This is a genomic window from Allobosea sp. TWI1241 (assembly GCF_039673065.1).
Lineage (GTDB): Bacteria > Pseudomonadota > Alphaproteobacteria > Rhizobiales > Beijerinckiaceae > Allobosea.
The window spans coordinates 1-57,671 of sequence record NZ_JBDJKW010000020.1; the positions used below are offsets into that span (position 1 = coordinate 1).

Annotated in this window: 46 protein-coding genes (1 of these 46 running past the window's edge); 27 read left to right on the plus strand and 19 right to left on the minus strand. The window is 70.1% G+C overall.

Features of this window, described 5'->3' with window-relative positions; genetic code table 11:
* A partial coding sequence (locus ABE438_RS18835) for a 2-oxo acid dehydrogenase subunit E2 (RefSeq protein ID WP_346504210.1) occupies positions 1 to 211 on the plus strand: 211 nt, incomplete at its 5' end.
* A gap of 57 nt (positions 212 to 268) precedes the next feature.
* Here the strand turns inward: ABE438_RS18835 and ABE438_RS18840 are convergent.
* Positions 269 to 871 carry a hypothetical protein gene (locus ABE438_RS18840; protein WP_346504211.1) on the minus strand — a complete coding sequence of 201 codons (603 nt, stop codon included), beginning with the start codon at positions 869 to 871 and terminating at the stop codon, positions 269 to 271.
* Between the two features lie 363 nt (positions 872 to 1,234).
* Here ABE438_RS18840 and ABE438_RS18845 point away from each other — a divergent pair, with 363 nt between their 5' ends.
* The 5 genes from ABE438_RS18845 to ABE438_RS18865 are packed head-to-tail and all read left to right on the plus strand — an operon-like array spanning position 1,235 to position 18,202.
* Positions 1,235 to 12,208, plus strand: coding sequence for a VCBS domain-containing protein (locus ABE438_RS18845; protein ID WP_346504212.1), 10,974 nt, complete (start codon positions 1,235 to 1,237; stop codon positions 12,206 to 12,208).
* 43 nt (positions 12,209 to 12,251) lie between these two features.
* Positions 12,252 to 13,805: a TolC family protein gene (locus ABE438_RS18850; protein WP_346504213.1), complete on the plus strand. Its 1,554-nt coding sequence runs from the start codon at positions 12,252 to 12,254 to the stop codon at positions 13,803 to 13,805.
* 35 nt (positions 13,806 to 13,840) lie between these two features.
* Positions 13,841 to 14,668, plus strand: coding sequence for an efflux RND transporter periplasmic adaptor subunit (locus ABE438_RS18855; RefSeq protein WP_346504214.1), 828 nt, complete (start codon positions 13,841 to 13,843; stop codon positions 14,666 to 14,668).
* A complete protein-coding gene (locus ABE438_RS18860; RefSeq protein WP_346504215.1) occupies positions 14,665 to 16,008 on the plus strand; it encodes an efflux RND transporter periplasmic adaptor subunit in 1,344 nt (447 codons plus the stop codon). Before ABE438_RS18855 ends, ABE438_RS18860 begins: the two co-directional genes overlap by 4 nt.
* Before the next feature lies 1 nt (position 16,009).
* On the plus strand, positions 16,010 to 18,202 hold the full coding sequence (locus tag ABE438_RS18865; RefSeq protein ID WP_346504216.1) for an efflux RND transporter periplasmic adaptor subunit: 2,193 nt from the start codon (positions 16,010 to 16,012) through the stop codon (positions 18,200 to 18,202).
* Here the strand turns inward: ABE438_RS18865 and ABE438_RS18870 are convergent.
* Positions 18,178 to 18,564, minus strand: coding sequence for a hypothetical protein (locus tag ABE438_RS18870; RefSeq protein WP_346504217.1), 387 nt, complete (start codon positions 18,562 to 18,564; stop codon positions 18,178 to 18,180). The two genes, ABE438_RS18865 and ABE438_RS18870, sit on opposite strands and share 25 nt — an antisense overlap.
* A 358-nt stretch (positions 18,565 to 18,922) precedes the next feature.
* Here ABE438_RS18870 and ABE438_RS18875 point away from each other — a divergent pair, with 358 nt between their 5' ends.
* From ABE438_RS18875 to ABE438_RS18895, 5 genes are all read left to right on the plus strand, one after another.
* A complete protein-coding gene (locus tag ABE438_RS18875) occupies positions 18,923 to 19,132 on the plus strand; it encodes a cold-shock protein (RefSeq protein WP_346504218.1) in 210 nt (69 codons plus the stop codon).
* Positions 19,133 to 19,266: 134 nt separating this feature from the next.
* Positions 19,267 to 19,554 carry a 30S ribosomal protein S21 gene (gene rpsU, locus ABE438_RS18880; RefSeq protein WP_346504219.1) on the plus strand — a complete coding sequence of 96 codons (288 nt, stop codon included), beginning with the start codon at positions 19,267 to 19,269 and terminating at the stop codon, positions 19,552 to 19,554.
* 399 nt (positions 19,555 to 19,953) lie between these two features.
* Positions 19,954 to 20,106, plus strand: a complete 153-nt coding sequence (locus tag ABE438_RS18885; RefSeq protein WP_346504220.1) for a hypothetical protein — start codon at positions 19,954 to 19,956, stop codon at positions 20,104 to 20,106.
* Positions 20,107 to 20,301: 195 nt separating this feature from the next.
* Positions 20,302 to 21,384: an efflux RND transporter periplasmic adaptor subunit gene (locus ABE438_RS18890; RefSeq protein ID WP_346504221.1), complete on the plus strand. Its 1,083-nt coding sequence runs from the start codon at positions 20,302 to 20,304 to the stop codon at positions 21,382 to 21,384.
* The gene (locus tag ABE438_RS18895; RefSeq protein WP_346504222.1) at positions 21,381 to 24,452 is read left to right on the plus strand and encodes an efflux RND transporter permease subunit; all 3,072 of its coding nucleotides are present in this window, start codon (positions 21,381 to 21,383) and stop codon (positions 24,450 to 24,452) included. The genes ABE438_RS18890 and ABE438_RS18895 overlap by 4 nt, the downstream gene beginning before the upstream one ends.
* Here ABE438_RS18895 and ABE438_RS18900 read toward each other — a convergent pair whose 3' ends face one another.
* The 3 genes from ABE438_RS18900 to ABE438_RS18910 all read right to left on the minus strand — a co-directional run bounded on the left by ABE438_RS18900 (position 24,453) and on the right by ABE438_RS18910 (position 28,209).
* Positions 24,453 to 25,907 carry a GntP family permease gene (locus ABE438_RS18900; RefSeq protein ID WP_346504223.1) on the minus strand — a complete coding sequence of 485 codons (1,455 nt, stop codon included), beginning with the start codon at positions 25,905 to 25,907 and terminating at the stop codon, positions 24,453 to 24,455.
* Between the two features lie 3 nt (positions 25,908 to 25,910).
* The gene (locus ABE438_RS18905; RefSeq protein WP_346504224.1) at positions 25,911 to 26,963 is read right to left on the minus strand and encodes a patatin-like phospholipase family protein; all 1,053 of its coding nucleotides are present in this window, start codon (positions 26,961 to 26,963) and stop codon (positions 25,911 to 25,913) included.
* A 121-nt stretch (positions 26,964 to 27,084) separates the two neighbouring features.
* The gene (locus ABE438_RS18910; RefSeq protein WP_346504225.1) at positions 27,085 to 28,209 is read right to left on the minus strand and encodes an AI-2E family transporter; all 1,125 of its coding nucleotides are present in this window, start codon (positions 28,207 to 28,209) and stop codon (positions 27,085 to 27,087) included.
* Positions 28,210 to 28,506: 297 nt separating this feature from the next.
* On the opposite strand from ABE438_RS18910, the gene ABE438_RS18915 reads away from it, so the two are divergent.
* The 9 genes from ABE438_RS18915 to hpaR all read left to right on the plus strand — a co-directional run bounded on the left by ABE438_RS18915 (position 28,507) and on the right by hpaR (position 36,701).
* Complete coding sequence (locus tag ABE438_RS18915) at positions 28,507 to 29,373, plus strand: fumarylacetoacetate hydrolase family protein (RefSeq protein ID WP_346504226.1); 867 nt, start codon at positions 28,507 to 28,509, stop codon at positions 29,371 to 29,373.
* Positions 29,374 to 29,375: 2 nt separating this feature from the next.
* Positions 29,376 to 30,179 (plus strand): 2-oxo-hept-4-ene-1,7-dioate hydratase, encoded by an 804-nt coding sequence (gene hpaH, locus ABE438_RS18920; protein WP_346504227.1) that lies wholly within the window; start codon positions 29,376 to 29,378, stop codon positions 30,177 to 30,179.
* A 117-nt stretch (positions 30,180 to 30,296) separates the two neighbouring features.
* Positions 30,297 to 31,334: an amino acid ABC transporter substrate-binding protein gene (locus ABE438_RS18925; protein WP_346504228.1), complete on the plus strand. Its 1,038-nt coding sequence runs from the start codon at positions 30,297 to 30,299 to the stop codon at positions 31,332 to 31,334.
* A gap of 67 nt (positions 31,335 to 31,401) precedes the next feature.
* A complete protein-coding gene (locus ABE438_RS18930; RefSeq protein WP_346504229.1) occupies positions 31,402 to 32,586 on the plus strand; it encodes an amino acid ABC transporter permease in 1,185 nt (394 codons plus the stop codon).
* Entirely contained in the window at positions 32,583 to 33,701 is a 1,119-nt protein-coding gene (locus ABE438_RS18935) for an amino acid ABC transporter permease (RefSeq protein ID WP_346504230.1), read from the plus strand. Before ABE438_RS18930 ends, ABE438_RS18935 begins: the two co-directional genes overlap by 4 nt.
* 20 nt (positions 33,702 to 33,721) lie before the next feature.
* Entirely contained in the window at positions 33,722 to 34,459 is a 738-nt protein-coding gene (locus ABE438_RS18940) for an amino acid ABC transporter ATP-binding protein (RefSeq protein ID WP_346504231.1), read from the plus strand.
* A gap of 49 nt (positions 34,460 to 34,508) precedes the next feature.
* A complete protein-coding gene (locus ABE438_RS18945; RefSeq protein WP_346504232.1) occupies positions 34,509 to 35,669 on the plus strand; it encodes a pyridoxal-phosphate-dependent aminotransferase family protein in 1,161 nt (386 codons plus the stop codon).
* Between the two features lie 52 nt (positions 35,670 to 35,721).
* Positions 35,722 to 36,135 (plus strand): 5-carboxymethyl-2-hydroxymuconate Delta-isomerase, encoded by a 414-nt coding sequence (locus tag ABE438_RS18950; RefSeq protein WP_346504233.1) that lies wholly within the window; start codon positions 35,722 to 35,724, stop codon positions 36,133 to 36,135.
* Between the two features lie 53 nt (positions 36,136 to 36,188).
* Entirely contained in the window at positions 36,189 to 36,701 is a 513-nt protein-coding gene (hpaR, locus tag ABE438_RS18955; RefSeq protein WP_346504234.1) for a homoprotocatechuate degradation operon regulator HpaR, read from the plus strand.
* Between the two features lie 10 nt (positions 36,702 to 36,711).
* Here hpaR and ABE438_RS18960 read toward each other — a convergent pair whose 3' ends face one another.
* The 11 genes from ABE438_RS18960 to ABE438_RS19010 form a co-directional block, all read right to left on the minus strand.
* Entirely contained in the window at positions 36,712 to 37,851 is a 1,140-nt protein-coding gene (locus tag ABE438_RS18960) for an alpha/beta hydrolase (protein ID WP_346504235.1), read from the minus strand.
* Positions 37,852 to 37,978: 127 nt separating this feature from the next.
* Positions 37,979 to 39,262, minus strand: a complete 1,284-nt coding sequence (locus ABE438_RS18965) for an OmpA family protein (protein ID WP_346504236.1) — start codon at positions 39,260 to 39,262, stop codon at positions 37,979 to 37,981.
* A 152-nt stretch (positions 39,263 to 39,414) separates the two neighbouring features.
* The gene (locus ABE438_RS18970) at positions 39,415 to 41,628 is read right to left on the minus strand and encodes a xanthine dehydrogenase family protein molybdopterin-binding subunit (RefSeq protein ID WP_346504237.1); all 2,214 of its coding nucleotides are present in this window, start codon (positions 41,626 to 41,628) and stop codon (positions 39,415 to 39,417) included.
* On the minus strand, positions 41,625 to 42,611 hold the full coding sequence (locus ABE438_RS18975) for an FAD binding domain-containing protein (RefSeq protein ID WP_346504238.1): 987 nt from the start codon (positions 42,609 to 42,611) through the stop codon (positions 41,625 to 41,627). The genes ABE438_RS18970 and ABE438_RS18975 overlap by 4 nt, the downstream gene beginning before the upstream one ends.
* A complete protein-coding gene (locus ABE438_RS18980; RefSeq protein WP_346504239.1) occupies positions 42,598 to 43,080 on the minus strand; it encodes a (2Fe-2S)-binding protein in 483 nt (160 codons plus the stop codon). The genes ABE438_RS18975 and ABE438_RS18980 overlap by 14 nt, the downstream gene beginning before the upstream one ends.
* A 59-nt stretch (positions 43,081 to 43,139) precedes the next feature.
* On the minus strand, positions 43,140 to 43,391 hold the full coding sequence (locus ABE438_RS18985) for a hypothetical protein (RefSeq protein ID WP_346504240.1): 252 nt from the start codon (positions 43,389 to 43,391) through the stop codon (positions 43,140 to 43,142).
* 43 nt (positions 43,392 to 43,434) lie between these two features.
* On the minus strand, positions 43,435 to 44,397 hold the full coding sequence (locus ABE438_RS18990) for an ABC transporter ATP-binding protein (protein ID WP_346504241.1): 963 nt from the start codon (positions 44,395 to 44,397) through the stop codon (positions 43,435 to 43,437).
* Positions 44,398 to 44,399: 2 nt separating this feature from the next.
* On the minus strand, positions 44,400 to 45,386 hold the full coding sequence (locus ABE438_RS18995; RefSeq protein ID WP_346504242.1) for an ABC transporter ATP-binding protein: 987 nt from the start codon (positions 45,384 to 45,386) through the stop codon (positions 44,400 to 44,402).
* The gene (locus ABE438_RS19000) at positions 45,386 to 46,159 is read right to left on the minus strand and encodes an ABC transporter permease (RefSeq protein WP_346504243.1); all 774 of its coding nucleotides are present in this window, start codon (positions 46,157 to 46,159) and stop codon (positions 45,386 to 45,388) included. The genes ABE438_RS18995 and ABE438_RS19000 overlap by 1 nt, the downstream gene beginning before the upstream one ends.
* 64 nt (positions 46,160 to 46,223) lie before the next feature.
* The gene (locus tag ABE438_RS19005) at positions 46,224 to 47,222 is read right to left on the minus strand and encodes an ABC transporter permease (RefSeq protein WP_346504244.1); all 999 of its coding nucleotides are present in this window, start codon (positions 47,220 to 47,222) and stop codon (positions 46,224 to 46,226) included.
* A 58-nt stretch (positions 47,223 to 47,280) separates the two neighbouring features.
* The gene (locus ABE438_RS19010) at positions 47,281 to 48,897 is read right to left on the minus strand and encodes an ABC transporter substrate-binding protein (protein WP_346504245.1); all 1,617 of its coding nucleotides are present in this window, start codon (positions 48,895 to 48,897) and stop codon (positions 47,281 to 47,283) included.
* A gap of 332 nt (positions 48,898 to 49,229) precedes the next feature.
* Between ABE438_RS19010 and ABE438_RS19015 the strand changes: the two genes are divergently transcribed.
* Positions 49,230 to 49,820, plus strand: coding sequence for a helix-turn-helix domain-containing protein (locus ABE438_RS19015; RefSeq protein ID WP_346504246.1), 591 nt, complete (start codon positions 49,230 to 49,232; stop codon positions 49,818 to 49,820).
* Between the two features lie 13 nt (positions 49,821 to 49,833).
* Here the strand turns inward: ABE438_RS19015 and ABE438_RS19020 are convergent, their stop codons facing one another.
* Both ABE438_RS19020 and ABE438_RS19025 read right to left on the minus strand, forming a co-directional pair.
* Entirely contained in the window at positions 49,834 to 50,562 is a 729-nt protein-coding gene (locus tag ABE438_RS19020) for a hypothetical protein (RefSeq protein ID WP_346504247.1), read from the minus strand.
* Between the two features lie 108 nt (positions 50,563 to 50,670).
* A complete protein-coding gene (locus ABE438_RS19025) occupies positions 50,671 to 51,456 on the minus strand; it encodes an alpha/beta fold hydrolase (protein ID WP_346504248.1) in 786 nt (261 codons plus the stop codon).
* A 138-nt stretch (positions 51,457 to 51,594) separates the two neighbouring features.
* Between ABE438_RS19025 and ABE438_RS19030 the strand changes: the two genes are divergently transcribed.
* Entirely contained in the window at positions 51,595 to 52,065 is a 471-nt protein-coding gene (locus ABE438_RS19030; protein ID WP_346504249.1) for a MarR family winged helix-turn-helix transcriptional regulator, read from the plus strand.
* Positions 52,066 to 52,079: 14 nt separating this feature from the next.
* Here ABE438_RS19030 and ABE438_RS19035 read toward each other — a convergent pair whose 3' ends face one another.
* A complete protein-coding gene (locus tag ABE438_RS19035; RefSeq protein WP_346504250.1) occupies positions 52,080 to 52,718 on the minus strand; it encodes a TetR/AcrR family transcriptional regulator in 639 nt (212 codons plus the stop codon).
* 133 nt (positions 52,719 to 52,851) lie between these two features.
* On the opposite strand from ABE438_RS19035, the gene ABE438_RS19040 reads away from it, so the two are divergent.
* The 5 genes from ABE438_RS19040 to ABE438_RS19060 all read left to right on the plus strand — a co-directional run.
* Positions 52,852 to 53,634, plus strand: a complete 783-nt coding sequence (locus ABE438_RS19040) for a cyclase family protein (RefSeq protein WP_346504251.1) — start codon at positions 52,852 to 52,854, stop codon at positions 53,632 to 53,634.
* Positions 53,635 to 53,659: 25 nt separating this feature from the next.
* Complete coding sequence (gene kce / locus ABE438_RS19045) at positions 53,660 to 54,586, plus strand: 3,5-dioxohexanoate:acetyl-CoA acetone transferase (protein ID WP_346504252.1); 927 nt, start codon at positions 53,660 to 53,662, stop codon at positions 54,584 to 54,586.
* A gap of 11 nt (positions 54,587 to 54,597) precedes the next feature.
* The gene (locus ABE438_RS19050; protein ID WP_346504253.1) at positions 54,598 to 55,617 is read left to right on the plus strand and encodes an SMP-30/gluconolactonase/LRE family protein; all 1,020 of its coding nucleotides are present in this window, start codon (positions 54,598 to 54,600) and stop codon (positions 55,615 to 55,617) included.
* A gap of 55 nt (positions 55,618 to 55,672) precedes the next feature.
* Positions 55,673 to 56,881 carry an ABC transporter substrate-binding protein gene (locus ABE438_RS19055; protein ID WP_346504254.1) on the plus strand — a complete coding sequence of 403 codons (1,209 nt, stop codon included), beginning with the start codon at positions 55,673 to 55,675 and terminating at the stop codon, positions 56,879 to 56,881.
* A 168-nt stretch (positions 56,882 to 57,049) separates the two neighbouring features.
* Positions 57,050 to 57,671 carry the 5' end (the start) of a methyl-accepting chemotaxis protein gene (locus ABE438_RS19060; protein ID WP_346504255.1) on the plus strand. It continues 1,091 nt past the right edge of the window, so the window shows 622 of its 1,713 coding nt (coding positions 1-622); the start codon lies at positions 57,050 to 57,052; its stop codon lies off the right edge, out of view.

A 57,671-nucleotide genomic window follows, 5' to 3' on the forward strand; every position in this document is an offset into this window, starting at 1 on the left:
CGCGGCGATCGTGAACCCGCCGCACGCCACGATCCTGGCGGTCGGGGCCGGCGAGCAGCGCCCGGTGGTCAAGGGCGGCCAGCTCGCCATCGCCACGGTGATGTCGGTGACCCTCTCGACCGACCACCGCGCCGTCGACGGCGCGCTCGGCGCCGAGCTCCTCGCCGCCTTCAAGGGCTATATCGAGAAGCCCATGACGCTTCTGGTCTGACTGGATCGCCGCGGGCCGCGAGGTCCGCGGCGCTCTCGTCCCTGCCGAAAGCCGGCTTCAGTTCGCCAGCGCCCGGCGCATGCGCAGCCGCATCTCCGGGCAGTCCGGCATCGCCCAGTTGGGCTCGACGTCGAAGAACAGGTCGAGCGCCGCCACCGCATAGGCCGGCAGCTCGCGGACGTTCTCGCGAAACGACCACCAGATCCTGAGATCGTCTACCGCCTGCGCCAGCGGAATGGTGCGGCCGAATTCCTGCTCGTGCACCGCATTGACCGCGCTGATGCAGAAGTTCGTGTAGATGAAGCCCTCGGGCCAGAAGCCGGCGATGTCGGTCTCTGCACCGCCACCGCCTGGGACCGCGCGCCCGGGACGGGCCGTGACCGGTCGCGCCGCGATCAGCCCCTTGAGCACCAGTCCGCCGGCGAACAGGATGAAATCGGCACGATCGCGCGCCGCCAGGTGCTTCTTGTGCTCGATCACAGGGAGCCAGCCGCGAAAGACGCGGTCGAGCGCTTCGTCATCGATCTCGATGGCGAAGCTGTGTTTACGCTCGAGCGTCGCGAGACAGTTCCGGAAAGACTTCCGAAACCAGAACTTCTGCCTCAGCCCGCGCGCGAGATCCGGGCCGGCGATGAACTCGTCTTGTCTGAGCAGGTCCATGGTGTCGATCCCGGCGAAGACGATGAGCCTCCGACCCAATGGAAACTGTACATACCCCCTCGGCGGCAGTCAAAAGTTCAAGACCTGCCATGCTCGGCCAAGATCGCGCACCGTCCCATCGCCACTGGCAGGTGTCCAGAATCCCGTTCCGGCACAACGCTACGTCTCATGTCGGCCCGCGAGCGCTAAGAATCCGGATACCCTTGAGTTATCATGGCACACAAGCGTCCCAAAAATGGCTTTTCCGCGTTACCACACATTCAAAGCAGTCGCAGAAAGTAAAACTTGTCAGAGCATAAGCTTTCGCAGACGCCTCGAATCATGGTACGGCAGCGGCCAAGGCCGGCTGGGGAGCTTCGCCAAGTGACAATTGTTGACGAGCCGCGCCGTTTACGCAGCGTCCTGCCGCGTCCGAGCCTCGCTCTGGCGCTCGAACCGCGCTTCATGTTCGATGCCGCCGCGGCTCCGACAGCTGCGGCGCTCGCCAGCGATGCCGACGCCCATCTCGCCGGCTCCGAGGCCGCCCGCCCGCAGGAAAGCGCCGACCGCTCCGCCCCGCCCGCCGCAGCCGATCAAGACGCGCGCGCCGCGACCGCGACCGGCGGCGAAACCGGACGTGCCACCCGCGAAATCGTCTTCGTCGACGCCCGCCTTCCCGATCTGGCCCAACTCGCGCCCGCCCCCAACGTCGAGCTGATCGTCATCGATCCGGATCGCGACGGCCTCGCCCAGGTCACCGAGGCGCTGGCCAGCCGCCGCGACATCGACGCCATCCATTTCGTCGGCCATGGCGAGGCAGGCGAGTTCTCGCTCGGCCGCACGGTCGTCGACGGCGCGCTGGTCGCGGCCCGCCAGGGCGAGATCGCCTCTTGGAGCGCCGCGCTCACCCCCGACGCCGACATCATGATCTGGGGCTGCGACGTCGCCGCCTCGCCCGAGGGCGAGGCGCTGCTGCACAGCCTGGCGCTGCTGACCGGCGGCGACGTCGCCGCCTCCAGCGACAGCACAGGTTCGGCCGCGCGCGGCGGTGACTGGTCGCTCGAGAGCAGCACCGGTGCGATCGAGGCGGCCGCGCCCTTCGAGGCCGCGGCGCTGGCGAGTTGGGGCCATCTGCTCGCCCCGCCGACCCTGACCGGCGAGCGGAACGTCAGCGTCTCCGAGCCGAGCACGCTCAACGACGATCTCGGCACCAGCAGCTCGCTGCGCCTCGGCGACGCCGGCTGGAGCATCGGCTACCAGCCGGCCGACGCGGACGACCTCGTCACCGTGACCGTCAACGTCGCCGATACCGGCATCGGCGACTTCGTCGACACGGTCGGTGGCGGCGTAGCTTCCGGCGGGCTCTGGACCTTCCAGGGCACGATGGAGCAGGCCAATCTCTGGCTGCAGGGGATGACCTTCCAGGCCGCCGACGTCGAGCGCGGCAATGCCATCGCCACCACGAACGTCACCGTCTCGGTGACCAACGACAGCGATTCCGGCACCGCGACGCGTTCGCTCTCGGTGCGCGTCACCGCCTCGAACGACCCGACCGTACTGGGCGACGTCACGCTCGACGTGGACGAGATCGATCCCTCGGGCAATCCCAGCGTGACGGTGCTCGACGGCACCGTCCTCGCCCCGGTCGACCCCGAGGTCGAGCATGGCTCGCAGACCAAGAATCAGATCGTCTACACGCTCGAGACCGACACCCAGTACGGCTATCTGACGCTGGGCGGCGTGCGCATCGGCCAGGGCTCGGTCTTCACCCAGGCGGATGTCGAGGCCGGGCTGGTCGCCTATGTCCACACCGCCACCGGTGCCGACCAGAACACGCAGGAATCCTTCGTCGTCCGCGTCAACGACGGCGCCACGCCGCTGCATCTCTCGGAGATGGCGACGGTCCGGCTCAACATCCGCCCGGTCAACCAGGCGCCGACCGTCTCCGGCGGCGGCCCGGTCTATGAGGGCCAGCCCGCCAACGCGGCCTCGCCCGGCCCTTCGCCCTCGATCGTCGGCAACTACATCCTCGCCGATGGCGGCGGCGATCCGGGCGACCCGACGCTGACCGTGCGGCTGGATTCGCTGCCGCGGGACGGCCTGCTGCATTTCCGCGGCGAGGTCTCGATCGGCGGCGTCACCCAGACGATCGACCGGATGGTCACCGACGCCGACATCGCCGCCGGCTTCAGCTTCGCCTATGCCGACCGGGCCGGGCTGACCTACACCCATGACGGCGTGGACCTGGCCTCAGGCCGGCCTGCCCCGCAGGACAGCTTCGACGTCACGGTGACCGATGGCGGCGGCGGGGCCGGCGCGGGCGCCGCGCTCTCCAGCTCGGCCACCATCGTGCTCGACGTGCGGCCGGTGAACGACGAGCCGATCTGGGTCGAGAGCAGCACCCGAACGGCGACGGTCGACGGCGGCTATCACGTCACGCTCGACGCCTCGATGCTCAACGTCACCGACTCCGATTCGGCCGACAGCAGCCTATCCTTCATCGTCACGGGAGCTGATTTCGACCAGGGCCGGCTCTATCTGACCCCGCCGGACGGCGGCGCCGCGGTGCCGATCCCGGTCGGCGGCACCTTCACCCTGGCCGACGTCAAGTCTGGCCGGGTGACCTATATCCAGCATATCGGCGCGGCCGCCGGCGACACCGACAGCTTCAACTTCCGCGTCGTCGACAACGGCGTCTCGCTGCACTGGCGCCCGGACGGCACGCATTACGAGCGGCCGAGCGGCGTCTATGCCGACCCGGCGCTGGAGAACAGCGCGCTGCGCAACTTCACCTTCACCATCAACCTGCACGAGACCCCCACCGGCGAAGGCGGCGTGCTGCCACCCTTCCCGGACCTGACGCCGGCGCGCGCCAGCAGCGAGCATGCCGGCACCGACCAGAGCGGGCGCACTATCGGCAGCCTATCCGAAGGCGGCACGATCACGCTCTATGACGGCAAGCCGGTCGGCGGCGTCGACCGTCCGGGCCTCAGCTATTCCGTCGCCGGCGTCGCGCCCGAGCAGATCGTCTATACGGTGATGTCGTTCGACGGCGTCGCCGACGGCTGGAACGGCGAGCTGCAGCTGCTCGTCGAGGGCGACTGGGTCACGCTGAACCAGTATGACAGCTTCACCCAGGACGATCTCGACAATGGCCGCGTCCGCTTCGTCCATGACGGCGGCGAGGATTTCGAATCGAGCGTGCGCCTGCGCGCCTCGGCCGGCGTGCTGGTCGACGACGGCGCCGGCGGGCTGGCGATGGACGAGTGGATCACCGATTTCCACTTCTTCGCCAAGCCGGTGAACGACGCGCCCGTCGCGGAAGGCTCCGGCGACAACCTGATCAAGGAAGGCGACACCGTCGCGATCACGACGGGGATGCTGAACTTCAGCGATGTCGACGACACCGCGAGCGAAGCCTTCTACGAGGGCGCCGCGACCCTGCCGGGCGGCGAGCCGAACTACGCGCTCAACCATGACGGCGCCGCGCCGCTGACCTTCACCATCACCGGCCAGCCCGCCAATGGCGTGCTGCAATGGTTCGACGGCACCAGCTGGCAGCTGGTCACCCAGGCGACCGTGCTCCACGCGAGCTGGCTGACCAGCGACCCGGCGACCACGCGCCTGCGCTATGTCCATGGCGGCGGCGAGAATCTCTCGGACGGCTTCTCGGTCCAGGCGACCGACCGCTGGGGCGCACAGTCCAACAGCGCGAGCGTCGGCTTCACCATCACGCCGGTCAACGACCCGCCGGACATCGCCTCCGACCCGACCCAGCCCGACCCGACCGGCCCCTGGCCGGGCGGCGGCGGCAGCGGCGCGGTCAACGAGCCGATGCGGATCATCTACGAAGGCTCGTGGAAGAAGATCGACGCCGGCATGCTGCAGGCCGTGGATCCCGACAACGACGCCAATCAGGTGCAGTATTCGGTGACGCGGGCCCCGGCGCATGGCCGGCTGGCCTATTCGACCGACGGCGTGACCTTCACCATGCTCGGCGTCGGCTCGTCCTTCAGCCAGGCCGACATCGCCAACGGCCGGATCTATTACCAGCACAATGGCGACGAGCCGAACGGCAACGGCTATCCGGACACGCCCGACGACACCTTCCGCTTCACCCTGTCGGACGGCGCCAGCGAGGTGCCCGGCCGCGAGTTCTGGATCTATGTCGAGCCGACCAACGACGCGCCGGTGGTCACCGCGCCGTCCGGGCCGATCCGCTCGACCGACACAACGGTTTCGGTGCCGGGTTTCTCGGTCGCCGATCCCGATCTCGCCGATGGGCTGATCGCGGCGGAGGCCGACTTCCTGCAGGTGACGGTGCGCCTGCTCGACGCGAACGGCAACCCTCTGGCGCAGTCCGGCTATGCCGGCGTCACGCTCAGCGCCACCGGCGCGACCGTGGACGCCACGCGTGACGGCGTCGGCGGCATTCTGGTGCTGCGCGGCACCAGCGCCGAGATCAATGCGGCGCTGGCGACGCTTTCCGTCCAGTTCAGCGACGATCGCGACGCGATCTACCAGGTCCAGGTCATCGCCGACGACCGCGTGCGCGATTCCGGCGGCACACTGGTCGACCGCGATCCCGCCGCACCCGGCGTGAATGTCGGCGGCAATGGCGGCGGCACCTTCAACCAGCCCGACACGCCTTTCGTCGGCCTGCCGACCCCGGTCTCGGACTACGACGCCTTCGACTGGTACGCCGACGCCGTGCCAAGCGACACGAACGGCGATCCGGCGATCGCGTCGCTGGTCGGCAATATCTCGGCCGCCGCGGTCACCATCTGGGCCTCGACCGTCAACGACCCGGCGACGATGACCGGCAACGGCGCCGCGACCGTCTACGAGGACCAGCGCACCTTCATCGGCAACCAGATCGCCTTCCAGATCGCGGACGCCGAATCGGCCGCCTTCGGCACGCCGGTCACGGTCACGCTGACGGTTCCCTCCGGCACGCTCTCGCTCGGCGCCCTGCCGGCCGGCCTCTCGGTCACGGTCGGCGGCAACAACAGCGGCACGCTGGTCCTGACCGGCACGGCTGCCGACATCCAGGCCTATCTCAACGACAGCCTGCACTATCAGAGCGCCAGCAACCGCAACCACGACATGAACGCCGGCGATGCCGGCGACGTCACGCTGCGCGTCACCTTCGACGATACCGGCTCGAACATCGGCAGCGGCGGCACCTCCGCCAATCCGGCGCCGCTCGATGTCGCGCTGACCATCGTGCCGGTCAACGACCGGCCGGGCGTCACGCCCGGCACGGGCACGGTGATCGTCAGCGGCACGACGGCGGTGACCGGCGTCTCGGTCAGCGACCTCGACATCAACAATGACGGCTCGGCCACGCCGGCCACCGGCGAGACCGACTTCATCCAGGTCACGGTGCGGCTGAGCACCGGCGCCGGCACGCCGCTCAGCCTCGCCCAGCATGGCGACGTGATCTTCGCCTCCACCTCGGCCCCGGCCGAGGGCGCGACCTTCGAGATCGACGACGTCGAGACCGGCAATGGCCGCGCGCTGGTCATCCGCGGCACGCTCGCGGAGGTGAACGCCTATCTGAGCGGGCTGACGGTGACGCTCCAGGGCACGCTCGCCAACAGCGACAACAGCTATCGGATCGACATCATCGCCGACGACCGCGTCCGCGACGTCGCCACCGGCACGCTCGTCGGAACCGCCGCCAATGGCGGCGGCAACAACAACGCCGCCGGCGGAACCGTCGCGGTGCCGACGACTGCGATCAATCCCTATGGCGCCGTGCCCGGCGGCCTGACCGCCAACGTCAACACCGGCACGCGCACGATCTTCCCGAGCTCGGTCAACGACGCGCCCGAGATCCGCGTCAACATGCCGCCGGTCACCGAAGGCGGCAGCACGGTGCAGCTGAGCGGGATCGTGATCAGCGATCCCGACGCCCAGGCCACCGACATCCTCGAGGCCGTGCTCAGCGTCCCTCCGGGCTTCAGCTTCTTCAACTATGTCGCCAGCGGCGCCACCGTGACGGAGACCGGGGGCGTCGTGACGATCCGCGGCACGCTGGCCCAGATCAACGCGGCGGTGAACACGTTCACCGTGCTGCTGCCGGACGAGCCCGGCGCCCCGCAGCGCACCGACTGGAACGGCAGCTTCGATGTCACGATCGTCGTCAAGGATTTCGGCAATCGCGGCGGCCGGCCGACGACGCTGCCCGGCGACACCGACGATCCGCGCTCCGAGACCGGCGACCCGTCCTATGCCGATCCGGATGCGAACGACGGCGACCCAAGCAACGACAACCACCTCGTCACCACCCGTATCTTCACCGTCACCGTGGCGCCGGAGAACGACGCCCCTGTCGTCGTGCCGGTCGGCGGCTCGACCACGATCGCGCTACCGGGCACCGAGGATACCAGCGGACCGGGCGTCCCCGCCCATTCTGTCGGCACGCTGTTCCAGCCCTATTTCAGCGATCCGCGCGACGCGATCACCGGCGGCTCGATCGCCGACGGCTTCGCCGGCGTCGTCGTGGTCGGGGTCTCGAGCAACGCCGCCCAGGGCGAGTGGCAGTATTTCGACGGCACGAGCTGGCTGGCGATCGGCACGCGCACCGAGGCCAACGGCCTGTATCTGGCCGCCGACGCGCAGATCCGCTTCGTGCCGGCCGCCAACTTCCACGGCACGCCGGAGAGCCTGACCGTGCGGCTGGTCGAGAACGACGCCGGCGGGGATGCCGGCGCTTTCACCCCGCCGGTGACCGGCCAGGTCATCGATCTCTCGGGTGCGGGCGCGACCGGCGGCACCACCCGCTTCAGCACCGGGACCGTCGTGGTCACCACCGCGATCGCCAACGTCAACGACGCGCCGACCCTGACCGACGCCACCATGCCGGCGATCGACGAGGACTTCACGACCTGGGTGGGCCAGACCGTTCAGGTCGTGTTCGGCTCGCATTATTCCGACGCGACCGACAACCAGAGCGGCATTTCCGGCGGCGGCAATGCCGCGACGCCCTTCGGCGGCATCGCCATCGTCGGCAACCATGCCGATCCCGCCGAGGGCGAATGGCAGTACTCGCTCGACGGTGGCGCCAGTTGGACCGCAATCGGCACCGGCGTCAGCGACGCCGACGCCATCGTCCTGGCGCCAACTGCGCGAATGCGCTTCGTCCCGGCCGCGGACTTCAACGGCACGCCCGGGCGCCTCGACATCCGCGCCTCGGACACGCCGGTCACGCCCGGCAGCGGCGTCGACATCGGCAGCGAGATCGGTGGGGCGGGCAGCCACTGGTCGGCGACCGCGGCGCTGCGCATCAACGTCAACCCGCTCAACGACGCGCCGGTGCTGTCCGGCACGCCGACCAATCCGACCGTCACCGAGAACGGCGAGACGGGCACCGGCCAGAGCATCCCGCCGACCCGCCTGTTCGCGCCGGGCTCGGTCAGCCTGTCGGATATCGACCTCTCGACCACCACGGGACTGGCGACCGACACCTTCGGCGCCGGCGAGATCGACCTGACGCTCGGCGCCAGCTATCTCGCGGGCGACCGGCTCGCCATCGACATGACGGGCTACACCCTGCCAGCGGGCGTCTCGATCGACACCACCCATGACGGCAGCAACGGCCGGCTGGTGATCCGGCTCGACGGCGACACCCGCATCGCCGAGGTGATCGCGCTGATCGAGCGGCTGACCTATGCCAGCAGCAGCGACAACCCGACCGATTTCGACGCCCGCACCAGCCGCAGCTACACGCTGGTCGTGCGCGACGGCAACAATGCCGACCCGCAGGGCGACACCGCCGGCGGTCCCGCCAGTCTGGCTTCGGCGCCGATCAACGGCACGATCACCCTGGTGGTGGTCAACGATCCGCCGATCGCCGAAGACAATGTCAGAGCGATCGCGGAGGACAGCGCCAGCGTCTCCGGCAACGTCATCACCGATCTCTCGCCGCTCGGTGCGATCGACCGCGATCCCGACACGCCGGTCGGCGACCTGCGGATCTCCGGCATCGCCTTCGGCGCGACGACGGGCACGGTCGGCACGGCGCTGGCCGGCGCCTATGGCACGCTGACGCTCAACGCCGACGGCAGCTACACCTACGCCCTCGACAACACCAACCCGGCCGTCAACGCGCTGAAGACCGGGGAGGCGCTGACCGAGGTCTTCACCTACACGCTGAGCGACGGCACGGCAGTCGACACCGCCAATCTGACGATCACGATCAACGGCCGCACCGACGGCGTACCGACCGTGACGCCGACGGATCATAACGGCCTCGCCCTCGGCCAGAACGAGGTCCACGAGCGCGGGCTCGGCGACGCCGGCGACAGCAGCGAGACAACCACCGGCACGGTAACGCTGACCGCGCCGGACGGGCTGAGTTCCGTCACGGTCGGCGGGCAGACGCTGACGCTGGCGCAGCTCGCGGCGCTCGGCACCACGCCGGTGACCATCACCACGCCGAAGGGCGTGCTGACCCTGACCGGCTTCACCGCGACCGCCTCGGTCGGCAGCATCCCGGTCTCCGGCACGCTGGCCTACAGCTACGAGCTGACCAGCGCGCAGGACCATGCCGGCGGCGAGGTCACCGACGACTTCGCGCTCTCCGTCCTCGATGCCGGCGGCGACAGCGTGTCTGGCACCCTCTCGATCCGCATCGTCGACGACGCGCCGGTCGCCAACAACGACACGGCGATGATCGCCGAGAACGACGCCACCGTCACCGGCAACGTCGTCACCACCGGACCGGGCGCAGACAGGGTCGGGGCCGATGGCGCCACCGTCACCCGCATCGCGTTTGGCCCGACGGTGGGCACGGTCGGCAGCGGGCTCGACGGCGCCTATGGCACGCTGACGCTCAATGCCGACGGCAGCTACAGCTACGCGCTCGACAACGACAATCCCGTGGTCAACGCCCTGCGCGACGGCCAGACCCTGACCGAGGTCTTCACCTACCGCATCACCGACGGCGACGGCGACGAGGCCACCGCCACGCTGACCATCACCATCGACGGGCGCACCGACGGCACCAACACCATCGTGCCGCGCGATTCCAACGGCACGGCGCTGGGCCAGAACGAGGTCAGCGAGGTCGGTCTCGGCCTGCCGGGCGACGCGAGCGAGACCACGACCGGCACCATCGACCTCACCGCTCCCGACGGGCTGACCTCGGTCACGGTCGGCGGGCAGACGCTGACGGTCGCGCAGCTCACCGCGCTGGGCACCACGCCGGTGACCATCACCACGCCGAAGGGGGTGCTGACCCTGACCGGCTTCACCCCGACCGCCTCGGTCGGCGGCGTGCCTGTCTCCGGCGCGCTGACCTACAGCTACGAGCTGACCAGCGCGCAGGACCATTCCGGCGGCGAGGTCAGCGACGACTTCGCCCTGGTGGTGACCGACGTCAACAGCCAGACCGCGACCGGCACGCTGGCGATCCGCATCCTCGACAGCACGCCGCAGGCCGTCGACGACACGGCGACCGTCGCCGAGGACGGCGCGCCCGTCACCGGCAACGTCTTCGCCGCGGGCGGCCCGGGCGACGCGCCCGATGCAATCGGCAATGACGGCAGCGCCACGGGTGGTCCGGTGACCGGCATCGCCTTCGAGGGCGCCGCCGGCACGGTCGGCAGCGGCCTCGCCGGCCGCTACGGCACGCTGACCCTGAACGCGGACGGCAGCTACAGCTACGACGTCGACAACGCCAATGCGGCGGTCAACGGGCTGCGCGACGGCCAGACGCTCACGGAGGTCTTCACCTACCGCATCAGCGACGCCGACGGCGACCACGCCTTCGCCACGCTGACCATCACCATCGACGGGCGAACCGACGGGCCGCCCGCCATCGTGCCACGCGACGCCAATGGCGGCGCCACCGGCGAGAACAGCGTCAGCGAGCGCGGCCTCGGCGATCCGCGCGATGCGAGCGAGACGACGCGCGGGGTCATCGACCTCACCGCACCCGACGGCCTCGCCTCGGTGACGATCGGCAGCCGCACCGTGACCGCGGCCGAACTCGCCGCGCTCGGGACGACGCCGATCCGCATCGTCACGCCCAAGGGCGTGGTGATCCTGACCGGCTTCACCCCGACGACGAGCATCGGCGGCGTGCCGACCGCAGGCGAGCTCGCCTACAGCTACGAGCTGACCAGCGCCCAGGACCATGCCGGCGGCGAGGTCACCGACGATATCGCGCTGCTGGTCACCGATGCCGGCGGCGACAGCCAGAGCGGCACCCTGACGATCCTGATCGCCGACGACGCACCACAGGCGGTCGACGATCGCGGCAGCGTGGACGAGGACGGCCCGCCGGCGACCGGCAACGTCATCACCGACGCGCCGGGGGCCGATCGCGTCGGCGCCGACGGGGCGAAGGTGACGCATGTCTCCTTCGGGGCGATCCAGGGCACGGTCGGCAACGGCCTGCCCGGCCGCTACGGCCAGCTGACCCTGAACGCGGATGGCAGCTACAGCTACGTCCTCGACAATGCCAACCCGCGCGTCGATGCGCTGCGCGACGGCGAGACCCTGACCGAGGTCTTCACCTATCGCATCACCGATGCCGACGGCGACGAGGCGATCGCGACGCTGACCATCACCATCCGCGGCCGGACCGACCCGGTCGCCCCGCCAGTGCTGGTCGATACGCCGGAATTCGGCGGCAGCGGCCTGCCGGAACGCGCCTACGCCATGACCACGGTCCAGCTCGGCGCCCTCACCTATCTCGAGGGCCGGCCCTATGACCGCTATGTCACCTTCACCCAGACCTCGTCGCAGCAGGTGCTGTTCCGCAAATGGGGCGGCGGCGGCCTGGGCGGGCTGGTCTACGAGGCGACGCTGGGCGTGAACCAGCCGCTGCCGTCCTGGATCAGCTTCGACCCGACCATGCAGATGGTCACGGCGACGCCGGGCTATGACGTGCCGCCGGGGGTCTACATCGTCAGGGTCGTCGCCCGCGACGCCGACGGCAACTACGCCGAATCCTCGGTGGCCTTCCACGTGCTGCGCGACATCACCGAGACCTTGCGCCTGCTGCGGGCCAGGGCCGAGACCATCATCCTGCCTGACGCGCCGGCCGAGGAGACCGACGCGCCGGGCGAGGCCGCCCCGGCCGAGCGTTCGCTGCCGCTGCGCCGCGGCACGCCGCCGGCCGATGCGCCCGAGGCCGAGCCCAAGGGCGATGCCGGGCGCGACGGCAGTAGCGATAACAAGCCCGAGCCCCGGCCGCGCGAGAGCCGGCTGCCGGACGCATCCGAGCCGGCCCATGCCAGCTCGCTCAGCCAATCCCTGATCCGGGCGGGCAACGCCGCCCAGATGATCGAAGCCGCCCGGTTCCTTCAGGCCCTGGCCGGCCCCGCTTCCGCCGACGCCGAGTAGTTGCGTTCCTCCGATGACCAGAAAGCCCCTTGTTGAGGTCGCAATGCACCCGATCGTTCCCATCCTCGCGCTGTCCCTCGGGCTCGGCGCCTGCGCCCTGCAGCCCGAGCCCTTCACCAAGGCGGAGAACGAGACGCGGGCCGCGCTGGACCTCGCCGCGCTCGACAACAACAGCCCGGCGCCGCACCGGCCGATCACCCTGGCCGAGGCCCAGGCCCGCGCGATGAGCTATAATCTCGACGCGCGGATGCAGATGTTCAACGCGGTGCTGCAGCGCGAGCAGCTCGACCTGACCAAGCTCGACATGCTGCCGAACCTGACGGCGAATGCCGGCTACGCCACGCGCGACAAGAGCCTGGTCAGCTCCAGCGCCAGCTTCCGCGACGGGCAGATCCAGCCCTCGAACTTCCAGACCACCTCGGTCGACCGCGAGCGCACCTTCGCCGACCTGACTCTGTCCTGGAACGTCATCGATTTCGGCCTGAGCTATCTCCAGGCCAAGCAGCAGGCCGACCGGGTCAACATCGCCGAGGAGCAGCGGCGCCGCGTCGTCAACAACGTCTTCCAGCAGGTGCGCAACGCCTACTGGACGGCCGCCGCCGCCGAGCGCGTGCGCCCGCAGTTGCGTCAGGTCCTCGCCGAGGCGCGGCGCGCCCAGAGCGCCTCGCGCCAGATGGAGGCGCAGCGCGAGCAGAAGCCCGACCAGGCCCTGCGCTACCAGCGCGACCTGCTGGAGCTGATCCAGGAGCTCGAGGCGGTCGACGATCAGCTCGCCATCGCCAAGGCGCAGCTCGCCCAGCTGATGGGCCTGCGCCCGGGCACGCCCTATCGCCTCGCCGTGCCGGCCACGCTGCCGGCGCTCGGCCGCATCGGCCTGAGCATCGACCAGATGGAGCGCGTCGCGCTGGTCAACCGATCCGAGCTGCGCGAGGAGGGCTACAATGCCCGCATCGTCCAGAACGAGGGCCGCCGCGCCCTGCTGCGCCTGGTGCCCGGCGTCACCGTGCTCGGCTCGCTGAACTACGACAGCAACAGCTACCTGCTCTACAACAACTGGCAGGAGGGCGGGGTGCGCGTCGCGGCGAACCTGATCCGCATCCTGACCAACGCGCCCAAGATCATGCAGCTCAACGAGGTGCAGGGCGAGATTTCGGAGACGCGGCGCCTGGCGACCACCGTCGCCGTGCTGGCGCAGGTGCAGGTCTCGGCGCAGCAATACCAGATCGCGCAGAAGAACTATTCGCGGCTGAACGCCATCTCGACGATCAACCGGCGCATCGCCCAGCTCTCGCGCGACGGCCAGGCGGCGCAGACCACCTCCGACATGGAGGCCATCCGCGAGAAGGCGGCCTCGGCCCTGATGGAGCTGCGCAAGCACCGCGCCTATGCCGACCTGCAGAACGCCCATGCTGGCATCCATGTCAGCCTCGGCCTCGACCCGGTGCCCGAGCACGCCCATCACAGCGACCTCGCCACGCTGACGCAGGAGATCAGCCGGCGGAGCTCGGCGCTGAACGCCGGCCGCATCGAGGTGCCGCGCCTCGACAAGCCGGTGCCGGCCGCCGAGGGCACGCCGGTCGCGGCCAACCGGTCCTGAGCCGGCGGGGCGCCGGCGCGCCGGGAGCGAAGACCATGCGGGTGCCGACCCTCGCTTCACGCGCCGGAAGCCGCCTGGCCCCGGCGCTGCTGGCGCTTGCGCTCGCGGCGGGCGCGCGGCCCGCCGCCGCGCAGGAGCGGCCGCGGGACCCGGTGCAGGAAAAGCTCGAGGTGCGCGCGCAGCTGATGCCGCGCCATGCCACCGTCCTGTCCAGCGAGATCGCCGGCAAGATCGACACGCTGCCCTTCCGCGAGGGCGAATCCTTCGAGGCCGGCCAGACAGTCGCCGCGCTCGACTGCACCTCCTACGCCGCGCGCATGCAGCTCGCCGACGCCCGCGCCACCGCGGCCGAGCGCAAGCTCGAGGCGGTGCGCGTGCTCGACCAGCGCAAGGCGATCGGCCGCATCGACCTCGACCTCGCCACCACCGATCTCGACGCCGCCCGCGCCGAGCAGCAGCTCGCCGCCAAGGATGTCAGCCGCTGCACGCTGACCGCGCCCTTCGCCGGGCGCGTCGCCGAATTGCGGGTGAAGCGCCACCAGTTCGTCGCGGCCGGCGAGCCGCTGATCGACATCCTGAACGAGCGCGAGCTCGAGGTGGAGCTGCTGGTGCCGTCGCACTGGGTCTCCTGGCTCGCCGCCGGGACGCCGTTCACCATGGCGATCGAGGAGCTGAAGCGCGACTATCCGGCGCGCGTCACCCGCATCGGGCCGCGCATCGATCCGGTCAGCCAGACGGTGAAGCTCTTCGGCCGGATCGAGGGCGCGCATGCGGAGCTGATGGCCGGGATGAGCGGCATGGCCGGCTTCGCGCCGCCGGAGCCCGCGCCGGCAGCCCGTGCCCCGGCCCCGCCCGCACCATGAGCGGCCCGGTCAACGCTCCCGCCGCGCGCCAGCTCATGCTGCTCTCGCTGCTGCTGCAGCTGGAGCGCAAGGCCCGCGCCGCCGCGCTCGACGAGCTGGGATTCCTGATCGTCAACGAGACCTACGGGCTGGTGCCCTATCGCCAGGCCTGGCTCTGGCGCGGCGCGCCGCGCCCCGCCGTCATCGCCGTCTCGGCGGTGGCGCAGGTCGACCGGCAGGCGCCGCTGATCGTCTGGCTCGGCAAGCTGTTCGCGACCCTCGCCGCCGGCGGCGGCCGCGAAGCGCGCGCCGTCACCGTCGCCGATGTGCCGCAGGCCTTCGCGGCCGAATGGGCGGAGTGGCTGCCGCCCGTGCTGGTCTGGCTGCCGCTCGGCCATGGCGAGGACGTGCTGGTGCTCGGCCGCGAGACGCCGCTGGAAGAGGGCGAGCGCCAGATGCTGGCCTTCCTGACCGATGCCTATGGCCACGCGCTGGCGGCGCGCCGGCCGCGCGGGCTGGCGCCGGGCTCGCTCTCGCTGCTGGCGCGGCGCCCCCGGCTGATCGCAGCCGGAAGCGTGTTCCTGCTGCTGGCGGCCGGGGCGCTGCCGGTGCGCCAGAGCGCGCTCGCCCCCGCCGAGATCGTCCCGCGCAACCCCGCGGTGATCCGCGCCCCGCTCGAAGGGGTGGTCGAGCGCATCCGCGTTTCGCCCAACCAGAGCGTGGCCGAGGGCGAGGTGCTATTCAACCTCGACGACCGGCGCCTGCGCAGCCAGATCGAGGTCGCCGGCGGCGCATTGCAGGCGATGGAGCTGGAGCTGCGCCAGGCACGGCAGTTCGCCGTGGTCGACCAGAAGGTCCGCGCCTCGCTGCCGACCCTGCAGGGCAAATACGACCAGCAGCTCGCCGAAATCGCCTTCCTGCGCGAGCAGCTGGCGCGCATCGAGGTGCGCGCCCCGCGCCGCGGCGTGGTGGTGCTCGACGATCCGAACGAATGGCTCGGCCGCCCCGTCGCCATCGGCGAGAAGGTGATGATGGTCGCCGACCCCGACAGCGTCGAGATCCAGGTGCGCCTGCCCGTCGCCGACGCGATCGGCCTGACCATCGGCGCGCCGGCTCGGCTCTTCCTCAACACCGCTCCGGAAAAGCCGCTCGACGCCGTGCTGACGCAGGCCTCCTACCAGGCGACGCAGGGGCCGGACGGCATCCTGGCCTACCGCGTCAAGGCGCGCCTCGCCGAGGACACGCCGGTGCCGCGCATCGGGCTGAAGGGCACGGCCAAGCTCTATGGCGAGACCGTCCCGCTCGCCTATGCCCTGTTCCGCCGGCCGTTCGCGGCCCTGCGGCAATGGATCGGACTCTAGCATGACCGGCCCGGCCGGCGCGCTCCCGGCGTCCGCGGCCCCCCGCCAGCCGGCAGGACTCTCCCGCCTCACAGGACCCGGCGGCCCGGCGCCGCAGCTGCCGCGCCTGCGCGAGGACATCGCGCTCGAACCCGGCCCGACCCTGCGCGGCGGCGCGCCGAGCTGGACGCTGCACGATCCGGTCCGCAACCGCTTCTTCCGGATCAGCTGGCTGGAATTCGAGATCCTCTGCCGCTGGCGCCTGCGCGAGCCGCAGGCCATCGTCGCGTCGGTCAACCGCGAGACGACGCTGACCGTCCAGCCCGAGGACGTCGAGCGCCTGCTCGGCTTCCTCGACCGCGCCGAACTGCTGCTGCGCCCGAATGCCGAGGGCGCGGCGCAGCTGCTCGCCCGCAGCCGGGGCGCCCGCAAGAGCTGGCTGAGCTGGCTGACCCACAGCTATCTCTTCATCCGCATCCCGCTGCTGCGCCCGGAAGCCGCGCTGCGGGCGATGCTGCCTGTGCTCGGCTTCGTCTACAGCCGCGGCTTCATGCTGGTCTCGCTGCTGGCGGGGCTGACCGGGCTCGTGCTTTCGCTCCACCAATGGGACAGCTTCCTCGCCGCGGTGCCCTGGTTCTTCTCGCTGGAAGGCGCGCTGGTCGCGGCGCTCGCCCTCTTCGCCTCCAAGGCGCTGCACGAGCTCGGCCACGGGCTGACGGCGGTACGCCATGGCTGCCGGGTGCCGAGCATGGGCGTCGCTCTGCTGGTGCTCGCGCCCGTGCTCTACACCGACACCAGCGCCGCCTGGCGCCTGAGGAGCCGGCGCGACCGGCTGGCGATCGGCGCCGCCGGCATCGTCGGCGAACTCTATCTCGCCATGTACGCCCTGCTGCTCTGGCATCTCCTGCCGGACGGGCTGCTGCGCAGCGTGGTCTATGTCTGGGCGACGACGACCTGGATCCTGACCGTCTTCGTCAACGCCTCGCCCTTCCTGCGCTTCGACGGCTACTACCTGTTCTCCGACGCGCTCGACGTGCCCAACCTGCAGGAGCGCTCCTTCGCGCTGGCGCGCCACCGCATCCGCCAGGCGCTGTTCGGCGTCGACGAGCCGCCGCCGGAATACTGGTCGCCGCGGATGCGCCGGATCCTGACCGTCTATGCCGTCACCACCTGGATCTACCGCTTCTTCCTGTTCCTCGGCATCGCGCTGCTGGTCTATCACCTGTTCTTCAAGGCGCTCGGCGTCATCCTCTTCGCCGTCGAGATCTGGTATTTCATCATGCGGCCTGTCGTGAACGAACTGCGCGAATGGGCGAGCCGGCTGCGCAGCCGGCGCCCGACGCGGCGCAGCCTGGTGACCCTCGGCGTGCTCGTCCTGCTCGTCGCCGCGCTGTTCGTGCCCTGGCGCGGCTCGCTGCACCTGCCCGCCGTGATGGTGGCGCGCGAGCAGACGCAGCTCTATGCCCCGGTCGCCGCCAAGGTGCTGGCGGTGCATGTCGGCATCGGCGACGCGGTCGAGCCCGGCCAGCCGCTGGTCAGCCTCGCCTCGCCCGACCTCGCCTTCAAGCGCGCGCAGGCGAAGCGCAATCTCGACAGCCTCTCCGCCCAGGCCCAGGCCTTCGCGCTGACCAGCGACGATCGCTCGCGCGCCGCGGTGCTGGTCGAGCGCATCGCCGGGGCGCGCAGCGAGCTCGCCGCGCTGGAGCGCGAGCAGGAGCGGCTGGTGCTGCGCGCGCCCTTCCGCGGCGTCGTCGCCGAACTGGCCGAGCCGCTCGGCCGCGACGAATGGCTGAAAGCGGGCGAGGCGGTCGCGCTCGTCGCCGACCTCTCGGTCGCGCGCATCGACGCCTATGTCGAGGAGGCCGATCTGCGCCGCATCGGCCGGGGCGCGGCCGCGGTCTTCGTGCCGGCCGATATCGCCAGCCCGCGCCTGCCGGCCAGCGTGGCCGCGATCGACGAGACCGCGGTGCGCGTCCTCGGCGATCCCGAGCTCGCCTCCAACCATGGCGGGCACATCGCGGTGCGGCAGGAACAGAACGGCCAGCTCGTGCCCGACACGCCGGTCTACCGCGTCCGCCTCGAGGCCGGCCCCGGCGTCCACACGGCGCGCACCATGGTCGGCACCGCCATCGTCGAGGCCGAGCGGGCCGCGATCGCCACCGCCCTGTTCAACCGGGCGCTCAGCATCTTCTACAAGGAGTTCGGCTTCTCCTGAGAAGCCGATCGGTCGCAGCCGAGGCGGCCGGCGATCATCCGCGGCCTGGTCCTGCCGCGGCAGGCGACCCAGTCGACAGTCCCTGCTGCCGGCGTCGCGATGATGGCGCTCTTGCCGGCATCGAACCGCACCGTACAGACGGCCGGGCTGTTGCGGCAGTGCACGCCGTCGCGGAAGATCAGCGTCACGGTGTGCGGACAGTCGTTGACCAGCGTCTTGTTGCCGGTCACCGCCGGCGCGCCCTCCCGGACGCAGCCCACCTGCGCCGCGGCCGGAAGCGCGCCGCACAGGAGGGCGCCGCCGAGGATCAGGGCGCCGCAAGCCGCCCTGACCCGCGCCGCCAACCGTCGCACAATGCTCATCGCCCGCTCCCCGTTTCGCGCGCACCGGACGGGCCGGGCGCGGCCTTGCCGATCTGCGCACGGGACGCCGCGGCCCGCATGCCCCGCTCGGGTTATCGCGGCAGGCGGGAGGGGCGCTTGCCGATGCACGGAAGTCCCTGGCGTTTCTGCCTAATAATTCCGCTTGAATAGGATAATGGAGCGCCGCCCCACGGGTTAATTGACAAAATAATATTTGGCCCCTATCTATAGCACATCGATTTCAGGCCGATCGAATTGGCCCCGGCGCGTTCCGCGCATTGCTGACGAACTTCCTGCTCAAATCGACACATGCGCCGCATCCGCGGCGAATGAACAACCGTGTTTACAGGAGGTCAGTATGGCCAACGGTACCGTCAAGTGGTTCAACCCCGAGAAGGGCTTCGGCTTCATTCAGCCGGAAGGCGGCGGGCAGGATGCCTTCGTGCACATCAGTGCCGTCGAGCGCGCCGGCCTGCGCACCCTCGCCGAGGGTCAGAAGGTCTCGTACGAGCTGGTGCAGGACAAGCGCACCGGCAAGGTCTCGGCCGACAACCTTCAGGCCGAGTAAGGCGGACCCGGGCCGAAAGGCCCGCTCTGCCTGCCGCGTCGCTCCGGCGCCGCTGCCCCAACGCTCCCGAGGGTCGGGATCTCCCGGCCCTTTTTCGTTTCGACGACTGTCCAAGATCAAGAGGTTACGTCCGCATGCAGGTTCTCGTTCGTGACAACAATGTCGACCAGGCTCTGCGCGTTCTGAAGAAGAAGCTGCAGCGCGAAGGCGTGTTGCGCGAACTCAAGAGACGCCGTGCCTATGAGAAGCCCTCCGAGCAGCGCGTCCGCGAAAAGGCGGAAGCGGTGAGGCGGGCCCGCAAGGCAGCCCGCAAGCAGGCGCAGCGCGAAGGTCTGCTCCCGGCCCCCAAGGCCAAGGCGCGTCCCGGCCGGCCGATGCGGCCGAGCTTCCCGCGTCCGGCGGCCGCCCCCACCGCGGGCTGACCGCGCCCGGGTTCTCCCCGGCCGAGACCGCGACCGCCCGGCACGATCCGCGTGCGGGAGCAGGTCGCCGACGACAGGCGTGCCGCAAGGCTGCGTCCCGCAGCAGCGACGATCACGGCAGGGCGCGCCGCAGCGCGCCGGCCAACCGCGCGGCCATCGCAATGGCCGGCGAGCGAGCCGCAGCGGCGGCCCGCGCCAGCGATGCTCCGCGCCTCACCGGCACGGAACCGACGGCGCATTTCCTCGTTCCAGCATCGGACGCCCGAGCCCGGCACCGCCGGCCCGGCCCGATGCCGCGTTCCCCCATCCCCGCCTTGCGCCCGACACTGCGACGGCGCGGCGACCGACATGGTGCACGGCCAAGGGCCTGCGCCGCATGATTGAGAAAAGAAAACCAGAATGACCAAGCAGCATCACGCCTCGCCCCAGACCCGCCAGCCGCAGACCACCGTCCCGCCGACCGTCGTCAAGGCCTGCCCGAACTGGAAGCCCGAGCCCTGCGGCCTGTCGCGCGACGAACTGCGCGCCATCGTCGCCCGCATCATGGGCTGACCCGCATTCCACCCGGCCCGCGCGGCCGGGCCCTGCAGGCGGCCCAGCGCCGTCTTCCCGTGCCGCGGCCCTAGCGTCGCGGCACAGCTTTGACTAGACCTGTGCATCTGCACCTTCCGGCCGTGCCGGTGAGCCCCACGCGACCGAAGGCGTCAGCGGCGAGAGCCGAAAAACAGACGCGGACGCGATCAGACCATGCGCAGAACCATCCCGCTTTTCCTGCTGGCCGCCGTGATCGGGCCGCTGCTCGCCGGCTGCCGCTCCGAGGAGGAGCAGGCCCCCGACCCGGTGCGCCCGGTCCGCACCGTTACCGTCAGTGAGACCACGACCGGCGAGCCGCTTTCGCTCACCGGCACGGTGCAGGCGGTCAACGAGGTCTCGGCCGCCTTCCGCATCGCCGGCCGCGTCATCGAGCGCGCCGTGAATGTCGGCGACCGGGTCTCGCCCGGCCAGGTCCTCGCCCGACTCGATTCGCAGAACGAGCTCAACGCGCTGAAATCGGCCGAAGCCGGCGAGGCCGCGGCAGAAGGCCAACTCGTCCAGGCCCGCAACAGCTTCGGCCGGCAGGAGAGCCTGCTGCGCAGCGGCTTCACCACCAAGGCCAATCACGACCAGGCCCGGCAGGCGCTGCAGACGGCGCAGTCGCGGCTCGACGACGCCCGCGCCCAGCTGCGCATCGCCCGCGACCGCGTCGACTTCACCGAGTTGCGCGCCGATGCCGCCGGCACCGTGACCGCACGCGGGGCGGAAGCCGGCGAGGTCGTGCAGCCGGGCCAGATGATCGTCCAGATCGCCCGCGAGGGCGGCCGCGACGCCGTGTTCGAGGTGCCGGCCCAGCTCATCCGCCAGATGCCGGCCGATCCGGCCGTCTCCGTCGCGCTGACCGACGCCGCCGACGTGACGGCCAGGGGCCGCGTGCGCGAGGTCTCGCCGCAGGCCGACCCCGTCACCCGCACCTTCCGCGTCCGCGTCGGGCTTATCGATCCGCCCGAGGCGATGCGCCTGGGCTCGACGGTGCGCGGCACCGCCGCCACCGAAAGCACCCCTCGCATCACGCTGGCTTCTTCCGCGCTGACCAGCTCCGAGGGCCGCCCGGCCGTCTGGGTCGTCGATCCGCAGGCGCTGACCGTTGCGCTGCGCCCGGTCGAGCTCGCCGGCTTCGGCGTCGCGACGGCGACCGTCTCGGAAGGGCTCGCCCCCGGCGACATCGTCGTGACCGCCGGCGTCCAGGCGCTGCACCCCGGCCAGCAGGTGCGCCTGCTCGAGGCCGGGCGATGACCAGCTTCAACCTGTCGGCCTGGGCGCTGCGCAACCGCGCCATCGTGATCTACCTGATGATCGTCGCGATCGTCGCCGGCGTCTGGTCGTTCAACCGCCTCGGCCGCAGCGAGGATCCGAGCTTCACCATCAAGACCATGGTGGTGCAGGCCGGCTGGCCGGGCGCCACGGTCGAGGACACGCTGCGGCAGGTGACCGAGCGGCTCGAGCGCACCCTGCAGGACACGCCGCATCTCGATTCGGTGCGCAGCTTCACGCGCGCCGGTGTCACCACGATCTTCGTCGCCCTCGACGGCGCCACGCCGGCCAAGCAGGTGCCCGACATCTGGTACATGGTGCGCAAGCGCATCGGCGACATGCGCCATACCCTGCCGGCCGGGGTGGTCGGGCCGGGCTTCGACGACGAGTTCGGCGACACTTTCGGGCTGATCTACGGCTTCACCGCCGACGGCTTCTCGATGCGCGAGCTGCGCGACCATGTCGAAGAGGTCCGCTCGAAGCTGCTCAGGGTCAAGGACGTCGGCAAGATCGAGCTGCTCGGCGCCCAGGACGAGCGCGTCTTCATCGAGGTCTCGATGGCGCAGCTGGCCTCGCTGGGCGTCGACAGGGCGGCGCTGGTGGGCGCCTTGCAGGCGCAGAACATCGTGCGGCCCGCCGGAACCGTGCAGGCCGGCGGCGAGACCGTGGCGCTGCGCGTTTCCGGCGCCTTCGGTTCCGAGCAGGATATCCGCGACATCAACTTCTCGGTGGGCGGGCGCCTGCTGCGCCTCGGTGACATCGCCGAAATCCGCCGCGACGGGATCGACCCGCCGCAGCCGCTGTTCCGCGTCGACGGCCAGCCGGCGCTCGGCCTGGCGATCGCCATGCGCGACGGCGGCGACATCCTGGCGCTCGGCCGCAATGTCCGCGCCGCGCTGGCGCAGGCCACCGCCGACCTGCCGATCGGCATCGAAAGCCGCCTCGTCGCCGACCAGGCCGTCACCGTCGACGGCGCCATCGCCGACTTCATGACCTCGCTCTGGCAGGCGGTGCTGATCATCCTGGCGGTGAGCTTCGTCAGTCTCGGCGTGCGCGCCGGGCTGATCGTCGCGCTGGTGATCCCGCTGACGCTCGCCATCGTCTTCGCGGTGATGGACCTCGTCGGCATCGACATGCACCGCGTCTCGCTCGGCGCGCTGATCATCGCGCTGGCTCTGCTGGTCGACGACGCCATGACCACCACCGACGCCACCGTGAACCGGCTGGCGGCCGGCGACGCGCCGCACGACGCGGCCAGCTTCGCCTTCGGCAACTATGCCTTCGCCATGCTGGCCGGCACCTTCGTCACCATCGCCGGCTTCGTGCCGGTCGGCTTCGCAGCGAGCGCGGCGGGCGAGTACACCTATTCGCTGTTCGCCGTGGTCTCGATCGCGCTGGTCGTCTCCTGGTTCGTCGCCGTGCTGTTCACGCCGCTGTTCGGCGTCGCGATCCTGCGTGCGCCGAAGCCGGACGCCGAGCCCGCCGGCCCGGGCTTCGCGATGCGGCTCTATGCCAGGCTGCTGGAACGGGCCCTGGCGCTGCGCTGGATCACCATCGCCGCCGCGGCCGGCCTGTTCGGGCTCTCGCTTTTGGCCCTGCCGCTGGTGCCGCGGCAGTTCTTCCCCTCCTCCGACCGGCCGGAGCTGCTGGTCGATCTCGCCTTGCCGCAGAACGCCTCGATCCACGCCAGCCTGGAGACGACGCGCCGCTTCGAGGCATTGCTCAAGGGCGACGCGGATGTGGAGCGCTGGAGCAGCTATGTCGGGCGCGGCGCGATCCGCTTCTACCTGCCGCTCAACGCCCAGCTGCCGAACAGCTTCTTCTCGCAGGCGGTGATCGTCGCCAAGGACGTCGCGGCGCGCGAGCGGCTGAGCGCGAAGCTGGAACGGGCGCTGGCCGAGCAGTTCCCCGAGCTGGTCTCGCGCGTCTATCCGCTCGAGCTCGGCCCGCCGGTGGGCTGGCCGGTGCAGTACCGTGTCAGCGGCCCCGACCCGGCCCGCGTCCGCGAGATCGCGCTCGGTCTCGCCGCGACCGTCTCACAGGCCAAGGGCACCAAGCTGGTCAATTTCGACTGGAACGAGCCGGCGCGCGAATTGCGCATCCGTATCGACCAGGACCAGGCCAGGCTGCTGGGGCTGAGCTCCTCGACCATCGCCTCGGTGCTGGCAACGGTGGTCTCCGGCACGACGATCACCCAGATCCGCGACGACATCCACCTCGTCGACGTGGTGCTGCGCGCCACGCCGGAGGAGCGCGCCTCGCTCTCCTCCCTGCTCACCCTGCAGGTGCCGCTGCCCTCCGGACGCACCGTGGCGCTGGGCCAGTTCGCGACGCTCGACTACGCGCAGGAGCAGCCGCTGATCTGGCGGCGCGACCGCACGCCGACCCTGACGGTCCAGGCCGACGTCGCACCCGGCGTGCTGCCGGAGACGGTGGCGACGGCGCTCGCCCCGGAGATCGCCGAATTGCGGCGGGACCTGCCGGCCGGCTACGACATCGCTGTGGGCGGCACGGTCGAGGAGAGCGCCAAGTCGCTGGCCTCGGTCATCGCCGTGGTGCCGCTGATGCTGCTCCTGATGCTCACCGTGCTGATCGTGCAGCTGCGCAGCTTCCGCAAGCTCGCCCTCGTGGTCAGCGTCGCGCCGCTCGGGCTGATCGGCGTGGTCGCGGCCCTGCTGCTGTCGAACCGGCCGCTCGGCTTCGTCGCCATTCTCGGCATCGTCGCGCTGGTCGGCATGATCATGAAGAACGCCGTGATCCTGATCGGGCAGATCGACGCCGAGCGCGCCGCGGGCAAGGATCTGCACGCCGCGGTGACCGCCGCCTGCATGCTGCGCTTCCGGCCGATCATGCTCACCGCGGTCTCGACCGTGCTCGGCATGATCCCGATCGCGCCGACCGTGTTCTGGGGCCCGATGGCGGTCTCGATCATGGGCGGGCTGCTGGTCGCGACCCTGCTCACCCTGGTCTTCCTGCCGGTCGCCTTCGTCGCGCTGTTCGCGCGCGACGAGCGCCCTGGCCCCGCCCCGGCGGCCGCCAAGGCCGCCTGATCAGAACGAGCCGACCAGCGAGCCGAGCAGGATCACCGCGACCAGCGCCACCAGCGCGCTGACGATCGCGGCCATGACGATGTCGAGATAGCCCTCGCGATGCGTCGTGCCGCAGACCGCGAGCAGCGTCACCACCGCGCCGTTATGCGGCAGGCTGTCGAGTGTGCCCGCGCCGATCACCGCGACGCGGTGCATCAGCGCCGGGTCGATGCCGGCCTGCGCCGCGATCTGCATATAGGTCGGCCCCAGCGCGTCGAGCGCGATGGTCAGCCCGCCCGAGGCCGAGCCGGTCAGCGCCGCCAGGATGTTGGTGGAGACGGCGAGCGAGACCAATGGCCCGCCGTCGATGGCGAGCACCCAGGCCTTCACCGCCGCGAAGGCCGGCAGCGACGCCACCACCGCCCCGAAGCCGACCAGGCTGGCGACGCTGAGGATCGGCAGCGCCGCGGCGTTGGCGCCGGCGCCCATGGTCTCGCGCAGGCTGGTCAGCCGCGACAGATTGGTCGCGACCAGCACGAGGATCGCCGCCGCCAGCGCCACAATCACCGACCAGACGCCGCCAACGGCCGCCAGCGAGGTCTCGCCCCATTGCGGCAGCGCCAGGAAGCCGGCGTCGAAGCGCGGCAGCACCGCGAAGGACATCAGCAGGTTGACCGCGACGACGGTGACCAGCGGCAGGGCCGCGATCGCCACCGGTGGCAGGCTCTGCGCATGGGCGCCGCGGACGATCTCGTGGGGGTCGAACTCGCGTGCGGCGGTGGCGCGCTCGCGAATGAGCTCGCTGTCGGCGACGCTCTCGGGCGCGATCGCCCCCTCGAAGGCATAGCCCTCGCCGGCGGCACGCGCGCGCGCCTCGGCCCGCGACAGCCACCAGAGGCCGAAGCCGAGCATGATCGCCGAGGCGATCAGGCCGAGGCCGGGCGCCGCGAAGGGGTTGGTGCCGAAGAACGGCATCGGGATCGCGTTCTGGATCGCCGGCGTGCCGGGCATCGCCGACATGGTGAAGGTCGAGGTGCCGAGCGCGATCGCCGCCGGCATCAGCCGGTGCGGAATGTCCGCCGCCTTGAACAAGGCATGCCCCATCGGGGCCAGCACGAAGAAGGCGACGAACAGGCTGACGCCGCCATAGGTGACGAGGGCGCCCGCCAGCACGATCGCCAGGATCGCGCGGCGCGTGCCGAGCCGCCGTGTCATCGCGCCGGCGATCGCCTCGACCGAGCCGCTCGCCTCCATCAGCTTGCCGAACAGCGCTCCCAGCAGGAAGATCGGGAAGAACTGCGCCACGAAATCCGCGGCGTTGCGCATGAAGGTCTGCGTCCAGCTCGCCAGCATCGGCTCGCCGGCCAGTGCCGCGGCGAGCACGGCGCAGAGCGGCGCCAGCAGCAGGATGCTCCAGCCGCGATAGGCCAGCAGGACCAGCAGGCCGAGCGCGAAGAGGATGCCGATCAGATCCATGGCTCAGACCTGTTCCAGCAGGGTGTCGAGCAGAGTGTCGATCTCATAGGTCGAGCGCCGGCCGAGATCGCCGGCATGCTCGGCGAGGAAGCTGTCGGTGCAGTCGCGGCCCTCCTGGCGCAGCATGGTCAGGAACTCCCATTCGGCGTTGAGCTTCGAGGAGGCGCCGAGCTCGACCATCTTCGGCGTGGCGATGCGATGGATGCGGACATCCGACCATTGCTCGGCCCAGGACACGTCGATCTCCGCCCCGAGATTGGCGGCCGCGAACAGCCGCTGGAACATGGCGATGGCGCGCAGTTCCTTCTTCAGGCTCGAATTGAAGGAGATCTCGTTCAGCCGGTTGAGGATCTCGCGGGCCGAGCGCGGCACGCCCGGCCGCTCGATCGGGTTGATCTGCACCAGCACGATGTCGCGCGCCGCGCTCTCGCGGATGATCGGCGTCAGCAGCGGATTGCCCGAGAAGCCGCCATCCCAATAGGCGTCGCCGTCGATCGCGATCGCCTGGTGCATCAGCGGCAGGCAGGCCGAGGCCAGGATCACGTCGGCGGTCAGCTCGGCATTGCGGAACAGGCGCGGCAGGCCGGTGCGGACATTGGTGGCGTTGACGAAGAGCTTGAGCGGGCAGTCGCGCAGCCGGGCGAAATCGACATGCGCCTCGAGGATGTCGCGCAGCGGGTTGATATTGGTCGGGTTGACCTCATAGGGCGAGAACAGCCGGCTGAACACGTCGTAGAACAGATAGCCGGGCGAGCCGTCGAGCGACCAGTTGCCGGCCGCGACGTCGAAGGGCGTGCGCTGGATCGGGCTGAAGCGCGCCGCCTCGCTGACGCTGCGCCAGAAGCGCTCCAGCGCGGCGACGGCGCCCTTGGGCCCGCCGACCATGTAGCCATGGCCGAGCACCGCCGCGTTCATCGCCCCCGCCGAGGTGCCGGAGATGCTCTCGACGCGCAGGCTCTCCTGCTCGAAGATGCGCTCGATCACGCCCCAGGTGAAGGCGCCATGGGAGCCGCCGCCCTGCAGGGCGAGGTCGATGGGAAGGGCTCCGGAGGTCATCGGTCGCGTCTCCCGCCGAATGCTGCAACGCACCCAAGACTAGGGCATTTATGCTGCACCGCAAAGATCGACGGGGGCCGGGCCGCCATGCGGCCGGGGAGGTGCTCCCAGGCCGGTCGCGTCAGGCCGTCTCGCCTGCCGCCTCGTCCTGGCCGAACAGCGGCTCGCCATCGCGCGAGAGCACGATCGCGATCGGCCGCAACGCCTCGATATGGGCGCAGACGATCATCGCCATCGCGGTCAGCGGCACCGCCAGGAACATGCCCGGCACGCCCCAGATCGCGCTCCACACGGTCAGCGACAGGATGATGGCGAAGGACGACATCTGCAGCGTCCGGCCCATCAGCATCGGATCGAGGATGTTGCCCAGCACGAACTGCACCGTGCCGGCGGCGGCGAGCACGCCGAGCACGGGCAGCAGCGCGTCGAACTGCACCAGCGCCACCAGCACCGGCAGCGCGGTCGCGACGATGGAGCCCAGCGTCGGGATGAAGTTGAGCAGGAAGGTGAGGATCGCGATCAGCTCGGCGAAGTCGAGCTTGAACAGCCGCGCCACCCCGTAGATCACCAGGCCCGTCACCGCGCTGACGGCAGTCTTGACCAGCACATAGTGATGCACGCTGCGCCGAATCGAGAGCAGCACCGTGCGCACATGCGTGGCGCGCTCGGGCTGCGGGAACAGCTTGCCGAGCTTGGTCTCGAAATGCACCCGCTCGCCGAACAGGAAGCCGACATAGACGATCAGCATCACGCCCACCGCCAGCAGCGAGCCGGCCGAGCCGGCAGCCATGCGCAGATAGGCGTTGAGGTTGATGTCGCGGAAGCCGTCCAGCACGCCGCGCGCCACGTCGTCGCCGACCAGCGAGAACAGCCTTGCGATCGCGATCTGGCCGCGCTCGATATAGATCGGCAGCGTCGCCAGCACGACGTCGACCTGCGAGGCGACGAAGCCGAACAGCTCCATCATCACGAAGCCGATCGCCGAGACGGCCAGCAGGCTCGCCAGCCAGTACGGCACGGCGAAGCCCGCGATGCGCACCGACATGATCCGGTCGATCGCCGCGCCGATCAGGCTGAACAGCAGCGCCGCGATCGCCAGCGGGATCAGGAAGAACTTGGCCTGCACCAGGATGACCAGCACGATCGCGGCGACGATGATGCCGAGGCACAGCCGCTCGAATCCGCGCGGATCCTTGCCGCGCGCCGCCGGCGGGGCCGGCTCGACCATCTCCCTGCGCTGTTCCACTGCCCGGCCTTCCGCCTCGACGCCCGCGCGGGCACCGGCCCATGCCGCGCCCCGCCGCCTTTGCATAGCACCGCATACGCGGCGGGGAGAGTCCACAGCGGCCCAGGCCCTGGCGGCGTGACACGACGGCGCTTCGCGGCAACCGGAATACGTCGCAGCTGGATGCAACGCGACGCTTCCCAAAACTGATTAACATGATAAATAGATCGCGCCGGCCCTTCGGGATGGCGCGCCGCGGCCTGATGTCGGCGCGTCACGTCCACCGCGTCCGGCCATGCCCGAGCGAGGAAACAGCGCGTGACGTCCAGGTTCATCAGTTTTCGCCATGGCGGCACCAGCGGCCACGGCATCGTCAGGGATGGCGGCGTCGTCGACCTCTCGGCCCGTTTCGCCACGACCTTCCCCGACCAGCAGGGGCTGCTGCGCGAGGGAGCCTTCGCCCGCCTCGCCGACGAGACCGCGGGCCTGGCACCCGATCACGCGCTGGAGGACGTCGTCTTCGCGGTGCCGTCGCTGACGCCCGAGAAGATCATCTGCGTTGGCGTGAACTTCCCGGACCGCAACGCCGAGTACAAGGACGGGCAGGAGGCACCGCCCAACCCGTCGCTGTTCCCGCGCTTCCTGCGCTCCTTCACCGCCCACGACCAGCCGCTGATCCGCCCGCCCGAGAGCGTCCAGCTCGACTATGAGGGCGAGATCGCGCTGGTGATCGGCAAGCCCGGCCGCCGCATCGCCGAGCGCGACGCGCTCGACCATGTCGCGGCGCTGACGCTGGCCAATGAGGGCACGATCCGCGACTGGGTGCGCCACGCCAAGTTCAACGTCACCCAGGGCAAGAACTTCGACCGCTCCGGCGCGCTCGGCCCCTGGCTGGTGCCCTTCGTCGGCGAGGCCCAGATCGCCGACATCGCCCTGACCACCCGCGTCAATGGCGAACTGCGCCAGAGCGACCGCACCAGCCGGATGATCTTCTCCTTCCGCAAGATCATCGCCTACGTCTCGACCTTCACCACGCTGGTGCCCGGCGACATCCTGATCACCGGCACGCCCACCGGCGCCGGCGCGCGCTTCGACCCGCCGGTCTGGCTCGAGCCCGGCGATGTCGTCGAGGTCGAGGCCGAAGGCATCGGCCTGCTGCGCAACACCATCGCCGACGAGGTCTGATCATGCTCTCCCCCGACGAGATCGCCGCCGCCGCCTCCAGCCTCGACGAGGCCGAGAAGACCCGCCGCCAGACCGGGCTGATGTCGCTGCGTTTCCCGCAGATGACCCTCGACGACGCCTATGCGATCCAGGACGCCTGGGTGGCGCGCAAGCGCGCCGCCGGGCGCAGGGTGATCGGCTGGAAGATCGGCCTGACCTCCAAGGCGATGCAATACGCGCTGAACATCGACACGCCGGATTCCGGCGTGCTCTTCGACGATATGCGCTTCGAGGACGGCGCCACCGTGCCCGAGGACCGCTTCATCCAGCCGCGTATCGAGGCCGAGCTCGCCTTCGTGATGAAGTCCGCCCTAGAGGGGCCGGACGTCAGCGTCTTCGACGTGCTGGACGCCACGGCTTACGTCACGCCGGCGCTCGAGATCCTCGACACCCGCATCCTGCGCGTCGACCCGCAGACCGGCAAGGCGCGCAGCATCCTCGACACCGTGGCCGACAACGCCGCCAATGCCGGCATCGTGCTCGGCGGCCGCGCCGTGCGGCCCGATCAGGTCGACCTGCGCTGGGCCGGCGCCATCGTCTCGCGCAACGGCCAGGTCGAGGAGACCGGGCTCGGCGCCGGCGTGCTGAACGACCCGGCCCGCGGCGTCGCCTGGCTCGCCAACCGGCTGGCCCGCTACGGCGCCCGGATCGAGGCCGGGCAGGTCGTGCTCGCCGGCTCCTTCATCCGGCCGGTCGAAGCGCGCCATGGCGACACGATCAGCGCCGATTACGGCCCGCTGGGCTCGATCGGCTGCCATTTCGCCTGATCCGCGGCGAAACGGCCGATATAATTAACTTGATAATTAACATGCTATACGCCACCTCTGGCGCAGTGCGGGCGGCGCGGGAACGTCGCCCGTTAAGGACCCACTCGGGAGGACAGAATGCTCGGATCTCTGCCTAGGCCGCTCGCCCTCGTCGCCGGCTGCCTCATGCTCGCCGCCACCACCGCCCAGGCCGACAGCGGCGCGACCCAGAAGGCCATCGCCGCGCGCGGCGCGGTCAATTGCGGCGTCTCCAGCGGCGTCCAGACCGGGATGAGCACGCTCGACAGCAACGCCAAATGGTCGGGCTTCGAGGTCGATTTCTGCCGCGCCGTCGCGGCCGCGGTGCTCGGCGACGCCGAGAAGGTCAAATACGTCCCGCTCGAGATCAAGACGGCCTTCGCCACCCTGCAGTCCGGCGGCATCGACCTGCTGGCGCGCACCGCGACCCATACCTTCATCCGCGACGTTGAGCTCAACGTCGCCTGGCCGGGCGTCTACCTCTACGACAGCCAGGGCTTCCTCGCGAAGAAGTCGCTCGGCGTGAAGAGCGCCAAGGAGCTGGAAGGCGCCTCGATCTGCGTCTCCGCCGGCTCGAACTACGAGCTGAACCTCGCCGACTTCTTCCGCAAGAACGGCATGAAGTTCACCCCCGTCACCGCCAACACCCGCGACCAGAACGAGAAGAACCTCGCCTCCGGCCGCTGCGACGTCTACGCCAACGTGCTGAGCGCGCTCGCCGGCGCCGTTTCCAAGCTCGGCAACCCGGACGAGTGGGTCGTGCTGCCGGAGCTGATCTCGATGGAGCCGATCGGCCCGGTGGTCCGCAAGGACGACAGCCGCTTCCGCGACATCGTCGCCTGGACGCTGAACGCGCTGGTCGCGGCCGAGGAACTCGGCATCACCCAGGCCAATGTAGAGCAGATGAAGGCGAGCTCGACCTCGCCGGAAGTGCAGCGCCTGCTCGGCACCACCGGCGATTTCGGCGCCAAGCTCGGCCTCGACAACGCCTGGGCGTTCAACGCCGTCAAGGCGGTCGGCAATTACGGCGAGATGTTCGACCGCAACCTCGGCGCCAAGAGCCCGATCAAGCTGCAGCGCGGCCTGAACAATCTCTGGAACGCCCAGGGGCTGATGTCCGCGCCGCTGCTGCGCTGACGCCGTCCGAGGCCGGCGCGAACCGCGCCGGCCTCCCTCGCACCGACAGGCAACCACGCGTCGACCGATGAGCACGATCCCCGCCGCCTCGCTGCCCTCACGCCGCCCGGTCTTCAGCCGCCGGCGCGTCGCGGGCTGGCTCTATCAGGGCCTCCTGGTCGCGGGGCTCGCCCTGCTCGCCTGGGTGGCGATCGGCAATCTGCAGGACAATCTCGCGACGCGCGGGCTGAAGCTCGGCTTCGACTTCCTCTGGCAGGAGGCCGGCTTCGAGATCGCCTTCAGCCTGCTGCCCTATTCCGCCAGCGACAATTACTGGCGCGTCTTCCTGATCGGCATCACCAACACCTTGCTGGTGACGGTGCTCGCCATCCTGTTCTCGACCATCCTCGGCTTCGGCGTCGGCATCGCGCAGCTCTCCGGCAACTGGGCGATGGCGCGGGCGGCGCGCATCTATGTCGAGATCGTCCGCAACCTGCCGCAGCTGCTGCACATCCTGATCTGGTACAATGTCGCGCTGCGCGCCCTGCCGGCGCCGCGCGCCGCGATTACGCTCGGCGACGTCGTCTACCTGTCGAACCGCGGCATCCTGGTGCCGGCGCTGACCACCGACCGGCCCGGCCTGCTGGCGCTTTCGGTGCTGGTGGCGCTCGCCGCCACGCTCGTTCTGGTCCGCGGGCTCGGCGCCTATCGCGAGCGCACCGGCCGCGCGCTGAACCTCTGGCTGCCGGCGATCGCCGTGCTCCTGCTGCTGCCGACGCTGGCCATGCTGGCGGGCGGCGCCAGCCTCGGCGTCTCGGTGCCGGCGCTCAAGGGCTTCAACTTCGCCGGCGGCTGGGTGCTGGTGCCGGAACTCTCGGCGCTGGTGCTGGCCATGGCGATCTACAACGCCGCCTTCATCGGCGAACTGGTGCGCGCCAGCATCGAATCCGTGCCCAAGGGCCAGCGCGAGGCCGCCTCGGCGATCGGCTTCGGCTGGTGGCAGTCGCTGCGGCTGATCGTGATCCCGCAGGCCGTGCGCGTCCTGCTGCCGCCGCTCTCCAACCAGTATCTCAACATCCTCAAGGGCTCGTCGCTGGCGGTCGCGATCGGCTATCCGGACCTGGTCGGCGTCTTCACCGGCATCAGCATCAACCAGACCGGCCGCGCCATCGAGATCGTGGCGATGACCATGGCGGTCTATCTCGCGATCAGCCTGCTGATCGGCGCGCTGATCAACCTGTTCAACCACATGACGCGGATCGTCGAGCGGTGACCGAGACTGCCACCCTGCCCCTCGCCCGGCCCCGCCCGGCGGCCTCCGCGGCGCGGACCGCCCCCGGCCGGGCGCTCGCCTGGCTGCGGCGCCGGCTCTTCGCCTCGCGGCGCGACGCGCTGCTCTCGCTCGCGGTCATCGCCGTGCTCGGCGCCATCGCCTGGACGATCGTGCCCTGGGCGCTGTTCGACGCCAGCTGGCGCGGCGCCAGCCGGGCCGACTGTACCGGCACCGGCGCCTGCTGGGCCTTCGTTGCGGCGAAGGCGCCGCAATTCGTCTACGGCTTCTATCCGCCGGCCGAGCGCTGGCGCGCCGACATCGCCTTCGCGCTGCTGGTCTGCGGCCTGGTCTGGCTGATGGTGCCGCGCATTCCCGGCAAGGGGGCGGCCTGCCTGTTCATGATGGTCGTGCTGCCTCTGGCGACCGTCCTGCTGCTGCATGGCGGCTTCGCCGGCCTGCCCGTGGTCGCGACCGACCAGTGGGGCGGCCTGCTCCTGACGATGATCCTCGCGGTCTCCGGCATCACCTTCTCGCTGCCCTTCGGCGTGCTCTTCGCGCTCGGGCGGCGCAGCCGGCTGCCGCTGATCCGCTGGTTCTGCATCGGCTTCATCGAGTTCTGCCGCGGCGTGCCCTTCCTCACGGTGCTGTTCATGGCGATCGTGATGCTGCCCTTCTTCCTGCCGGCCGGCATGAAGCCGAACCCGCTGGCGCTGGCGGTGGCCGGCATCATCTTCTACGAGGCCGCCTATATGGCCGAGGTGATGCGCGGCGGGCTGCAGGCGCTGCCCAAGGGCCAGTACGAGGCGGCGATGGCGCTCGGCTTCGGCTACTGGCGCACCATGCTCTACATCGTGCTGCCGCAGGCGGTGCGGAAGGTTGTGCCCGGCGTGGTCAACACCACGATCTCGCTGCTCAAGAACACCACGCTGGTGATGGTGGTCGGCCTGTTCGACCTGCTCAACATCGTCTCGGCCGGCGTCTCCGACCCGCTCTGGGCCGGCTCCCAGGCCGAGGGCTATTTCGTCGTCGGCCTGGTTTTCTGGCTGATGAGCTTCGGCCTCTCCTGCTACAGCCGCGCCATCGAGGCCGGTTTCGCACGCGCCGAGCGCACCTGACCGCATCGGATCACCACGCCATGGACACGCCCCTCATCCGCCTCGCCGACGTCAACAAGTGGTACAGCCAGTTCCACGTGCTGAAGGACATCCATCTCGACGTGCGCCGTGGCGAGCGCATCGTCGTCTGCGGCCCGTCGGGCTCCGGCAAGTCGACGATGATCCGCTGCATCAACGGGCTCGAGGCCTATGAGCAGGGCACGATCACCGTCGCCGGCACGCGCGTCGACCAGGAGGACGACGGCATCGAGGCGATCCGCCAGCGCGTCGGCATGGTCTTCCAGAGCTTCAACCTGTTCCCGCATCTCTCGATCCTCGACAATCTCACCCTCGGGCCGATCAAGCTGAAGCGGCTTCCGCGCGCGACCGCCGAGGCCCGCGCCATGGAGCTGCTGGAACGCGTCCATATCGGCCACCAGGCCCGCAAGTTCCCGAACCAGCTCTCCGGCGGGCAGCAGCAGCGCGTCGCCATCGCCCGTGCACTCGCCATGGAGCCCGACGTCATGCTCTTCGACGAGCCGACCTCAGCGCTCGACCCGGAAATGGTCAAGGAGGTACTCGACGTGATGATCGAGCTCGCCGGCACCGGCATGACCATGATCTGCGTCACCCACGAGATGGGCTTCGCCCGCGCGGTCGCCGACCGGGTCGTCTTCATGGCGGACGGGGCCATCGCCGAGATCGGCACGCCCGACAGCTTCTTCTCCGCCCCGCGCACCGAGCGGGCCCGCCAGTTCATCCAGCAGGTGATCCACTGACCGGCCGAAAGCGGCCGCGCCAGCCCCAGTTTCTCCGGAGGCCCATCCCGTGACGTCCTCGCCCGCCAACGCCTATCCCTACCGCCTGCGCCTGCCCGGCCCGATCGCCATCCCCGAGCGCATCCGCCAGGCGACCGCCCGGCCGATCGTCAACCATCGCGGCCCGGAGATGCGCGCGGTGCTGGGCGAGATCCAGCAGCTGATCCGCCCGCTCTTCGGCACCAACGGGCCGGTCCTGACCTTCGGCACCTCCGGCACCGGCGTGATGGAGGCCAGCCTGGTCAACGTGCTGGCGCCCGGCGAGAAGGTGCTGGCGCTGGCCCATGGCCAGTTCGGCGACCGCTATGTCCAGATCGCCCGGGCGCTCGGCGCAGAGGTCGACGTAATCGAGAGCGAATGGGGCTGGGCGCCGGACCCGGCCATCGTCGCGGACCGGCTGGCCAAGGCCGATTACCGCGCCGTCATCACCGTCCACAACGAGAGCTCGACCGGCGCCGTCACCGATCTCGCGGCGATCGGCGCGCTGCTGCGCCAGCGCGACACGCTCTTCCTGGTCGATTCGATCAGCGGGCTCGGCGGCATGGAACTGCGCCAGGACGCATGGGGCATCGACATCGTCGTCACCGGCTCGCAGAAGGCGCTGATGTGCCCGCCCGGCCTGGCCTTCGCCAGCGTCAGCGACAAGGCCCGCGCGGTGATCATGCGCGAGGATCGCTGCCCGCGCTTCTATCTCGACATGCGCAAGGCGCTCGCCGGCGTCGACACCAACGAGACCGCCTTCACCTGCCCGGTCTCGCTGCTGTTCGGCATGCAGGAAGCGCTGCGGATCATCCACGACGAAGGCCTGCCCCAGGTCTTCGCCCGGCACGAGCGCCTGTCGCGGGCCCTGCGCGCCGGCTGCGTCGCGCTGGGCCTGCCGGCCTTCGGCGATCCCGCCTGCGCCTCGCGCACCGTCGTCGTCGCCTCCGTGCCCGAGCCGCTGACCGCCGGCGCCATCGTCAAGCACATGTACGAGACCTACAACACGGTCGTCGCCGGCGCCCGCAACAAGCTGAACGGCCGCGTCCTGCGCATCGGCACCATGGGCCAGATCAGCGAAGCCGACATTCTGAGCGACCTTTACTACCTCGAACTCAGCCTGCGCGCGCTCGGCCACCCGGTCCCGTCGCAGGGCTGCGGCGTCGCCGCGGCGATCGCGGCCCTCGCCTGATCCCTTCAGCGTCCGGGCGTCGGGTCCGGACGCGCTGCCCGAAAGAACCGCCATGCCTCACATCTGGGTCGAGTACTCGACCAATCTCGAAGCCGACATCGACGTGCCCGTGCTGCTCAAGACGGTCCAGGACGCGCTGATCGGCGACGGCACGATCTTTCCCTTCGCCGGCGCCCGCACCCGCGGCGTCCCGGTCGAGCGCTATCTGATCGTCGACGGTCATCCCGACAACGCCTTCGTCCATGTGCTGCTGCGCATCGCCAAGGGGCGCTCGCAGGAGGACAAGACCGTCGCGGCCTCCCGCGTCTTCGAGGCGGCGAAGGCGCTGCTCGCCCCGGTCGCAGCCAGCCGTCCGCTCGGCCTCTCCGTGCAGATGGAGGAGGCCGACGAGGCGCTGAACTTCAAGTCCAGCAATTACCGCGACTATCTCAAGCGGCGCAGCGGCGCCGAGACGGTGGTAGCGTGAACCGAGGCGATGCGGCCATGACCGGCCGCGTCGCCGCGAGTCCGGGAGTGTGAATGTCCGAACCTGTCCAGAAGAACGCCCGGACGGCGCCGCGCGGCGTCGATCCCGCGGCCGCCCGGGTCCGCATCCGGCATTTCTCGAAATCGCTGCCGATGTCGCTGCTGCGGGCGCGCGAGGCGGTGATGCGCCATTTCCGCGCCAGCCTGCGCCGCTTCGGCATCACCGAGCAGCAATGGCGCGTGCTGCGCGCCCTGACCTCGGGCGAGAATTTCGAGGTCACCGAGCTGGCCGAGGCGACCTTCCTGCTGCCGTCGAGCCTGTCGCGCATCCTCAAGGATCTCGACGAGCGCGAGCTGATCATGCGCAGCACGCTGAAATCCGATCTGCGGCGCGGCATCGTCGCGATCTCGCCGAGCGGCCTCGCGCTGATCGAGCGCGCCGGCGTCGAATCCGAGGCGATCTATCGCGAGATCACCGGCCGCTATGGCAGCGAGCGCCTCGCCGAGCTGCAGGCGCTGCTGCGCCAGCTGGAAGACTGTCTCGAAGGGCCCGAGATCGCCGGCTGAGCCCTGCGCCTCAGCGCCCGGCGATCGCCGCGCCGACGCGGAAGGGCACCTGCAGGATGCTGCCGGCGACGTCGACCGCGAAGATGCCGGTACTCGACAACAGGCCAGAGCGCGCCTGCGTCTCACCGCGCTTCATCTGGCTCAGCGTCGACAGGAGGCCGACGAACTTGCTGTGGTTGACCGGGTCGGCTCCCTTCGCCTTGGTCATGTTGATCACCCGCAGCCCGTAGCGCGCGATGGTCTTGCGCGCCTCCTCGGCATCGGTCAGGTCCGCCGGGATATTGCCGACGCGCGGCACGTCACCCGCCAGCCATTGCGAGAGGCCGAGCGCCTGGTCGTCATCGGAGATCGCGACCGTGATCGGCGGCGTGCTGCGGCCGATCACGTCGAGCTGGGTGCGGAAGACGTAGACGTCGATGTCGGGCGAGGCCAGGAAGACCTCGCCGAGCTTGGGCAGGAAGGCAGAGCGGCCGCGCAGCGTCGCCTGGCGCAACGTCTCCATCGTCAGCCAGCCGCCCATGGAATGCGCGATGATGTGGATGCGCTTGACGCCGGGCATGCGCGCCAGCCCGTCGAGCGTGCGCTCCAGATAGTCGCGCGAATAGGTCGAGGCCTCGCGATCGGCGAGATAGCCGGTCACGGCCGCGGCCGACGGCCAGGAAAAGGCGACCATCGCCTCGCGGATCTCGTTGTCGTGCTTGAGCTGCGCCGCCCGAAACACCGCCTCCTGATAGCTGGTGTTGTAGCCGTGGACGAAGACGATGACCTCGCCGCTGCCCTTCATGTCGCGCGTGACGTCGCGGGCGAAGCCGGCCTGGTCGAGCCGCTGCGACCCGGTGACGACGAAGCTCTTCGCCGGATCGCCGGGCAGCCGCGCCGGCCATTCGATCTCGCCCGGAACGTGCACCGGCGGCACCGAGACGCGATAGGCGTCGTAGCTCAGCCCGAATTCGCGCTCGCTGGTGAAATCGCGCGGATCGGCGGCGGAGCGCTGGCGCGTTGTAGCGGCGAGCACCGACACCGGCTGGCCGATGCCGGCCTTCTCCGCGACGGGATGCAGCACGGCACTGTCGGGCACGCCGGCGCAGGCGCCGAGCCCCGCAGCCACTGCCAGGACCATGGCCAGCCGGGCGACCAGAACGAAGCGCATCGCGAAGGGTCTCCAAGGGGATCAGCCGCGCGGCCGTGACGGGGCGCCCTCCCTTCCAACGGCCGCCCCTCCCATCGCAGCATGGCGGCCGGCGCGCAAGCCGGGATCGCGCCCGGCGCGCCGCGCCCTATTGCCGGGCGATCTCGACCCGCCGGTTCTGCGCCCGTCCGCCCTGCGTCGCGTTCGAGGCCACGGGCCTGTCGAAGCCGAAGCCGGCCGCGCTCAGGCGCGCCTCGCCGATGCCGCGGCCGACGAGATAGCTGCGCACGGCCGCAGCGCGGCGGGCAGAAAGGTCGCGGTTGAAAGCGGCCGAGCCGATCGCGTCGGTGTGGCCCTCCAGCGTGACGGTCCAGTCCGGCTGGGTGCGTAGCAGCTGCGCCACCTGGTCGAGCAGCGGCAGGGAGACGGGCTGGATCGTCGCGGCGTTGAAGTCCAAGTTCACCCCGTCGAGTCGCGCCCGGCCGCCGGCCTGCAGCGCCGCGCCGAGCTGCGAGGCGGCGGCCGCCTTGCCGCCCCAGCCCTCGATCGGCGGACAGTCGCCGATCGCGCTCGAGCGCTTCTGCGCGCTCCAATAGGCGTCGTAGCCGAAGTCGGGATTGGACTCGCTGCCGCGGCTGAGCACGAAGAGGGCGCTGTTGCCCGGCACGAAGGCGAACAGCGCGAGCGAGCGCCTGGCGACGCTGCCATCGCTCTCGTGCTCGATCATCTCGCCCTTGAGCAGGCGGCCCTCGACGCCGGCCGCGATCAGGCCGGAGCGATAGTCGAAACAGCCGACGACGCGGCTGCTCTCCTGCTTGAGCCGGACCGTTCCCCAGCCGCTCGCGCCCCCATAGGTGCCGCTGACATCGTCGATGCGGGCGGTGTCGGTGAGCTTGCGGCCATAACCGCGAAAGCCGGTCAGCCCGTAATTCTCGGCGCCGTGATTGGAGAGGAAGGTCAGCCGGACGAAGCGGCCGACCGGCTTGCCCGGCAGGGCGAAGCGCTGGTCGTTGGTGTCCATCGCCAGCGCGACGTCGAGCACCGGGACGAAACCTGTGCTCGCCGAGCTGTCGGAGAGCTCGACCGTCACCTGTTTCACCGACTTCTCGGGGATGCCCATGCCGGCGCTGTCGAAGGCGATCGCGGAAAGCTCCGTCCGCTCCGGCAGTTCGAGCACGTAGCGGGCCGGCTTGCCGCCTTCCGCACGCGTCTCGGTCGCCGGCGTCTCGTCGATCAGCGCATAGGGCGTGTAGGCCATATCGGCATAATCGGCATCGGCCGGCTTTTCGACGAAGCGCGCCCCGGCCGAGAAGGCGAAGAGATCCTCCTCCGGCGGCGCGGCCCCCGCAGGGGCCTCCTGGCCGAAGGACGGGACGCCGTGCAGCGCCAGCAGCAGCGCCGACACCAAGCCGGGCGCGGAACCTCGTCTCATGCGGCACACTCGCTCTCGGTCGCGGCAGGGGAAGCGTCGATCGGGCAGGCGGCTCGCATCGGACGCCGCGTCTCGCAGCAGTGCTCCCCGGAATTCGGCTATGGCGACGCGGCGGAGTCAAGCGAGCGCGGGCGACTTCACGCCCGCCGCGCTCAGCCGACGATGTCGGCCGGCGTGATCGGCAGGCTGCGGATGCGCTTGCCGGTGGCGTCGAACACCGCATTGGCGATCGCCGCCGCCACGCCGGGCAGGCCGATCTCGCCGAGCCCGCGGGCCCCGAACGCGTTGAAGCGCTCGTCGGCGCCGCCCACGAAGATCACCTCCATCTCCGGCACGTCGGCGTGCACCGGCACGGCGTAGTCGGCCAGGTTGTCGTTCACCAGCCGCGCGGCGGCGGGGTGGAACTCGCCCTTCTCCATCAGCGCCATGCCGATGCCGAAGACGATGCCGCCCTTGATCTGGCTCGCGGCGGTCTTGGGGTTGACGATCGCGCCGCAGTCCAGCGCGCTGACCACGCGGCTGACGCGGACGCGGCCGAGCGCCTCGTCGACCCTGACCTCCACGAAATGCGCCCCGAAGGAATAGAAGCTGAGGTCGGTCCCCGGGGGCATGCCGGTGGAGCTGCCCTCCACCACCAGTTCGTCGAGGCCTGCGGCGTCGAGGAGATGGAAGGGCGCGCGGTTGGACTCCGGCGCCGGCGCGGGACCGAGCGCCCGCAGCCGCTCGAGCAGCATCCGGCAGGCCTCGGCCGCCGCAGGCAGCACGCTGGCCGTGGATTTCGAGCGCCCGGCGGTCGGCGCGTCGGGATAATCGGTCGAGGCGAGGCGCACCACGATGTCGTCGATCGGCCACCCGAGCCCGTCGGCCACCGCCTGCGCCAGGATCGTCGCCATGCCGGTGCCGATATCGGTCGCCGAGGTCTCGACCGCCAGCGGCCCGTCGCGGCGCAGGCGCAGCCTCACCGTGGCGGCCAGCGCCGGTGCCGGATAGGCGGTCGTCGCCATGCCGATGCCGACACGTTCCCTGCCTTCCCGCCTGGCGCGCGGCGGGGTGGGTGCCTGCGGCCAGCCGAAGGCGGCGGCGCCCTGCTCGTAGCAGGCCGCGAGCCGGTTCGCCGACCAGTCGCGCCCGTGATAGTCGTCGCGCATCGCGTAGTTCCGCCGGCGCAGCGCGATCGGATCCACGTCGAGGCGGCGGGCCAGTTCGTCGAGCGCGCATTCCAGGGCGAAGGACCCCGGCGTCTCGCCCGGGCCGCGGAACACGGTCGGCGAGGGAATGGACTTGCGCGCGACATGGTGGCGGATGTCGAGGCCGGGCGTCGCGTAGAGCAGCATGGAATTCAGGCCGCAGGGCTCGAAGAAGTTGCCGCGCAGCGAGGTCGGGAGCCAGGAAACATGCGCCAGCGCCTGCAAGGCGCCATCCGGCGCGGCCGTCAGGCGCACATCCTGGCTGGTCTGCGAGCGATGGCCCGAGGCGACGCTCATATCGGCGCGGCTGAGCTGTAGCCGGACCGGCCGGCCGAGCGCCCGCGAAAGATGCGCCGCCAGCGCCTGATGCGGCCACATCTGGTTCTTGCAGCCGAAGCCGCCGCCGACATAGCGCGCGTGCAGGCTGACCCTGTCCGCCTCGATGCCGAGCGAGCGGGCGATGAAGGCGCGCGCCGCCCAGACGCCCTGGGTCGAATCGTGGATGGTGACGCCGTCAGCCCGCCAGTCGGCGACCGTGGCCGAGGGCTCCATCGGATGGTGGAACTGCGCCGGGGTCGCATAGGTCTCGGCGAGCGTAACCGCGTCGGCGGGGGGCGCGGCCGGCCGCGCGACCTGCATCTCGGCCCCGAAGAAGAAGCCGGGCGAGACGAAGCTGTCGGTCTCGCGGTCGAGCACGGCGGAAGCCGGCGCCGGCGCGATCTCGGCGCGGACCAGCAGCGCCGCCTCGCGCGCCGCCTCCGGCGTCTCGGCAACGACGACCGCGATCCACTGCCCGGCGAACAGGATCTCCGGCCCGGTCAGCGGCTGGTAGAAGGGCGGCGGCTCCGGCTCGGCCTGCGCCATCGCCTGCCGGCCGAGCGCCTCGCCGCTCGCCGCCAGCGCGGGATTGTCCGCGGACCAGCCAAGCGTCTGCGCCGCGTCGAGATGGGTGTAGATCGCGATCACGCCCGCCACGGCCCGCGCCTCGGCGAGCGCGAAGCCCAGGATCGTGCCGGCCGCCACCGGGCTGCGCACAGCCCAGGCATGGGCCTGCGCCGGCAAGGCGTGGTCGGCCGCGTAGGCCGCCCGCCCCGTCACCTTGGCGACGCCGTCGACCCGCGAGCGCGGGGCGCCGATCTGCCTGGCGGCCTCGCCGCCCGCCCCTGCCTGCCTGCTCACGCCGTCTCCTCCATCATGTCCGGCAGGAGGCAGCGCCGGATCGCGCCGCGCGCCAGGTCGAGCTTGTAGCGGTTGTCGGCTCGCGGCTGCGCCGGGGCGAGCAGCGCGTCGCAGAACCGGTCCACGGCGGCGCGCGACAGCGGCCGGCCGAGCAGGTCCGCCTCCGCGGCGACGTCCCGCCAGGGCACGGTGCCGAGCCCGCCGAGCGCCACCGCGACCGCGCCGACCACGCCCTCCTCGACGCGGATCGCCGCCGCGACCGAGGCGCTGGCGAATTCGTAGGAGGCCCGCCCCCGCAGCTTGAGATAGGTCGAGCGGCCGGCGAGATCGCCCACCGGCACCGCGACATGGGTGATGAGCTCGCCCGGCGCCAGCTCGGTCTCGATCGCGGGCGTGTCGGCGGGCAGGCGGTAGAACCGCGCCATCGCGATGCGGCGCGGGCCGGCCGGGCCGGCGACGTGGACCTCCGCGTCGAGGGCCAGCAGCGCCACGGCGAGATCGGACGGGTGCACCGCGCGGCAGGGCGAGCCGACGCCGAGGACGGCGTGATGGGCGGTCGACCCGGTCGCGGCGGCGCAGCCCGAGCCCGGCTCGCGCTTGTCGCAGGGCCAGTCGGCCGCGCGGAAATAGGGGCAGCGGGTGCGCTGCATCAGATTGCCGGCGAGGCTCGCCATGTTGCGGATCTGGCCGGAGGCACCCGAGAGGATGGCCTGGGCGATCGCCGGCGCGTGGCGCAGCACCGCCGGGTGCTCCGCCACGGCGCTGTTGCTGGCGAGCGCGCCGATCAGCAGCGCCTCGCCGTCGCGAGCGATCGTCGCCAGCGGCAGGCCGCCGATATCGACCAGCCGGGCGGGCGTCTCGACGCCGAGCTTCATCAGGTCGACCAGCGTGGTGCCGCCGGCGAGCGCGCGGCTGCCCGGGACGCTCAGCGCCGCCAGCGCCTGCGCCAGGCTGTCGACGCGGAGATAGTCAAAGCTGCGCATCGGCCTTGAGGTCCATGATCGCGTCGACGATGCCGTTATAGGCGCCGCAGCGGCAGAGATTGCCGCTCATGAATTCCTGGATCTGCGCCCGCGTGGTCAGCGCCGGATCGGCCAGCGCCTCAAGCGCCGACATGATCTGGCCGGAGGTGCAGTAGCCGCACTGGAAGGCGTCGTGGTCGATGAAGGCCTGCTGCAGGGGGTGCAGGCCGGCCTCTCCGGCGATGCCCTCGATCGTCGTCACCGCGTGGCCGTCGGCGCAGGCCGCGAGCTTCAGGCAGGAGAGCATCCGCTTGCCGTCGACATGCACGGTGCAGGCGCCGCACTGGCCGTGGTCGCAGCCCTTCTTCGGCCCGGTCAGGCCGCAATCCTCGCGCAGCAGGTCGAGCAGGGTGCGGCGCGGGTCGATCTCGGCCGCGATCCGCCGGCCGTTGACGAGCAGGCTGACGGTCAGCGTGGCGGGTTGCGGCATGGCTGTCCCCGGGAGAGCGATGGAGGGAGGGACCGGCAGGACGATCCCTCCCGGAGGCGTCAGCCGATCAGCAGCTTGGCGTCGTTGAGCTTCTGCTTGATGTCCTCGAGGCCGCCCTCGTACTCCCAGGTCTGCACCGTGTCGTGCGGGCATTCGATGAAGATGTACTTGTCGGTGAAGGACAGGATGCGGTCGAGCTTGATGACCTTCTCGACATAGTCGCGCGGCGCATGATCGGTGATCACCGGCGCGAGCGCCTCGTCGTAGCCGTGGAAGATCTTGTCCGCCTTGATGCGGGCCGTGATGTACATGGGTGGTCTCCGGTTGGTGAGGCGGTCGGGCCGATGCGGCCGGTCAGCTGGGGTCGGATACGAGATGGCAGGCGACCTGCCGGCCGGCATCGCCGGCGACCGCGCGCAGCGGCGGCGCCACTTCGCGGCATTTCGGCATGGCGAGCGGGCAGCGGGTGTGGAAGCGGCAGCCGGACGGCGGCTTCATCGGGCTCGGGATCTCGCCGATCATCTCGATGCGCTTGCGGCGCGGGACGCTCGGCGGCAGCGGCTCGGCAATCGCCGAGAACAGGGCCTGGGTGTAGGGGTGCAGCGGCTCCTGCCAGAGCGCCTTCTTGGGAGCGATCTCGATGATCTCGCCGAGATACATGACCGCGATCCGGTCGGCGAGATAGCCGACGACCGAGAGATCGTGGGAGATGAAGAGATACGCCGCGCCGCTCAGCCCCTGCAGGTGCCGCAGCAGGTTGATGATCTGCGCCTGGATCGAGACGTCGAGCGCCGAGACCGGCTCGTCGCAGACCACGAGGCTCGGCTCCAGCGCGATGGCCCGGGCGATGGCGATGCGCTGGCGCTGGCCGCCCGAGAGCTCGTGCGGGTAGCGGTTGGCGTGGTCGGGATGCAGCCCGACCTTGGCGATCAGCTCGGAGACGCTGGCCGCGCGCTCGGCGGCGTTGCCGATCCCGTGCACCGAATAGGGCTCGGTCAGGATCTGGCGGATGGTTCGCCGCGGGTTCAGCGAGGCGTAAGGGTCCTGGAACACCATCTGGATGTCGCGCCGGACCGGACGCATCTCGCGGCGCGACAGATGGGCGATGTCGCGGCCCTTGAAGACGATCGCGCCGGCATCGGGCTCGTGAAGGCGCATGATCGTGCGCCCGAGGGTGGACTTGCCGCAGCCGGATTCGCCGACCAGCGCCAGCGTCTCGCCGGGCTGGACCGCGAAGCTGATATCGTCGACCGCCCGGACGGTGCCGGAGGCGGTGCGGTGGTGCTTGACGAGCTTTTCGACCGAGAGGAGCGACATCGTCAGGCCTCCGAATGGATGCAGGCGACGACGCTGGCGCCGCTGCGCTTCAGCATGGGGGGCGCGATCCGGCAGGCGTCGCTGCGCCGGTCGCAGCGCTCGTAGAAGGTGCAGCCCTCGCCGAGCCGGTCCATGGGCGGCACGGTGCCGGGGATCTCGACCAGCGGCCGCACGACGCCGCTCATCACGTCCTCGGGACGCGGCACGCTCGCCAGCAGGGCGCGGCTGTAGGGATGCTTCGGCCCGCCGAAGAAGCTCTCGGCATCCGCCTCCTCGACCTTGCGCCCGGCATACATCACCATGACGCGCTGCGCCCATTCGGCGACGACGCCGAGATCGTGGGTGATCAGGATCACCCCCATGCCGAGCTCGCGCTTGAGCCGGTCGATCAGGGCGAGCACCTGCGCCTGGATAGTGACGTCGAGCGCGGTAGTCGGCTCGTCGGCGATCAGCACCTTCGGCCGGCAGGCCAGCGCGATCGCGATGACGATGCGCTGGCGCATGCCGCCGGAGAGATGGTGAGGATACTGGTCGAAGCGGGCGCGCGCCTCCGGGATGCCGACCAGCTCCATCAGCTCGAGCCCGCGCCGGTCGGCGTCGGCCCGGCTGCAGCCGTCATGCTCCAGGATGCTCTCGACGATCTGGCGCCCCACCGGCATCAGCGGGTTGAGGCTGGTCATCGGCTCCTGGAAGATCATCGAGACGTCCTTGCCGCGGACGCCGCGCATCTGCGGCTCGGAGAGCGCCAGCAGGTCGCGCCCCTCCAGCAGCACCCGCCCGCCGCCGGAACGGGCGATCCGGGGCGGCAGGAGCCGCATGATCGAGTGCGCCAGCATGCTCTTCCCGCAGCCGGACTCGCCGACCACCGCCAGCGTCTCGCCGGCCGCCACCGTGAGGTCGACCATGTCGACCACGGGGAACCAGGCGCCCCGCGGCGAGCGGAACTCGGTCCGGATTGCCTCGACCGTCAGCAGGTTCTCGGTCGCCATCAGCGTTTCAGCCTCGGGTTGAGCGCTTCGTTCAGGGCATCGCCGACCAGGTTGATCGCCAGCACCGTGAGCAGGACCGCCAGGCCAGGCAGCGTGACCATCCACCAGGCGGTGCGGATCGCCGCGCGGCCCGCCCCGATCATGAAGCCCCAGGTCATCACGTTGGGGTCGCCGAGCCCGAGGAAGGACAGCCCCGATTCGAACAGGATCGCGGTGGCGACCATCAGCGAGCCGGCGACGACGATGGTCGAGAGCACGTTGGGCAGGATCTGCACGAGCATGATGCGCAGGTCGCTCATGCCGAGCGCCAGGCAGGCGGCGGTGAACTCGCGATTCTTCACCGCGATCACCTCGGCCCGCACCAGCCGCGCCAGCGGCGCCCAGGAGACGATGGCGATCGCGCCGATCACGTTGGGCAGGGTCGGCCCCATGATCGCGACGATGACGATGGCGCCGATGAAGGTCGGGATCGTCTGGAAGAACTCGGTGATGCGCATCACGGCGGAATCGATGCGGCCGCCATAATAGCCGGCCGTCCCGCCGATCACCGTGCCCAGCACCACGATGAACAGCGTCGCCACCGCCCCGACCAGGAGCGAGATCCGCGCGCCATAGGCGATGCCGGCGGCGATGTCGCGCCCCAGCATGTCGGTGCCGAGCGGGAACTCCTCCAGCGGCGGGCTGAACGGCGCACCGACCATCTCGAACGGCCCGTCCGGATAGAGCCAGGGCGCGGCGACGGCGAGCGCGACGACGCCGGTCAGGAGGAGCATGCCGCAGGCGCCGCTCGGGCTCCGGAGCAGGCGCCCGATTATGCTCGGGCGGCGGGGCGCTGCGTCAGCCATGGGCCTGCTTCCGCTTCAGTTCGATGCGCGGATCGACGATCGTGTAGATGACGTCGACGACGGCGTTGGTGACCACCACCAGGATCGAGCTCAGGAAGAAGATCCCGAGCAGCAGGTTGAGGTCGCGGGCGAAGAGGGATTCGAAGGCGAGCAGCCCGAGCCCCGGCCAACCGAAGACGGATTCGATGATCACCGAGCCGCCCAGCATCGCCGAGACCTGCACGCCGGCCATGGTCAGCACCGGCAGGATGGCGTTGCGCAGCGCGTGCCTGACCACGATCTTGCGGTCGCCGAGGCCCTTGGCGCGGGCGGTCTTGATGAAGTCCTGCCCCAGCGTCTCCAGCATCGAGGCGCGCATCAGCCGGGTGTAGAGCGCGACATAGAAGCATGAGAGCGCCAGCGCCGGCAGGACGAGATGGTGCAGCACGTCCAGCGCCGCCCGCCAGCCGGTATAGTCGGCGCCGACCGTGATGATGCCGCTGGTCGGGAACCAGCCGAGATGGATCGAGAAGACGATGATGAACATCAGCCCGATCCAGAACAGCGGCGTCGCATAGGAGACCACCGCGAAGATCGTGATCAGATGGCTGATCAGAGTGCGGTCACGGATCGCGGCGATCGCGCCGAGCAGGATGCCGAGCGAGACCGAGATCACCATCGCCGCCGTCATCAGCAGCGCGGTGGCGCCGAGCCGCTCGAAGATCAGCCCCGAGACCGCACGGTTGTGCCGGAACGAATAGCCAAGGTCGAAGACCGCGATGTTCTTCATGTAGCTGAAGAACTGGATGTAGAGCGGCTGATCCAGGCCGAACTGGCGCCGGATCTGCTCCATGTATTGCTCGCTGGCAGCGCCCGCTTCGCCGGCCAGCACCTGCGCGGCGTCGCCCGGCGCCAGCCGGATCAGGAAGAAGTTGACCACCACGATGGCCAATACGATCGGCAGACCCCGGATCAGCCGATCCAGGATGTACTTGCCCCGTGCGATCCACATGGACGGTCCTCGCGGGTGATGGAAGGGGGCGTGGCGGACCACGCCCCGCGGGCCGGCCTCAGCGCTGCAGCCAGGTGTCGTAGAGCCCGCCGCGAATGCCGAGCGGCGAGGTGATCAGGTCCTGCACGCGCCTGTTCTGCACGGCGACCAGGTCCATCTCCATCAGCCAGATCAGCGGGCTGTCGGCGACGAGCTGGCGCTGGAGCTTGTGGAAGATCTCGTTGCGCTTGGCGACGTCGGTCTCGGTCTGGGCCGCCTCCCAAAGCGTGTCGACCTCGGGATTGCTGTACTGGGCCGTGTTGCCGAAGGGCACATTGCGGTTGATCGTCTTCGACCAGGTCTGGCGCTGCACGCCGAGCGTCGGGTCCGCCATGCCGATCGACCAGGTCGAGGTCATGTCGAAATCATACTCGTTGTGGACCTGGCGCACGAAGGACGGGTAGTCGCGGTTGCGCAGCTCGACCTCGATGCCGACGCGGGTCAGCGCCTGCTTGATGTACTCGCCCATGCGCCGCCAGTCCTCGCCGAACGGCGCGGGATCGTGGACGATCTTGACGCGCATGCCATTTGCGCCGCGCTTCAGCCCCGCCTCGTCGAGCAGCTTGTTGGCGATCTCGAGCCGGTCCTTGACGTCGAAGCGCAGCACGTCCTGGTCGGTGAAGGCGCCGGCGCTCTTCAGCACCGAGGAGATCGGCCCGGTCGCCGGCTTGCCGAAGCCGTACCAGATGTTCTTGGTGATGAACTGCCGGTCGAGCGCATAGGCCACCGCCAGGCGCACGCGCTTGTCGTTGAAAGGCGGGCGCTGATTGTTCAGCTCCAGCATCATCGTCGGCGCGATGGCCTCGTAGCCGCCCTTGGCGATGGTGATGTTCGGCAGCTTCTCAAGCCGGCGCATCTCGACCGGGTTGATCGTGCCGAAGGTCGCGACATCGATCTCGCCGCGCTCGACGCCGGCAGCGCGGGTCGCCGAATCCGCGATGAAGCGGAAGATCACGCGGTCGAGATAGGGGCGGCCCGGGCGCCAGTAGTTCTCGTTGCGGTCGAGCTGGATGAAGTTGCCCTTCTCCCAGCGCGCGAACTTGAACGGCCCGGTGCCGATCGGCTTGTTGACCGCCGGATTGTTGCGGAAGTCGGTGCCCTCGTAGATGTGGCGCGGAACGATCGGCGCCTCCAGGCTCGACAGACCCATCATCAGCGGCGGGTAGGGATGCGCCAGGTTGAACACGGCGGTGCGCGCATCGGGCGTGTCGATCGAGGTGACCGGGCCGAGATTGCCCTGGCCGCGCGGGTGATGCGTCTTCACCACCTGCATCAGCGAGAACTGCACGTCGGCGCTGCTGAACGGCTTGCCGTCATGCCAGACCACGCCCTCGCGCAGCTTGAAGGTGATCGTCTTGCCGTCCGGGCTGATCGTCCAGCTCTCGGCCAGCGAGGGCACCGGCTTCAGGTCCATGTCGTATTCGAGCAGGCCGTCGAAGATCTTGGTGGCGAGCTCGGCCGTGGTCGGCGCGGAGCTCAGCGCATTGGTGATCAGAGCCGGCTCCGGCGTGGTGGTGATCGTCAGCGTGCCGCCGGACTGCGGATTGGCCAGGACCGGGAGGGGCAGCATGGCGGCGAGCGCCGTGCCCAGCAGCAGCGCACCGGCACGGCGGCGGGTGATCGAGACATTCGCCATGGTTCAACCCCTCTGTGGCGGCCCGACGAGCGACTGCGGTCGGCCCCGCGAATTTTCATATTTGTAGAAAACGCCGAGGGGTTTTCGATCGCGCCCTCGCATCTCCTCTTCCACCCGGCCGCGGCGCTACTTCGCAAAATCCGCCCGATAGAGGCAGATATCGCCGAATTCTCCCCACCTCCGCGCTCCGGGCAGTCTGGAAGACATCCAGATTCGTATCACCGTGATATAAATTGGCAAGAGCGATCCGGCATCCTCGCCAAAAAATTTCATCTGGATTATAAGTGCTGCGGCGCGCGATCGCCGACCGCCCCCTCGCCGACCGAGTTTCCATGTCCGACGCCGACGACATCGACAGCGCCACTCTGCTCAGCCTGGGGGAGCGCATCCGCAACCTGCGCATCGAGCGGGAGCTGACCCTGGCCGCGCTGTCGGCCCGCAGCCAGATCTCGGTTGGGATGCTCAGCCATATCGAGCGCGGCCGCACCTCGCCCTCACTCAAGCTGCTCGACCGGCTGCGCGTCGCGCTCGGCGTGCCGCTGGCGAGCTTCTTCGACGTCGATACCGATCGCAATGCCGAGCAGGGCACCGTCACCCGCCAGGGCCAGCGCTCGACACTGCTGTTCAGCAAGACCGGCCTGACCAAGGAGCTGCTCTCGCCGCCAGGCCATCCGGAGATGGAGTTCTTCATGCTGTCGATCGCGGTCGGCGGCGGCTCCGGCCCGGATCCCTGGCGCCGCAACGGCGAGAAGGCCGGCTATGTCCTGCAGGGCCGCATCGAGCTGCGCATCGGCGAGCAGAGCCATCTGCTCGCCGAGGGCGACGCCTTCCAGTTCGACAGCCGCCAGCCGCATTCCTTCCAGAATCTCGCCGAGACCGAGACCAAGGTGATCTGGATCATCCGCTCCAGCGAGGTCGGCTAGGAGCGCGACAGGCTCATGGCGCCGGCGGGATGACCCGGAGCAGCGAGATCCTGACATCGTCATCGGCCGTGCCGCAGCTCACCCGCGCGAGCTGGATCGGCGGCAGCTCGGCGGGGAAGCGGATGCGCAGCGGCTGCGCCAGCGTGCAGCCCTCGGGCGCGAACGCGACGCCGTCGAGCAGATCGGAGAGGCTGAGCCCGCCCACCCGCGGATAGGACGGTGCCAGAGTGGCGATCCGCGCCGCCGCCTCGGCGAGCCCGGCGGAGAGCCGCTCGGCCGGCAGCCGGAAGCGGGCTCCGTCGGCATGGCGGACCATCGCGCCCTCCGGCCCGAGCTCGACCGCGAGCGCCGCCTCCTCGGCGAGACGCGCGGCGGCGACGGCCGGCATGGCGCCACGTGCGGCCAGGATGGCGAAGGGATCGCGCGCGCCCTCGAGCGGCTCGGCCAGGATCGCCAGCGGCTTCTCGCCCGGGATCACCGGGTCGGCGGGCTGGAGTCGGTGGCGCCCGACCGGCCAGAGCGTCTCGGCCCCGGTCGCGGCGTCGATGGAGACCAGCGCCGTGCCGGACAGCGAATTGACATGGCTGCCGAGATTGTCGGTCACGGTCCGCAGCACCAGGATCTCGCCGGGGCCGACGCCGAACAGTTCGTCGCGGATCTCGACCATGTCCGGCGGCGTCGCTGCGGCCGGCCCGGCGCAGGCCGCAAGGGCGAAGGCGATGATCCAGAAGCGAACCGGCATGACATAAGGCCCCGCAACATTCGAGCCGCGGAGCCTTAGCACGGTCCGGCCGCGCGATCCGAGCCGCGGCCGGGCGACAACGCGTCGTCCCGGCCGCATGGCATCGCCTCAGCGCCGCGCCGCGGTTTCCCGTGCCGCCTGGTCGATGACCGAGGCGACCACGTCGGGCTGCGTCATGAACAGCGCATGGCTGGCCGAGACCTTCGTGACCTTCGCGCCGATGCGCTTGGCCATGTGGTCGAGCATCGCGTGGTCGAAGGCCTTGTCCTCGGTCGCGATCACCGCCCAGCTCGGGCGGGAGCGCCAGGCGGCGTTGCCGAGCTTCGTACCGAAGGCCGCGAGATTGATCGGCACCTGCGAGTCGCGCATCAGAGCGAGGTCGTCATCGCCGACATCATGCGCGAAGCCCGCCTTGAAGCGCTCGCGATTCACGAAGGCGAAGCCGTCCCCGGTCTTGTCGAGTACGAATTGGGTGGCGGGCGGGAAGCCGTCATATTGCTGGGCCGTGGTCTCGCCGGCATCGGGCGAGAGGGCCGAGACATAGACCAGCCCGGCGACCTTCGGGTCAACGCCCGCCTCGGTGATCACGGTGCCGCCCCAGGAATGCCCGACCAGGATGGTCGGCCCGTCCTGGCGGTCGAGCGCGCGCTTGGTCGCGGCGACGTCGTCTTCCAGCGAGGTCAGCGGATTCTGCACGATGGTGACGCGGTAGCCCTGCCGCGTCAGCCGCTGGTGCACGCCGCGCCAGCCCGAGCCGTCGGCGAAGGCGCCGTGGACGAGGACGACGTTGCGGACCGACTGGTTGGCGGGAATCGGCTCGGCGGCACGGGCCGGCTGGAGACCAAGGACGGCGGCGGCGGAGGCGACGAACAGGCTCTTGCTGACGGGGTTCATGGCTGGGCTCCCTTTGATATCTCGAAATCAGTTATCGCGATATCTTTCTGCTTGAGCCCGATTGCGGCGTTAAGCGATATTTATCGCGATATTGTTTTTTGCGGCAGACCCGCTATCTGGGATGCAAGGAGAGCCGCCATGACCGAAGCCCCCCAGACCCCGCCGCCGGCGCTGGATGACCAGCTCTGCTACGCGCTGTACTCGGCGGGGATCGCGATCCAGCGCCTGTACAAGCCGCTTCTCGACACGCTCGGCCTGACCTACCCGCAATATCTCGTGCTCAACGTGCTCTGGGCCGCAGACGGGCAGACGGTCGGCGCCATCGCCGAGCGGCTGGCCCTGGAGTCCAGCACGCTGACCCCGCTACTGAAGCGGCTCGAGGCGGCCGGGCTGGTGACGCGCACCCGCAATCCGCAGAACGAACGCCAGGTCGTCGTCGGGCTGACGGAGGAAGGCCGCGCCATCCGGGCGAAGGCCGGCTGCCTGGGCAACGCCCTGCTCGGCGCCTCCGGGCAGGGGCCGGGCGCGCTCGGCGATCTCAACGCCGAGGTCCGGGAGCTGCGCGATGCGATCTATAGCCGGATCGGCGGCTGGGCGACGCCGGCCTGAGCCGCGGCGGCCGGTCAGGCCAGCAGGCGCTCGATGCCGGCCGCGCAGAAGCGCGTCAGCCGGGCGAGCAGGCGCTCGGCCCGGGCAGGGGCGGAGAGCCCGTCGCGCTCCGCGTCGAGGCGGGCGGCGCGGTCGCTGGCGGCCATGGTCATCACCAGCGCGCCGACCATGAAGAGATAGGCGTCGACCAGCGCGCCGCGCGGCGCTCGCGGGTAGAGCGTCGCGAAGGCGGCGAGGAAATCTGTCGCCGTCGGGTCGAAATGGTCGGCCAGCACGCCGCGCGCCGATTCGCGCGGATCGACCGCCTCGCGCGCCGTCATCATCGCGAAGGCCGCGCCCTGGACGCCCTCGGCGAAGCGCTGGCGCACGGACGGGCCGATGAAGGCCTCGACCACCGCCTCGATCTCGCGGATGGGCGCCGCCATCGCCGCGGCGAGCGCATCGCCGCGGGCCTGCGCCAGCGCCTCGGCCCGGCGAGCGAAGACGGCGCGGTAGAGCGCTTCCTTCGAGCCGAAATAATAGCTGAGCTGCGAGAGGCGGACCTCGGCGGCGGCCGCGAGATCGCGCATAGAGGCACCGTCTGCTCCGCCCCGTTCGGCGAAGGTCCGCTCGGCTGCGTCGAGAATGCGCTCGCGCGTCGGCGCCACTGTCATCGATCCCCTCCTGCGCGACGCCCCTGCCCGCGCCGATTTGCCTCTTACCAGAAAGTCCATCCTAGGCTATTGGTCGGACGTTCGTCCAAATCTGCGCCGCCGAAGCGCGCCGAGACGTTAGGAGGAAACCGCCATGCTGCCCATCGGGCGCCTCGTCGACATCTCGATCCCGCTCGAAAACGACGTGCCGGCCGATCCGCCGTTCCAGCGGGTGCGGATCGACTACAGCACGCATGAGGGCACCGCGCGCGACATCGCCGCCGCCTTCCCGGGCCTGAAGCCGGAGCAACTGCCGGACGGCATGGGCTGGGCGGTCGAGCTCGCCACGATCTCCACCCATAACGGCACGCATGTCGATGCGCCCTGGCACTACCACCCGACGCAGGATGGTGGCGCCCCGGCGCTGACCATCGACGCCTGCCCGCTCGACTGGTTCCTGCAGCCGGGCGTGAAGCTCGATTTCCGCCATCTTCCGGACGGCCATGTCGTGACGCCGGCCGAGATCGACGCCGAGCTGGAGCGCATCGGCCATCGCCTCAGCCCGCTAGAGATCGTCGTGGTCAACACCCGCGCCGGCGCCCGCTATGGCGAGGCCGACTATATCCATTCCGGCTGCGGCTTCGGCCGCGAGGCGACGCTGCATCTGGTGCGACAGGGCATCAAGGTGGTCGGCACCGACGGCTGGAGCTGGGACGCCCCCTTCAGCCACACCGCCCGGCGCTTCGCCGAGACTGGCGACGCCTCGCTGATCTGGGAAGGCCACAAGGCCGGCCGCGAGGCCGGCTACTGCCAGATCGAGAAGCTGCACAATCTCGAAGCCCTGCCGGCCACCGGCTTCGTGATCAGCTGCCTGCCCGTGAAGGTCCGCAACGGCTCGGCCGGCTGGACCCGTGCGGTCGCCATCCTGCCGGCTTGAACCAGACGAGCGAGGGACCCTATCCATGAGCAAGGTCATCATCACCTGCGCGGTCACCGGCGGCATCCACACGCCGACCATGTCCGAGCACCTGCCGATCACGCCCGACCAGATCGCCGAGCAGGCGATCGCCGCGGCCGAAGCCGGCGCCGCCATCCTGCACCTGCACGCGCGCGATCCCAAAGACGGCCGCCCGACTCCGGATCCGGCGGTGTTCATGCAGTTCCTGCCGCGCATCAAGCAGGCGACCGACGCGGTGGTGAACATCACCACCGGCGGCGGACTGACCATGACGGTGGAGGAGCGCCTCGCCGCGCCGCTCCAGGCGGCGCCCGAAATGTGCTCGCTCAACATGGGCTCGATGAACTTCGCGCTGCATCCGCTGGCGGAGAAGTACAGCGACTGGAAGCATCCCTGGGAGCAGCCCTATCTCGCCGGCACCAAGGACTTCATCTTCCGCAACACCTTCGGCGACATCGAGCGCATCTACAAGCTGCTCGGCGAGGGCCACGGCACCAAGTTCGAGCACGAGTGCTACGATGTCGGCCATCTCTACAACCTGGCGCACTGCCTCGACCGCGGCTGGTTCAAGCCGCCGGTTTTCCTGCAGCTGATCTTCGGGATCCTTGGCGGCATCGGCGCCGATCTCGACAATCTGATGTTCATGAAGCGCACCGCCGACAAGCTGTTCGGCAAGGAATATCACTGGTCGGTGCTCGCCGCCGGACGCAACCAGATGGCCTTCTGCACCCAGGCCGCGATGCTGGGCGGCAATGTCCGCGTCGGGCTCGAGGACAGCCTGTTCATCGGCCGTGGCAAGCTCGCCACCTCGAATGCCGAGCAGGTCGCCAAGATCCGCCGCATCGTCGAGGAACTCGGCCACGAGATCGCCACCCCCGCCGAGGCCCGCGCCATGCTCGGCCTCAAGGGCGGCGACCGCGTCAACTTCTAGCGGAGGCGCAGATGGCTGCCCGGCCCAACCCGCTCGACGGCTTCACCGTCGATCCCGCTTCCATCGCCTATGTCGGAGAGGGCCTGCAGCGGCCCGAATGCATCCTGGCCGAGCGCGACGGCTCGCTCTGGGCGGCCGATGCGCGCGGCGGCGTCGTCCATATCCGCCCGGACGGCACCCAGGCGCTGATCAGCCAGACCGCGAGCCGCGGCTTCGCCGACGCCACCGACGAGGAGGCGCGCTTCGTCTCCGGCACCCTGCCGAACGGCCTGGCCTTCGCCCGCAACGGCGACATCCTGATCTCGAATTTCGGCACCGACCGGCTCGAGCGGATGACGCGCGACGGCGTGACCTCGGTGCTGGCCGACACGCTGGACGGGCAGCCGATCGGCAAGGTCAACTTCGTGCTGCGCGACAGCCGCGACCGAATCTGGCTGACGATCTCGACCCGCACCCGCAACTGGATGCAGGCGATCGGCCCGCATGTCGCCGACGGCTATGTCGCGCTCTACGAGCAGGGGCGGCTGCGCATCGTCGCCGACGGCTTCGCCTTCACCAACGAGATCCGCCTCGATGCCACCGAGGACTGGCTCTACGTCGCCGAGACCTGCGCCCGGAAGGTGACGCGGCTGCGCGTCCAGCCCGACGGCAGCCTGACCGATCGCCAGACCTTCGGCCCCGAGGACCACGGCGCCTGCATCGACGGCATCGCCTTCGACGCCCATGGCAATCTCTGGGGCACGCATGTCTTCACCGACCGCATCTTCGCGATCACGCCCGAGGGCGAGCTGCGCATCCTGCTCGACGACGACAAGGGCAGCGCGGCCGGCAAGGCCTTCCTCGCGGCCTTCGACCGCGACGCGGCGACACCGGAGCTGATGTTGGCCTGCGGCGGTACCATCGCGCCCTGGTGCGCCAGCATCACCTTCGGCGGGCCCGACCTGCGCACGGTCTATGTCGGCAGCCTGAAGGGCACCCGTATCCCCTTTTTCCGCTCTCCGGTCGCCGGCCTGCCCATGGTGCACTGGTAGCCCGGCCGCTTCGGCCCCGTTCACGCAATCACACAGAACAATTTCGGGAGGTATCATGAAACGCTTCATCTCAGCGCTCGCCGGCGTCTCGGCGCTCTGCCTCGCCGGCGCGGCCCAGGCCGAGATCTCCGGCGGCGTCGTCAAGGTCGGCGTGCTGACCGACATGTCCGGCGTCTATGCCGACATCACCGGCAAGGGCTCGGTCATCGCCGCCCAGATGGCGGTCGAGGACTGCATGAAGGCCGAATGCGTCGGGCTGAAGGTCGAGGTCATCTCGGCCGACCACCAGAACAAGCCCGATGTCGGCTCGACCATCGCGCGCGAATGGATCGACCGGCAGGGCGTCGACGTGCTCGCCGACATGTCGAACGCCTCGCTGCAGCTCGCCATCCCGCCGCTGCTCAAGGAGAAGAACCGCGTCGGCCTCTTCCCCGGCGGCACCGCGAGGCTGACCGGCGACGCCTGCCATCCCGAGCACATCGTCCAGTGGATGTGGGACACCTATGTCCAGGTCGCCGGTATCGCCAACTACCTGACCAAGCCCGGCACCAAATGGTATCTGGTTACCGCCGACTACGCGCTGGGTCACCAGCTCGAGGCCGACGCCAAGACGCTGGTCACTGCCAAGGGCGGCAGCTATCTCGGCTCGGTGCGCCACGCCTTCCCGGCGGTCGATCTCTCCTCGCAGCTCCTGACCGCGCAGGGCTCGGGCGCCGATTATATCGCGCTCGCCAATGCCGGCGGCGATACCGTGGCCGGCATCAAGACGGCGCGCGATTTCGGCATCGGCCAGGACAAGCAGAAGCTGGTCGCCTTCTTCCTCACCGCGACCGACGTGAAGAGCGTCGGCCTCGCCACCGCGCAGGACACCGTGCTGACCGAAGGCTTCTACTGGAACCTCGACGACGGCACCCGCGCCTTCTCGGAGCGCTTCAAGGCCAGGCACGGCGCCATGCCGTCCGCGATCCAGGCCGGCGTCTATTCCTCGGTGCGGCACTATCTGAAGGCGGTCGTCGCGGCGAAGTCGGACGAGGCCAAGACGGTGATCGCCAAGATGCGCGAGGTTCCGATCGAGGACGAGGTCGTCCGCAACGCCAAGCTGCGCGAGGACGGCCGCATGGTCCATGATTTCTACGTCTTCCGCGCCAAGAAGCCGGCCGAATCCAAGAGCGACTGGGATCTCTACGACCTCGTCGCCACCATCCCGGGCGACGAGGCCTTCCGACCGCTCAGCCAGAGCGCCTGCCCGGCGATCAAGCGCTGAGGCACGGGACGGACGGGGCTGCCGAAGGCATGCAGCCCCTTCCCCTTCCCCGGGCGGCCAGGGGGCGCGCCGATCGCCCCCCCGGCCGCCCGAACCGCCTGCAAGACTTTGGTAATCAAACCGAACGACTGATCGTGGCTCGCGGCGCGAGACGGGCGAGGAGCCTGCATGATGACGTTCTTCGGCAAGACCAGACTGCAGGCTACGGCGGAAGCCTCCTCGATCCGGCGATGGCAGGCCGTGATCGAGTTCGACCTCGACGGCACCATCCTCGATGCCAACGACCTCTTCCTCACAACGGTCGGCTATGACCGCGCCGAGATCGTCGGCCGGCATCACTCCCTGTTCGTGCCCGAGGAGGAGCGCAGCGCGGCCGCCTATCAGCGCTTCTGGGCCGAGCTCAAGGCCGGCAAGGCCTTCCAGGCCGAGTTCCCGCGCATCGGCAAGGGCGGGCGGCGCATCTGGCTGCAGGCCACCTATACGCCGATCTGCGGCACCGATGGCTCGAAGCCGTTCAAGGTGATCAAGTACGCGACCGACATCACCCGCATCAAGGAGGCGGTCTCCAACGCGGAAGGCCAGCTCGCCGCGATCCGGAAGGCGCAGGCCGTGATCGAGTTCGGCCTCGACGGCACCATCCTCGACGCCAACGACAAGTTTCTCGCAGCGCTCGGCTACACCAGCGCCGAGATCGTCGGCCGCCACCATTCGATGTTCGTGGCGCCGGCCGAGCGCGACAGCCCGGCCTATGCCCGCTTCTGGCAGAAGCTCGCCCGCGGGGAATACGACG

Bases quoted from the DNA above. Each gene is read 5' to 3' on its own strand.
- ABE438_RS18995 (WP_346504242.1), bottom strand. From the start codon at position 45,386: ATGGCGACCGAGAACCTGCTGACGGTCGAGGCAATCCGGACCGAGTTC.
- ABE438_RS19020 (WP_346504247.1), bottom strand. From the start codon at position 50,562: ATGCCGGTTCGCTTCTGGATCATCGCCTTCGCCCTTGCGGCCTGCGCC.
- hpaR (WP_346504234.1), top strand. From the start codon at position 36,189: ATGTCCGAACCTGTCCAGAAGAACGCCCGGACGGCGCCGCGCGGCGTC.
- kce (WP_346504252.1), top strand. From the start codon at position 53,660: ATGAGCAAGGTCATCATCACCTGCGCGGTCACCGGCGGCATCCACACG.
- ABE438_RS18895 (WP_346504222.1), top strand. From the start codon at position 21,381: ATGACCAGCTTCAACCTGTCGGCCTGGGCGCTGCGCAACCGCGCCATC.
- ABE438_RS18840 (WP_346504211.1), bottom strand. From the start codon at position 871: ATGGACCTGCTCAGACAAGACGAGTTCATCGCCGGCCCGGATCTCGCG.
- ABE438_RS19000 (WP_346504243.1), bottom strand. From the start codon at position 46,159: ATGCTCCTCCTGACCGGCGTCGTCGCGCTCGCCGTCGCCGCGCCCTGG.
- ABE438_RS19040 (WP_346504251.1), top strand. From the start codon at position 52,852: ATGCTGCCCATCGGGCGCCTCGTCGACATCTCGATCCCGCTCGAAAAC.
- hpaH (WP_346504227.1), top strand. From the start codon at position 29,376: ATGCTCTCCCCCGACGAGATCGCCGCCGCCGCCTCCAGCCTCGACGAG.
- ABE438_RS19025 (WP_346504248.1), bottom strand. From the start codon at position 51,456: ATGAACCCCGTCAGCAAGAGCCTGTTCGTCGCCTCCGCCGCCGCCGTC.
- ABE438_RS18940 (WP_346504231.1), top strand. From the start codon at position 33,722: ATGGACACGCCCCTCATCCGCCTCGCCGACGTCAACAAGTGGTACAGC.
- ABE438_RS18865 (WP_346504216.1), top strand. From the start codon at position 16,010: ATGACCGGCCCGGCCGGCGCGCTCCCGGCGTCCGCGGCCCCCCGCCAG.
- ABE438_RS18860 (WP_346504215.1), top strand. From the start codon at position 14,665: ATGAGCGGCCCGGTCAACGCTCCCGCCGCGCGCCAGCTCATGCTGCTC.
- ABE438_RS18885 (WP_346504220.1), top strand. From the start codon at position 19,954: ATGACCAAGCAGCATCACGCCTCGCCCCAGACCCGCCAGCCGCAGACC.
- ABE438_RS19010 (WP_346504245.1), bottom strand. From the start codon at position 48,897: ATGGCGAATGTCTCGATCACCCGCCGCCGTGCCGGTGCGCTGCTGCTG.
- ABE438_RS18975 (WP_346504238.1), bottom strand. From the start codon at position 42,611: ATGCGCAGCTTTGACTATCTCCGCGTCGACAGCCTGGCGCAGGCGCTG.
- ABE438_RS18960 (WP_346504235.1), bottom strand. From the start codon at position 37,851: ATGCGCTTCGTTCTGGTCGCCCGGCTGGCCATGGTCCTGGCAGTGGCT.
- ABE438_RS18965 (WP_346504236.1), bottom strand. From the start codon at position 39,262: ATGAGACGAGGTTCCGCGCCCGGCTTGGTGTCGGCGCTGCTGCTGGCG.
- ABE438_RS18875 (WP_346504218.1), top strand. From the start codon at position 18,923: ATGGCCAACGGTACCGTCAAGTGGTTCAACCCCGAGAAGGGCTTCGGC.
- ABE438_RS18930 (WP_346504229.1), top strand. From the start codon at position 31,402: ATGAGCACGATCCCCGCCGCCTCGCTGCCCTCACGCCGCCCGGTCTTC.
- ABE438_RS18900 (WP_346504223.1), bottom strand. From the start codon at position 25,907: ATGGATCTGATCGGCATCCTCTTCGCGCTCGGCCTGCTGGTCCTGCTG.
- ABE438_RS18855 (WP_346504214.1), top strand. From the start codon at position 13,841: ATGCGGGTGCCGACCCTCGCTTCACGCGCCGGAAGCCGCCTGGCCCCG.
- ABE438_RS18925 (WP_346504228.1), top strand. From the start codon at position 30,297: ATGCTCGGATCTCTGCCTAGGCCGCTCGCCCTCGTCGCCGGCTGCCTC.
- rpsU (WP_346504219.1), top strand. From the start codon at position 19,267: ATGCAGGTTCTCGTTCGTGACAACAATGTCGACCAGGCTCTGCGCGTT.
- ABE438_RS19055 (WP_346504254.1), top strand. From the start codon at position 55,673: ATGAAACGCTTCATCTCAGCGCTCGCCGGCGTCTCGGCGCTCTGCCTC.
- ABE438_RS18950 (WP_346504233.1), top strand. From the start codon at position 35,722: ATGCCTCACATCTGGGTCGAGTACTCGACCAATCTCGAAGCCGACATC.
- ABE438_RS18870 (WP_346504217.1), bottom strand. From the start codon at position 18,564: ATGAGCATTGTGCGACGGTTGGCGGCGCGGGTCAGGGCGGCTTGCGGC.
- ABE438_RS19030 (WP_346504249.1), top strand. From the start codon at position 51,595: ATGACCGAAGCCCCCCAGACCCCGCCGCCGGCGCTGGATGACCAGCTC.
- ABE438_RS18990 (WP_346504241.1), bottom strand. From the start codon at position 44,397: ATGTCGCTCCTCTCGGTCGAAAAGCTCGTCAAGCACCACCGCACCGCC.
- ABE438_RS19015 (WP_346504246.1), top strand. From the start codon at position 49,230: ATGTCCGACGCCGACGACATCGACAGCGCCACTCTGCTCAGCCTGGGG.
- ABE438_RS18890 (WP_346504221.1), top strand. From the start codon at position 20,302: ATGCGCAGAACCATCCCGCTTTTCCTGCTGGCCGCCGTGATCGGGCCG.
- ABE438_RS19005 (WP_346504244.1), bottom strand. From the start codon at position 47,222: ATGTGGATCGCACGGGGCAAGTACATCCTGGATCGGCTGATCCGGGGT.
- ABE438_RS18985 (WP_346504240.1), bottom strand. From the start codon at position 43,391: ATGTACATCACGGCCCGCATCAAGGCGGACAAGATCTTCCACGGCTAC.
- ABE438_RS19050 (WP_346504253.1), top strand. From the start codon at position 54,598: ATGGCTGCCCGGCCCAACCCGCTCGACGGCTTCACCGTCGATCCCGCT.
- ABE438_RS19035 (WP_346504250.1), bottom strand. From the start codon at position 52,718: ATGACAGTGGCGCCGACGCGCGAGCGCATTCTCGACGCAGCCGAGCGG.
- ABE438_RS18850 (WP_346504213.1), top strand. From the start codon at position 12,252: ATGCACCCGATCGTTCCCATCCTCGCGCTGTCCCTCGGGCTCGGCGCC.
- ABE438_RS18980 (WP_346504239.1), bottom strand. From the start codon at position 43,080: ATGCCGCAACCCGCCACGCTGACCGTCAGCCTGCTCGTCAACGGCCGG.
- ABE438_RS18905 (WP_346504224.1), bottom strand. From the start codon at position 26,963: ATGACCTCCGGAGCCCTTCCCATCGACCTCGCCCTGCAGGGCGGCGGC.